We start from the raw sequence: 57,671 nt of genomic DNA, 5'->3' as shown, positions 1-57,671 counted from the left end.
GTTTAATTAAAATATAGTTCCGCGCTAACATGCTTCACTTGAACGAGTATTAGAAATAGGATTTTCTAATACTCATTTTTTATAAATATAAAGAAATATCTATGCAGGTGTCTCTTGCTGCACTTGCAAACGCTCAATCCTATCTAGATAACTATGTCCCAACTCTGGCTCTGCCGAGGCTATCCAAGCGGCATATCCTGACAGCGTATTCAAAGTCTCATCCGTGCGTAATGTGCCGCCTGTCTCTAGGTTATGTACCGCCGCCCGCAACATTTTTTTGATTTGACGAGATACCCTAGGTACGCCTTGTCCATTGACCACCATGCCAGTAACGTTATGCTGATTGCCTTTACGAATCACATGTGTCTTATCATTATTTAACGCAAAACCTTCTTCGCGTAATATCTTATGGACTGAGCCGAGCAGTTGCCCGATTAGCCTGTTGTGCTGCGCATCGGCTTGTTTCTTTGCGGTGCTGGTCGTGGCTTTAATCGTTGTTTTAGCCTTCGATTTGGGTTTGATGTCTTCAATAGCAGGAACACTAAAGGTCAAGTCGTCGGCGTAACGACTATAACGTAGCCCCAATTTTTCTGCCAACCCTGTCAAGCGGTGGTCCAGACTTAAGCAAACAATGTTCGTTAATGCCGGACTGGTAGGCGCGCCTTGTGGCAAGGCTCTATCACCTAATGCCACATAGTAGGTAACGCCATCTTGCTGTACCACTTGCCTAGGGGACTCCGTACAGAGTAATGCCAGTAATGTCGAAATTTGCTCTGGATAGCCAGCATGACGAAAGACCCCTTTGACACGGCGCCAGCTCACGCTAGGAAAGAAATCTTTGACATCAAGCTTAATAAGGAGCTCACTATTGCTATGTACTGCCGCGTTGGTCACGATGGATTTTCCGCGTACAAAGCCATGGGCGGCACCATGCGTCGTTAAGTTATTCAAAATATTATGCAAAATCCAGCGTTGTACAAACTTCAAACGTGGTATCGGCGACCATATTTGACGTGCTGTCCCATTGCGTTTGGCAATAGTAAAATGCGAATAAGACAGATTGGTGGCAACTTCTCTTTGATAGCACAATCCTTTTAACTGCGGAATGGAAAGGTTAACCGCTTCTGCTAACTCATTATGTTTACGCAGCAGTGGCAGCTTGTTTTCAATCAGCCGATTGGCCGCGTCTTTTACGTCCCACTTATCGATACTGGTATCGTCCGTCCAATATACATGACGACCAAGGTAAACCATGTGATGCGCTTTGTATGCTTGCCAAGCAGCTTTTTTGAGACTTTTTTCTTCAGCTGCTTCCTTTTTTAAGGCTTTTTTATAGCGATCCCGTTCTTTTGGGCTCATGTTATCGACAGGTTGACGCTCGACCATAAAGCCTTGACTGACCAGCTGCTGCTGAACATATTGGTAACGTCCGCCTGCCAGCTCAATATCTTGCCATAGTTGCTGCCACTGACGCTCAAAAGGAGTGGGTACTGGCTCAGGGCTGATGTAATCGTTATTGTTGGCTGTGTGTGTGGTCATACCTTACATCCCTTAGTTTTCGATAAAGCCTTTGGCTTCAAATCTGGCAATATGTTGTAAAAATGCGGCTTTGGCTTGGGCAGGCTGATTGAACACCAGCTGCTGGCGCGTATCCTTGTCACCTATTGTTTGTTCAATGGTAATCTTCTTATGGGCAATGGTGATGTAAACATAAGCAATAGCGGTCTCTTGTGCGGTTAACGCTTGTGTCTTATCGCTTGCAGTTGCAGTTGCAGTTGCAGTTGCATGTGACTGGGCAACTGGTTGAGCTAAGGCCGTCAAATCAAGTGTCGTTGCAACAGGTAATGTCATTAACGAGCTATGGGCTGCTACTTGTACGCTTTCTTTTTTATTCTTAGGCTGATGTAAGCGCTTGCTCGGTACGCGTTTACTCAAGACACGAGTGTCATGCCAGCTGTCATTGCCCGTGTTATTTGGGTCGTATTGATTATATCTAAGTCGTAGCGCAATAAGATGCGCGCACACGCCTTGTGTGAGTCGGTGCTGCAAGTACTGCGGACAGCTACATTCCGCCTTGGTGACTATCCCTTCATCGCCTAATTGTAGCTGGCTGTGATAAGTACGTCTGTCTTCTTCGACATGAATATCTGCACGGATGGTAATACCTTTGACAGCGACTGTCTCGACAGAGAACCTCTGCACGGCATCCGTACGGCTAATCAAATCAAAGGCCTGTTTTTCTGCCTCATTGTGATACGCGAACTGCGCCATATCAAGAGGTGCTTGGGTCAATGGTCTGTAATGATACAGCTGCGTCGCCACATCATAGCGAATCAAGCCCTGCTGAGTACCTGACAGTAACCATTGCTGTACTTGTGAGTGAGAAACAGGCACAGACGTTAATGAAGCATCTGCTGATAGCGACTTTACCAAGTCTTCTAGATTGCTGGGGGTATTTGCCAGTGTTTTAATTAATACAGACAAGCCATTATGCTCATCGTTACTATCATTATTGCTGTCATCTAAGGTTGCTTTACCACTGTCTGACAAGCTTTCATTGGTAACTAATGTATTATGCAGTGGGCGCTTTGGCAGTAACAAGTCAAAGTTCAATGACTGTGACCAGTTGGCTTGGCTAAAGCCTGTCATAGCAAAGGTAAAATGAAAGCCTTTGCCTTTTAGTGTCCAATAGCTTGGCATGCCTTGACCCAGTAGCGACACCGAAACGCTATCAGTATGTGGCAACAGACGTTTTAATAGGCTGAGACGACGGCGACCCCATAAGCGAATCAGCTTTGCTTGTTGACCTTGATAGGGTTTTTGCTGTTGGCTGATTTGGCTTGTGACAGTAATATCAAATGGCTCTAATATAATCACTGGCAGCTGCTGGGGTCTAAGCTCAATTAATAATCCACGGCGTTTGCCTTTGATATCAGCATGCATACGCAGCTCAAATAGCACGTTATACAGTGCGATTGGATCGAGATGGATGGTGTCTTGTGGTAATTGACCTGCAGACTGTACTTGTAGCAGCGCTCTGATCCAGCTTTTGGGCACGTTGATGCGCTTTTCTATGATCTGTTTTTTTACGGTGGGCTTGGTTACTGTACTATCCGTATCTGCTTCAGCTGTTTCTGGTTTGGCTTCGAGTAACTGTAAGCCGACCGCTTCATGACCGATATCTAGTATCGTTTGTTGATGATCGCGTATTTTCTCAATACCGTTAAACAAAGCCGTACTGTAATCAATGTTGGTGGTGCCAAGAGTAGGTTTAGTATTTTGCTCAAAAATCTCATTGGTCAATGTCAGCTGGGCATAGCAGCCTTCATCACGGCTAAACACCTCAAAGCTAACACCTTGCTCATGCACCTGAATAATCGGGTCCAAAATACAAAAAGCCAGTGGGTCATTATCGAATAGCCACGTGAAATAATCACGCTGCGCAGTAAATAGGTTTTTGTTGCTGCTGGCACGGCGCATCTGCATAAATACCGTATACGCTGAGCGGTCTTTTGGCACATAGCGATAATCACTACTGACCACATCAAATAAGGCTAGCAAACTGTCACGAAAAACCAGGGGAGACTTGACCTTACCGTGGAAGTTAACCTCCGATCGATTCAACTGAGCAAATAGAGCCACATGCTGAGTGTGTTCGGTCGTTTGCGCCTCCGACAGTGAGTCTGACGATTCGTTAACTTGACTAATCTGGCTAGGTGCGGCGTAGTCCAACTGCATCATCAGGCCATCAGTGTTTGCTACTACTTCTGACTCTGTTTCTGATGCTCGGTCTAATTGATTATCTATAGTCATTGACTGTCTCCTTCACCCTGATTGCTTTTTTGACTGCTGTCCTGACTATTTTGTGCTGTGATGGTCGAGCTAGGTTGCGCCTCCATATTGCCAGATGACAACGGACGCTTTTGCTGTGCTCGTATCATGGCACGTTGCCAGCGGCGTAGTACTTTATAAGCAAGCTTCTGAATGTCTGGATTTTCATGTGCCATGAGCGTCGTCAGCCACTGTTCAATATTTGGATCATGTAGCTGTCCAAGCGCTTCGATGGCACGGATACGAACCGTCAGCTCCATGTTGTCATTACTCGCACAATGATAGAGTGCATCAGCGTCTTTGGCTCTGATCCACTGTAGCAGCTGTTGATTGATTGGTATCTCGGTAGACGAGCCCTTATGTTTCAGCGCATTCTTTACTACAGTTATTATGGATTTTTGGGTAGATGTACCGCTTTGTTCAATACGAGCAATCACAGTTCCTAGCAAGGATTTGTTGTCATAAGCGAGCTGCGGTTGAGCTGTAGCTGATACAGTGCTCAACGTTGGCACGATGCTTGATAGCATCTTATCTTCAGCGACAGGTCTGGCCAGTAATGCTAACAGCGCTTGCTGCCACCAATCACTAACCGTCGTAGAGAGCAGTGGAATAGAGGTGATGGTCAATGGTTGACGCGCATCATTGAGCCAATCAAGCATTGCCGCGATCTGCTTAGTAGCCGCTTTATCGACAGCACCTTTAGCAGTTGTGATAGAAACATGACGCATGATTAACCACACCAGTTGCGAGATGGTGGTGCCTACTTGCTCAACCATGCTAATCCACTGACTATTATTGATGGTCGTCGGACTGCGGTTGATGGTATCGATAAGCGTGTGCCATTGCTCGCTTGCAGTGTCAAAACGCTGCTGCAACATCGCAACCATCTCTTTATCAAGATAGCTGGTCGGATATTGGGTCAGATAGCACAGTCCAATATGCTGTGTCAGTGTGTTGTTACTGCTAATCAACGCGGTAAGCTGCGATGTTGGCATGTCTTGCTTGGCCATAATGGCATTTTGCAGTGCCATCAAGGTGTCGGCTGGTAAGTGCGCGCCATGCTGGGTGATAAATGCTGTCAGCTCATCGATGCTGCTATTATCAATGATACGCTTTAGACTCAAATGCTCAGTTTCTTCTATAAAGTCAGTATTATGGCTTTGAATGGCTGCCCAATCATAAGGGTAAACCTGCGACGCGAGACTGCCCCAAGTTTTCTGTGCCGCCGTATAAGCCGCCATAAGCACAGTACGGTCTAAATTATTCTGCTTTAAAATATCTAAGATTAATGCTTTATTGGCATCGTTATCATTCATCTGCAGTAGCCATACCGCATGCCTTTGCGGACGGAAAAATATGGCTTTATCAAGATGAGTGCGTATATAGCTGCGGATTTGTTCCCAAGCAGGCGTTGTATTCAGCCAGCGTAATCCATTTAACCAATGGACAATGGCGGGATTGGTGAAATGGACTGCGGGGTCTGACAAGTGCGATTTTAATAGCTCAAAAATATGCGGACTATGCTCAAAGTCACCACCTTGTGCAAGGCGACCTAAGGCTTCACTGGCCACGTCTTGTAAGTAGTGCTCGTCGTCCTCGGCCAGTTTGATTAACTTATCATAGGCTTTGTATAAGGTATGAACTTGTAAGTTTTTATCAGCGTTGTCCGCAGGCGAGCTAGCATTAGGCGAGTGAGTATTTTGGTTTTGGTTGTTACTGCTGCCTAGCAACTCACCAATGGCCAGCACACTGCAGCTGCGGAATTCAGCATCAGGGTTATAATCTATCGTTGCCATCAAGATATTGACCCCATCAGCATGACCGCACTTAGCCAATCCTTCAGCCGCGGCAAATTGCACATCGGCGTCTTTATTGCGTAGAGCGTTTTGTAATGAAGCAATGCTGCCGTGCCGTCTTTTGGCTCGATATGCCAGTGCCTCGACCAATTTAAAGGTATGGTTAGCTGGCATCTGCTCGTAGGCGAGCGCTAAAGCAGTATCAATGCGCGAGGATAAATCATTGTCGTCCGATTGTACCCATGCCAGTGACGGTAATAGCTGCGCGGCAAGCGCATAATCACTATGATTCATAAGCGTAGTAAACAGTGACAACAAGATTTGCGAGTCCCTAGGGTGCTGACGTTGTAACCAACGCGTGTCTTCACGCTCATCTAGATAGTCATCGATGTTTTGATCGTAACCGCTGATTTTTACTAAGGTATCAAATAAATATTTACGCTCTTCTTTATTTTTTTGCGGCGTGTGCTCAAACAGACTTTCTAAACGTTGTAGCAATGGCGCCACGAGATTTGTGTTACGCAGGTCAGCGATATCACTATAAATAAACTGCTTAGGTTTGTTGATATGTGGATCATTGAGTAAGGCTAGTAATCGTAAGTGCGCCTCATTGGCGACCTGTTCAGCAGTCGCAATATTAAAGCTACTCTCTAAACCACTCTTTAAACGACCCTCTAAAGTGTTCTTATTGATGAATTGGTACGACGTGAGTGCATCGACAAGCAAATTCCAGCTACGGTACTTTTCATTGCTCGCTTGAGCGTCTTCAGCAAAATCAAATAAGCTATCAAATAGCGTGCTGTCCGCAAAGAGTACGTCATAAAACTCGACCAGTTGACTCAGTGCTTGATATTTTGCATTCCAATCATCACTCTTCACAGCGTGCAGCAAAAACGTCAGTTTGTCTTGACGCTGCACTGACGGCGATTGACTGTTTGCAAAGGGTGTTACGATGACTTGTTTCCATTCAGCAACGATCTGAGGTAGTAACGACTGACAATAGGTCTGTAGCCCAAGTAAGCTAGCAGGCAGATGGCCTAGTCGGCCTTTTAGCAGCTGATAGGTCTCTTCTGCTAAGGTATGATTATTGGTTTTTAATAGGTCAATGAGTTGTTGATCAGCGCTACTGACAGTAGCTGTATCCGATGGTTTGCTTTGCTGCTTTACGGCATTGTTATTTGAGGTATCTAGCAATAGATCCAAGCCGCGTTTGACCATATCACGGTAGGGCGTGCTCATGGCATAGTCAGCCAGCTTTTTGGCAGGCATGTCTAGCTTATACAAGCATGTCCAAGCCAGCTCACGAGTGTCAAAACTACTGTGGTTCAGTAGTGGCAACAACACACGACTGGTACTGTCTCGCCAGTCCTCATTGTTATTAGTATCAAACGCCGATGATTGAGTAGCAAGCCACATTAGCCCTCGAATGGCTTGGTCTGTGGTGCTGCTATTCGCATAATAATCATCGCCTGCGCGTATGACGCCAATCCAAGCGCCAAAGGCAAGAGACTGGTAAGGATAATGTACTTCCTGACTGTCTTGTTTGTCAGTAGGAGAGCTATCTACTGTTTGTGCATTGCCTGCCATATTAATAGCGGCTGTAGCGGGGTGAGCACTTAACAATGCCTGCAAACTGCGTTGCCATTTTTGCAATGTCTCAAAAACATCGTCCTCATCGTCATAGTAGTCATGGGCGAGTAGTTCAGATAAGTGGCAAATGACACTAATGGTTTGCGCGCGTACCAATGGCTGCTGATGTCGATTGAGGTTGGCGAGCTGTTGTAAGTTTTCGGTACTTACCGTCGTTAGAATACTTGCTCGGATAGAGGCCGTATTATGCGACTGTCCTTTAACACCACCTTTATCTGCCGTGTTTGGTATGGCATCCATCATCGTGATGACTTCAGAGTGAGAAGATAAAACACTGCCTAATTGACGTGACAAGTAATCACTTAGGTACTGCCACGCTGACAATAATGCTGGCTGACTACTAGGGCGTTGTACGTCATTCGGGTAACGAGCGAGTATGTTGGCATAGACTACTGCCGTGTCATTATCCGCAAAGCTTAATGTTTCTATCAGTCGGTTGGGTCGACCAGTACTAGTAGTGTCTGTTTTAGTAGCTTGCAGGCTATCTTGCAAGCCATTCTGTAAATCATTAAATATCAATAGTAGTCTGGCTGCTACGGCATAGGACTCTGACTCAAACAAAGGCTGTACTTGCCGTGCATGCGTAATACCTAAGCCGTGCTGCGCTTGTAGCCAATGCGTAGGGGTCATCGGTGCAACAAACGTACTAAGATTGTCTGTTTCGTCTCCCATATCATGAGTAAGGAAGTACTGCCCGCGAGCGTCACCTAAAATAGCCAAACATAAACTGGCTGATTGACTGATAATGGCGTGTTCATCTTTCTGCCATTTCACCAGTAGATCAATGTCCTCAAGCGAGACTATCTGCGTAATCTTTGATGCAAGAAGTTTAAAATCAGCATCAGGGTGGTGTAGATATTTAGCATACCAACCTAGTGCATCATGCTTTGATGGGTATGCCAGTTTAGACAAGCCAGACAGCGCTTGGCTTACATGATTGTGCCACTGGGTATAGCTGTCACTTTTCTTGCCTTGAGGGGGCATAGGCAGTTCTAGATAGTGTTTAAAGACTTCGTACGCTTGTTCGTCACTCCGCTGTGCCTGTTCTTCGTCAGCATAGAGGCGTGATTGGCTGGCCAGTAGTTGAGCGACTGTCAGTTGGATGTCAGGATAAGGGCTGTTTAAGGCTGCGGTAATCAATGCTTCGTGATGATTTGATTGATCATCGGTGCTACTATTATCTAGGCTATTGTGATCCGCTAAAATAGTAGGCTGTAAGTCTGTTAGCGCCAAAGCAACCGTCAAGGCTTGTTTACGCAGCTCAATACTGTCATCAGCGAACATAGCCACGAGAGCTGGCATCAACTGTGTCAGCTGAGTCGTATTCGCTCTGGCTTGCACTGTCGCAAGGGCCAGTTGCTTAGTGTCCGCATAAGGGCTGGCAAGCGCGTTCAGCATGACGTCAGCAAACCCTAAATGCTTGCTTTGCTTAAGTGCGATGTCAAAGGCTTGCTTACGGATAGCGGCAAACGTATCTGCAAAGAACAGGGTCAGGACGGCTTGATTGGTTTTTTGACTATCAGTTTCTTCAACTTTATTTGTTTTATGCTTCGAGTTCATCGACAGCAACAGTCGTTGCCATTCTTCTATCGCCACTTGATGCACATCTTCAAAGAGGCTCTGCTGCAATAGCTCAATGATGTCAACGATGGCGCTGTCAGATGACTGCTTAAATTGGCGGTTTAATAGAACTTTAACCACTTCTAACCGAATACTGGTAAAAGGGTTGTTCAATGCCTGTAGCAGTATGTCTGTCATCTCTGACGACATCTGAGCGCTTTTGTCACTGCTATCACCACTATTTGAGCTATCTGGTGCAACATGCTTTAAAAACAGTGATAAAGACTGCTCATGAATGTCTTGATGTTTAGAAGCAAAACCTGTCGCCGCCCAAGACAATGCATTATCTGCCAACTTACCATAGGCTTGCATAGCCACTTGGCGCACGCCAGCGTCCTTATCGTCTAGTAATGTCGGTAGGACTGCTTTGGCGTCTTCTATATTTAAGTGGCCAAGCGCAGTGGCTACACCAGCACGGATGATGGCGCTGTCATCATGGCTCATCAGACTAATCAGGGTGCCAAACGCACGTTTGTCTTGTAGGCAAGCCAGCGCATAAGCCGCTCGGAAACTGATATCTTCGTGACTATTGCTTAAGCTTTGTAATAAGGGCTCTAACGTGTCATTGCCTAGATTTATGGATTCAGTAGCAGGCTTCTTGGATTTTGCCGTTTTAGCCTTACTTTTAGATGCTTGGGTATTATCTGCTTGCGAGATAAAATCTTGTGTAGATAAGGTTAAACGGATCGCCTCATCGGATTGTTTAACATTATTATCATTCGCCGCTGTGCTACTAGCGTTATCTAGTAGCGTGCCACGTAGTAAGCGAAAGTCATCAAAATCAGACAGGGTACGCAATGTTTGCGTGTCGCCTTGCTGTTTCAAAGCCTCTATCAACTTGGGTTGAGACAGTAATGAGACATAAAATGCCGTTTGCCTAATCTCTGTATTACGATGATTCTGTAGCAGCATCAACTGACGCGAGACTTCAAGATGGTTTAGCATACCGCGCTGATACAGACGAATTAACCCTGATTGGACAATGTCTGGCTGATTGCAGTCTAATGCCATCAAATCTGCTTGCGGACTGTTGTCTGGCAACAGCGTCTCAAGTGAGGCCAATGCTTGCTTGCGAATATTCGCAAAACTGTGTGACAACGCCTCTCTTAAAATAGGTAAGATGCGGCGCTGGCTGGTGGCATCCTTCATTGCGACCTTTAGGTAACCTTGTAACGCAGAAGCCACCACTTCTTCGTAGTAACGGTTTTTAAAGGCTTCTTCTAAATAATGCAGCGGGCGCTTCGACGTACTTGCGTGGTCGGCCAAGGCATGAAAAGCAGCAAGACGTACTTTTGCACTGTGCGCCGAGCTTAGTTGCTGCTCTAAAACCTGTGCAGTTTTATCAAGATTAGTAGTAGCAACCCACTGTACCAATTGCAATGCTTGATTGGCCGTGAGCGTGTCGCTATCAGCAAGTAATTTTTTAACCAGCTCTAACGTTTGGTTGTCTGCTTGCGCCTGTAGCAGCGCCAAGCCTTCTTTAAACGAAACATTATTATTATTTGAAGTATCTGTCAGTAATTGGCCGATTCTCTGATAGCCGTCTTTGATGATATAAGTGACTGGCAATAGCTTGCTATTTTTTGATGTACTATTCTGTGATGTACTTTGAGTGTGGTCAATAGGTATAAAACGTAAGCTCTGATCAGCACTGACTACGATGAGCGTTGGTTGTTCAGCGTAAGAAGATAAGACGATCTGTCGCGCCTTGGTTAGATCCTCTTTACAGCTGTTTGGCTGACCTTTATCAAATGCCCATGATTTAACACTTTTATCATCGGCGGCAGTGAATAGCCGAGTGTCTGACACACAAAGCGCCGTGATCATTTCACTGTGTTGGCTAGACTTGGCTCTATCAACAGGGTGCAGGTCGCCTTGGACATGAGTACGGTATAAGCACTTATCTGCACCTGCTGAGAAGAAGTATTGACCGACCGGCTCAAAACAAAGCGCGTTCACTTTACCTTGATGGAGCTGTTTGCGGCTACTTAGATTAAGCTGAGCACCATCTGATGCCCATTGATAGCTACTAACATCTCCCGCTTTATCTGCTACGACTAACCACGAGCCATCACTTGACGTTGTTAGCGCGGTTAATGCAGGCTCCTTACTTGATGCTGCTATAGAAGACGAATAAGGTTCAATGATGACAGTACTGCTGGCTTGGCTTTCCTGATAAGGCCATACTACGATATGTTTTGGGTATAGAATAGCCAACGCATATTGTAGTGGTGCCATTGCTACAGCATGGCCTATAGCATTGTTGTTATTTTTAGGTACATCGAGCAAGGATTTGGCACTGGTCTTCTTAACTTTCTTGGCTTGCCAATCCGTTTGATAAAGATGACCATCATCACCAATCATAATAATAGTGCTGTCATCTATTTTGGTGATGGCTTGCATCGCACAAGGCAGCGCAGTTGTCGATAAGCTAAATTGTTCACCTTGTTGATCAAGGACGTATAAGACCGTAGCAGATGCTTGCTGCTGACGAGTAATAAAAAGACTGCGCCCATCTTGCTTGGTTGTCTTTTGAGTTGCCGCTTGGGTACTGTTGGCCTTACTGACTAAGCCCATAATTTGACCCCAATAGGGGAGTGTTATTGTTTTCATTGTGTTATCTCAGTTGAGGTGACGTCATATTTTTTTGAGTATCTTTTTTTGAATATAAAAGCTTGCTAGTAGCTATTTATCTATATCTGTTTGCCAAAGCCGTTAAGCCGATGCCACGGGCTGCAGATTTTTAGATAGCTCAGGATAGCGATGCAATAACCGTGTGACGGCAACCAAACACGCATGACGCTCCATCTTGCCTGCTGAGTGCGTAAAGGTGAACAGTGTGGGCATAATGAGCGCCGCAAAGGTGCTATCAGCCAACGCCACATCACGAAAGGTCTCAATCAACGCCAGTTTGGCACGACTCGCAGATATGGGTTTTAGTGTGATATTACTATCTGACTCAGCTGCCTCATATGACTGTGATGATGCTGAGGTTTTATCTGAGTAGCGTTGTTGCTTATGCTTACTGCTGTCACTAGTACTTGGCTCTTGCGAACCGCCTAGACGGCCAGGTGGTAGCTCAAAAAGACCACGGCGTAGCAGCATCAATAATTGATCAACTTCTGCAGGCAAGCTTGCCAAATGTTTATCTGACTTCTCTGTTATGACTGATTGAGCGCTGTTGTCTTTATCTTGAGCAGCATCTTTATCTTTACTATCGCTACTGGTTGGTTTCCAGTTTGGGGAGACGTGACGCGCCTTATAGTGTTTCCATAGCATGGTCACGGCGGCATAACGTACTTCACGGTCTGTGCTTTGGGTCAATCGATATAAAGACTGCACATCTTGGAAATTGGCATGATGCTGCAGCAAGGTGATACCGATTTGGCGAGCGACTCGCGCTTTGCTTTCAATCAACGCATTCAGCATGCCAGCATTCAATTGTGCTGACTGAACGTGATAACGTCGATTGGCAACAGAGGGCTTATCCAATAGCGCACGCTTCAGCAGTTGCGTGACCTCAGTATAGGGAGATTCTGCCATCATCAGCCATAGGGCTGGCGTTGGTTGCCACGTCGCCATCTCATACTCACTCAGTAACAAGCCAAATTCTCGCAGCTGGCTGTTACGGTGTTGCAACAAAGGAATGACACGCTCCGCATTAAAGAACGAAGAAGGGATAATCGCATCGGGATCGACTGGTCTGTCTGTCAGTGCCATGCAGATCTGTTCATGATGATGACTGAGGTAGCTGATCGCAAGCTCACTGATAGGTGCAGTAGCATCATCTGTTGCCATATGCCACAGTGCGTTGGCACCTGAAAAAGTATCGTCTTCAGATACCTCTCTCGATTGACCGCTCAGCATCTGTAAAAAAGCGGTTTCGGAAATAATTTTTAGGGCAGCACCATCGGCGATTAAGCTTTCGGCTTTCACTTGCTTGCTACCTTTACGGCCATTGCCATATAACGGTGAACCATCATCACCGATGACCAAGTAATCTAACTTGCCGTTGACAGCGCCACTGATGGCACCATTAGCTGCTTTCACAACTTTTTCGGCCTCGCCACGAGTCATGCTTTGCATCTTGCCCGTGAATAAATAGCGTTGGCCGGTTAAATCTACTTTAGTAGCAGCATCGCTATTTGAGTCTTTATTGTCAGTGCCAGTACTGGAAGCGTTATCAGTAGAGTCGCCTTCATTGCTGTCGAGATAAGCGATAAAGTCGGCAGGCAAGAACCCTTTGTTGATGCGCTCAATCGCAAATTCACGATAGAGTGCCTGATCGCTATGCGCAAGATTCATAAGCCAGTCGAAACCTAGATCTATCGGCGCAAACCGACGCACATCAGACAGCCAATTTCGCACGGTTTCTGCTAAATTTTCATCAAAGGCCAAATGCTTTTGCCAGTTTTTAGTAGGAGTATCAGCAGATTTTAACTGTTCAATATATTCACTCACTTGCCAGTCAGGCTCATAGGCAAGTGCATGCCAATAGCTCATATCAAGCGTCGCGGCTGACAGTATATCCTCATCAAACCAATCGGTAATAGTCGATTGTGATAGTGGGTGTAATAGCAGTGTTTGCCATACTGCCGCATTTACTTGGCTCAAATCCAAACGTCTGAGCTGGTCCAACGTAAAGTCCATGCAGTCGCTATCATTGCAATCACTAGCATTGTAGTAACTACCATTATGAGCAGAGAAGTCCTGTTGCTCTGGTATGTCAAGCTGCTGGGCAACGCTAATAAAGTATTCAGTCCCTAGCTCTTTGGCACTATAAAGCTCAGGCAGTTTTTTTATCGCAAACTTTACGCTGTGTGTTCTACCGCTAGTCAGTCGTTCAAAAAACCACTCAGGGGTTAAATCGCGCCTCGTAAAGTGTTTGCTAAGTTGTTTGCTCGCGGTTTGATAGTGATGCTCTGTGTCTAATAGCTGACCCCAACCGTTGACACCGATATCAGCAACAGGATCACGACTTAAGATGTTGTTGATAGCAAATGCTCTAACAGGCTCATAATCTGACATTGCCAGTAGCATCAGTTCAGTGAGCGATAAGTCTTGAGCGTAGCTTTTGGCATAGCTAATCGCATATTGATAGGCGGTAGGATAGTGTGAATGGAGTAGCTGCAGTACCACTTGATGCAAGCCCAATGTTTGAAATTTAGACTTTTCAAAATGCGGTGAGTTTTCCAATAGCCAAACTATCATCTCATCACGCGCTTTGCTGTGCGCTTGTCCGGCAGATAAATATTGTAGCGTCTCACCACTCACATCACGTAATTGGGTCTTAAAGTCGAGTTTTAGGCTATCGGTTGCGAACTGTCTGATAGCCTCGTTTTTGGCGATAGCCAATAGCTGGATAAGTGGTTCTGGGTCTCGTTGCCACGCCTCAGAGAACGCGCGACCTTTAGCGTCAAAGAGCTTGCGAGGTGAGCGGCTGCTGAATCGATTGACCCCATAATCAAGGCTGTTATGGAAGCAAATGTGATTGAGCACCCAGCTGTTCGTTTGTTCAAGGCTGCCAGCCGTCATAGTTTCGTCATAGCTGGCGAGTACAGAAACGGCGACATCAATGTAGCCAATTGGCATTTGCTGTCCTAGCTGGCGCAAATAACGCCATGCTCTAAGGCTCATATAGGTTTTGGTAGCTAGGCTGACCGCAGAGTTGGCGGTTTGATTGAAACGCTGTAAATCAATCTTGGCGGCTATTTGCCCAAATATCTCATAATCTTGAGAAAATTCTGCTTGCTTGTAAATACGCTTTAAACCCTTCCACACACCATAGCTGACTGGCAAAGCCGTAATGGCTTGTTTTAGAATAGTTCTAGAATACGCACTGCCATCTTCCCACAGTGCGGTCAGTATTATGTGGATTTTGTAGCGATCTGGGAGGGGGTAAACGCCTTCGTCTGCTTCCAGTTTGGCAATCATTGCCACGCGCTCTGCAAACTGTACTTCGGGGTGTTGCTCCCGAAACTGACGACTAAATATCTTATCTAAAAACCGATCAAAAGTAAGCTCATGCTCAGGGGTGGGCGTCTCGGGGATCGCATCAGCTTGAGTTGCCAATGTACATAATTTATCGACCAAACTTGGATCTTGGGCTTGCCAAGCTTGCTGAATTTGTGAAAATGACAGACTCATAGAAATTTGCCTTAATTTTTATTTTGTCAGTGCGCGTAATTTTGTAGCACCATAAAAGCGCGTTTCACAGAAAATATCAAGGACTTTTGTAAGGAAGTATATGGGCTGCGACATATAGCGTCGCGCATGATTTTATTTGCAATTATATATTGACAATAATAACTGTTATGAGGCAAACTTAACGAGTTGTGAGATTTAGCGTTTCACCGTTTACGGTGAGGGGCGACGTTGCGTCGTCCACGAGTCAAGCCATTACATTTTACCCAAGGAAGACTGTTTCAGTCCTGCTAATACCTAGATAACGGCCCTAGTGTCATTAGCTCGCTGGCGCAATCACGCAATCGTGATTGAGCTAATGCACTAGGGCCGTTATCTAGGTGCAGTCCAGTGAGTCTTCCATGTACCAGGTTATGAGGTAGATTACACAACAATTGAGTGTGACATCGCTATGATGACATTCAAGGTCGTTAAAGCAAAACCGGATTAGGGCTGTTTATTCAGCGCTATTCCGGTTTTTTATTGCCTGATTATTAGTTGACAATAAAAAAGCCCTTTGTCTATCACAAAAGGCTTTTTAGTGCAGAAAATATGATTTTATACGGAACTATTTATCCCCAATAACCATCAGGACATTTAGGCAATTCAACCAAAGTCCGACGTAACGCATCTGACCACTGATGACGAATCGTATTAAAGTACTCATCACGCTCATCAATACGTCGGCCATTGGGCAGAGCTAGGCTGTCATTGTCATAAAGTACAAAATCTATCGGCATACCGACTGATAGATTTGAGTGAATCGTGGAATCAAATGATAGCATTAATGCGCGGGCTGCGTGTCTTACATCCGTGTTATAGCTGACAGAACGATCCAAAATAGGTTTGCCATATTTGCTTTCACCTAATTGAAAAAAGGGCGTATCTTCTGTGGCTTTGATGCAATTGCCTTCAGGATAGATTAGGTATAGCTCAGGTGGCTGTCCTTTGATTTGACCGCCAAGCATAAACGAGCTGGTAAAGGCGCCATCGCGACTAGAGTTAGCGACTGCTTTTGCATGGTTCATCTTTTCACGCATACATTCGCCAACCATTTGCGCAGCATCAAACAACGTCGCTACCGTATTGAGGTTGCTCTCAGCACGCTGGTCAATGTCGCTTTGTAGTTTATTGAACACTGCTTGCGATGTCGCTAAGCTACCAGCTGTCTGTAACACCATAAAGCGCTCGCCCTCAACGCCGTATTGATACAACTTTCTGAATGTTGATATGTGATCAACACCGGCATTAGTGCGTGTGTCACTGGCAAAGACCATACCGTCTTTTAGACGAATGGCAGCACAATAGGTCATAAGATACCCTTGATGAAAAAAGTAATAGAAAATAGCAAACGCTATGATAGCTTTTTGACTAATACCAAACTGTAAAGATTTTCGTAACCGCCGCCCATACGCACGCCGCGGACAGGCGCCGTATCTAGATAGTCTCGCCCAATCGCCACATACACATGTGAGCTTGGGGTAAATGCTTGATTTGAGATATCAAAAGTATACCAGCAACCATCCAGCCAAACCTCAGCCCATGCGTGACTGGCCATGTGATTTTCGGTATCGTCATACAGATAACCGGATACATAACGCGCTGGAATCTGTTGATCGCGCAAGATACCTAAAAATACATGCGTATGGTCTTGGCACACACCGGCACTTGTCGCAAACGCTTCAGCAGCGGTCGTACCCACATGCGTGACGTCTTTAACAAAAGGCATTTTCATAATAAGGGCATTCGCCATTGCTTTTAAGCTGTCATGAGTAGGGGTTTTTAGATATGGCGCTGCAAATTCTCGCATCTCTTGTGAGCATTTGGTCAATGGGGTTTGTACGGTAAATAGCAGGTAGGGGACATGATCCATATCTTCTAGTCGTTCGGTTTCGGTATTGATCTCAACGATACCTGACGCCTGCATTTGTAAGTTGTTATGTGCCTCGTTACGACTGAGCGTGAGCCATGCATTACCAAAGCCGTCCTTTTGATTGGTCGCCACTTTAGGGAGCATGACATCCCATTTATGAATGGTTTGGTGTGGCATTTGCATGGGGGTCATGCGTATATACTGTACACTGCGCTGCGCCAGCTCATCGTAATAATAGTTGGTTTGGTGACTGATTTGAAGTTTCATGGCATTTTCCTTATAGCATCTTTCTATTTTCTGTTTATTCCATATGTCTCATGAGCCATTGTTATTGGTTTTTGGCTAGACACCTTCTATACACCTTGACGCAATATGAGATTGAACTCTTTGCTAATCAGCGCAAAATCACTAAATTTCTTTGACCTGATCATCTGGTTGGTCAAGCGAATAAGCTCACGCCAGCGCGTATTCTCCGGCAATTCATTAATCCAGTGTCTGAATTCAAAACTGATCTCTGTTGAATCCTCTCCCAACAAGACGGCGCGCTCAAGCTGCTCAAAGTGACGCCCTAATTGCCAAAAACAAGTCACTGTCGGATTTTCTTGTTTCATCGCAGCGTTACACGCGTGTAGCTGCAAAGTCGCTGCTCGATACGTGCCAGCACTTGATAAACGCTTAATCAAGTTATATAACTCAGCGGTATCTTTACCAATGACACCTTTGGCCTCTTGGACATTATCCTCAATCGATTGCACGATATTGGGTATGATGTTTTGTTCCAAATCAGCCATCATTTGTGCTTTCATGGTGGTCAGTGACACTTCACCATCAACGGCAAACCCTAAGTGACTAATTAGATGTCTGATCTGTGATTTTTTGAGATCGCCTTTGATAAGTTGTTTGATAACATCGTCGTAGTAATACAGACGCTCACTATATCGGCCTAGCCATATTAAGTGACTGGCGGTAGAGAGTAGCAGTATCATGGGCGCATCATCTAAACTCTCGTAACCTGTTTCTAAGGGCTGGACGCGATCATAGTAGTTCGCGTGCCCTGAAGAATTGACACCTACTGATGATAAAGGCGAGCACTTGTCGGTTTGCTGGCTGTCTAAATCACTGTCATCAATAATCCAAGTATCTTTGATACCGCCGCCTTGTGATGAATTGACGACCAAAGACCCTTCAACCATGGCCACTCGTGTCAGACCACCGGGTACAATATCTACTGTGCCATCACCATGACTGAGGATAAAGGGACGCAAGTCAATATGACGCGGTGCGATACCATCGCTTACGGCAGTAGGATTAGTAGATAATGAGATAGTCGGTTGAGCAATAAAGCCGGCTGGGTTTTCAAGCAGACGCAGGCGATATTCTTCGATTTCTTTTTTGGTTGATGTTGGACCAATAAGCATCCCGTAGCCACCTGAGCCCTGCGTTTCTTTTACCACTAGCTTGTCTAGATTATCGAGCACATATTCCAGATCGTCAGGCTTACGGCACTGGTATGTCTCAATATTAGGTAGGATAGGCTCTTCATTTAAATAGAATTTAATCATATCCGGTACAAAAGGATAGAGACTCTTATCATCGGCCACGCCCGTACCTGGGGCGTTGACAATCACCACGTTACCAGCGCGATAAGCACTCATTAGTCCTGATACACCCAATATGGAGTCAGATTTAAAGGCTAACGGGTCAATATATGGATCGTCAATGCGGCGGTAGATCACATCGACTTGTACCTTGCCACGAATGCCTTGCATATAGACTTTACTGTCCTCAACGACCAAATCATAACCATGGACGAGTGGCACATTCATCTCATGCGCTAAGAAAGCATGCTCATAATAGGCACTATTAAAGCGACCTGGCGTTAAAATGACGACTTGTGGATCATACTTGGATGTTGAGCTGGCAAGACAGGCTTTGAGACGGTTGGGATAATCACTGATGCCCATAATAGGCGTTTCAGTAAATATATCAGCTAATAGTGTCTCTGATATATTGCGGCTTTCAAGCATATATGAGACGCCCGATGGGGTACGCAAGTTATCCTCTAACACACAAAATTTACCTGTCTCGTCTCGAATCAAATCAATACCGCTGATGTGCGAATAGATAGGTTTGTCCAGCTCAATGCCCATCATCCATGGCTCATAGCAGCCACTGGCATAGACGTAGCTGGCAGGGACGATATCTGCCTTCATGATGGCTTGGTCATGGTAGATATCATGCAAAAAAGCATTGAGAGCGGTGATACGTTGTTTACAGCCTGCTTCTATTTGTTTCCATTCGCTCGCGGCAATAATGCGTGGAATGATATCAAACGGAATCATACGCTCGATGTTTTTGGCATCGCTATAGACGGTAAAGGTGACCCCTTTACGATAAAAGATATTTTCTGCTTGTTCGTTTAAATAATTGAGGGCATCCATGTTGATGTTATCAAGCCAATGACCAACGGCTTTTGCAACGGGACGATACTGACCTTTACTCGTTTGGAGTTCATCAAAACTTGGTGCGCGTGATGGGGGAGTGTCTGTTGAGTTACTGTCTGCTGACTTATTTTGTGATTGACTCTGGGATTGAGATGATTTTTTATTCATAAGTACCTCACGTATCCTTGGTAAAGTTATACTTTATGATGAATACACTGTCTATGCTAAGTAGAGTAGCACTGGTACTGCGCCCAACAGGTAGTCTATCTCCTGTATGAACTATACAACGGTTACTGAGCAATATACAACAAGAGTTAAATAATAGATTTTTAAAAACTTGAACCTAATTCCAATAAGTTTAACTCAATAAAAACAGGAGGAGAGAAGAGATGAAGCTACGTGGTAGGTTCTTAATGCTGGCAGGTATAGGGTTGTCAGCGACTATCAGTGTGACTGGCTGTGGTAGCGAACCGACACAGACGGCCTTGCCCGCTGGTAGCACAGTGGTCGCACTTGGCGACTCATTGACCTATGGTTATGGCGCAAATCCTAAAACAGCGTATCCTACGGCGCTAGCAGAGCTAAGTAAATGGAACGTCGTTAATGCAGGGGTCAATGGTGACACTTCTGCAGATGTGCTTACTCGAGTGAATGAGATCACTGAGCAAAACCCAGATTTGGTTTTACTGGGTGTGGGTGGTAATGATGTATTGCAGCGCATTGCGCCTGATACGACACGGGCTAATATCATCGCAACTATAGACACCTTACAATCCAAAAATATTGATGTTGTCCTAATCGCTGAGCCGCATCTCAGTACTAGTGCTTTGTTTGGTAAGGCCAGTGATAATCCACTGTATGAAGATATTGCGGAAGCTGAAGGCATACCTCTGTATTCTGATGGCTGGTCAACTGTACTGTCAGATGAGGCTCTAAAGTCTGATAAAATTCATGCCAATGCTGCAGGGGCTACAGACAGTTCGCTGAAGGGTTGCATGATTATCTGAAAGACGAAGGGTGGGTACGCTAAACCGAAATTTAAACCATGGTTTTTAAGTTCAAAAGTTTTTAAGCTTAAAGATTATGAGTAGGGCGCATGCCTGTAGTCAGTATATAACGCACAAAAAAAGCAGAGAGCTTGTTGACTAGGCTCTCTGCTTTTTAATTTTCATTTTGCTAATGACAAATAGTCGATAAATTTTATAGCCAGACTTTTATGGCCTAGTCTTTTTCATTGTCACCCATGACGACTACCAAACCTTCATCAGCAGCTATCTTACCTTCGCAGATATCTTTATAAACCTCTAGTAAGCTATTGACTCCATCAAGCTCTTGAATCTTTAACCACGCACTAGTTTTTGCGGTGCTATTCATGATGTAGTGCATAGAGCGTTTATTAAATTCTTCAGGGCCCCATTCTTTCATACGTTGCTGTACATGACTGGGCGCAAAAAACTGTTGGCTACGTTCTTGAATGATACCTTCGGTATGACGTGGCTCGTCCCAGTGCGTAAGACCGACATTGCTGGTGTAGCGCATGTTATCGCCTAAGTGTCTATGTAGACGACTCAGAACATCAGTGTTGGCCGACATATCGACAATAACCGTCGGCTTAGTTGCATCAATCTGCTCTAGTGTGTCATAGCTAAGCACACTGTCATAAGCGTCAATTGACTGAACAAAATCTATATTACGGTTTGAGGTGAGACTGATAACGTGCGGTGCGTCTTTATCATCAACTAAGCCGTATGCTAAGCCAGTACTGGTCTTGCTAGAGGCACTGATAATCACCACTTGCTCTGCGCCAAACCAGTCATTACTCTTCAATAGATCATGTAAGCAGAATGAGGTTAAGTGCAATACGAACAGTAGCATGCGCTGATTGTCATTGGCACGGTCATAACCAGGTTCATAATTGACGCGCTGATACATATTGTAGCCAGGCGGCAGCTCGGCACGATGGGCACTACCATCCAGCAGGCTGCTCTGCGTGACTCGCTTGGGTGTTACGATTAATTCATTGGCGGGCGGGAAGTAACCGAATAAGCGCTCACCGACAGGTAGTGCATCACTATTTGATTCGATCACATCGCCAAAGCCCCATACTGGAATAATACCCCATTTCTCAGGCTCGTCACCATTTGGCGGAAAAAACTGCCAATAGCGTAATTGGTCACCCATGACTGCATAAGTAATATTATTCGCAGTAAAAGCAAAGCGATCAACTTTGACACGTACTTCACCATTGCCAAGAGTGTGTATAGGCGTCTCTTGTAGGCGAGCTTGAGTTAGGTTTGCTTTATTGGTCTGAAATTCTTGCATGGTTATTTCCTTTTTTATTTCCTTTTTTATTTTACTTTATGGTCATCAGGTTAAGCATTAGCAGTTTTGGCTTGACGTGCTGCCGTAATTTGCATGACTTCACCCATGAGTTTGGGCATGTTTGCAGCGGCTTTTGGTCCTGCTTCTTTTAAACGCTTAAGGATGGCTAACTCTTCAGGCGGGGTGTCTTCGCTGGCACGTACCAATTTGGTGAAGCCGTCTAAGCGATTGTTAATCATCCATTCACGTAGCGCAGGCTCTTTCGACCAACGCATTTGATTCTGCATTTGTTTAACAAGCCCAACCAAAAAGTCTGTATCGTGATTTGGGATTGGTACCACTTGGCATAACTCGTTTTTGACAGTTTCGTCATCGTAATTGGCCTCGATGTGGGCGATAAATGCGGCACTAAATACAGGCTGATAGGTACGTACGGTTTGTACCACCACGGTATCACCTTTGAACACATCGTACGTCTCTGTCACTGGTACTGCCCGTGCAGAGCAGTCGATATGCATGGTGTTAGGGGTGGTAGAAATGCTGTCCTCACCAAAATAAATCTTGTCAGTATCTAAGCGAGTTACGCGACCTTTACGCACAATATTTTTAACACGGCGTAATTGCTTAAGCTCTTCACTACTAATGGTGGCACCATGGAACATTTGCGGGCGTACATTTGGATCAATGCGCATTAATACCCCGCCTTTTTCTAAACGATTAAACAGGTCTTCGATGTTTTCTGCCTCAGCAATCGCTTCTGCTTGAGTAGCCTGCGCTCCAATAGTATGGGTGAAAAAATCACGAGAGGGTTGGGTGTTTTTACGATCGATCAGCCAAGCATCTCTTGGCATAATCCACGTGATATTGTCTGGATCAATTTGATTCTCTAGTAGCCATAAAACCGCATCAATACCTGTCTTTCCGCCGCCGATAATAACGTAACCATCACGGGGTTTGGTTAGACTTGGCAAGTCATTTAACGGGCCAAACTTGACACCTTTAGCAATCTCGAAGTTTGGGGTATGGGTCGCTGGTACTGAGGTTTTAAAATAAGTGCCATCAATGATTTTTTTATTGACCTTAACCTCATAGCTGGTATCAGACAGCAATGATGAAAACTTGCCGTCGCCTTGGTACTTACACATCGGGAAGTATTTCACGCGGCCACTTGGTAAAAACGTATGCTTCATGACTTTATCAAAGTACGCCATAACTTCTGCGCTTGATGCCAGCTCGGACAAGCCTTTATTTAAACCAATTTTATCAATCATACCGCCACAAAGCTCACGTGAGCTAACGCCATAAAAAGACGACGGCTGATGTAAGGTGACAAACGAATAGGCATCGTTCCAATGACCACCTGGCTTATGATGTTTATCGACGATAATAATATTAGCATCTGTTTCTGTGAGCAGCACATCGGCAAAAGCCATGCCCACCGCGCCACTACCAATGATTAAATAATCCGTTTCTAGCTGTTGAATACTCATAGTGTCCTTACTCTAAGTTGAGTTTCTATCAACACAATCAATTCATAATTGTTTGTGCATAACAGTGTTATATACTAGAATAACACTGTTATAATTGTCAAGATATAGTGAGAATCTAATGGATGCCAGAACCAAAATACTAAACGCCGCATCTGAGCTTTTCTTGGAAGGGGGTGGGGACGCCTTGAGTGTACGCGCTATATCCAAGCGGGCAGGACTGTCCACCATCGGTATATACAGTCACTTCCAAGGTAAGCAAGGCATACTAGATGCGCTGTACATAGAAGGATTTAACCTAGTCCGTGAAGCCATGGATGTCATTCCAGAGGGTAGAGCAAACAAAGAGCAAGTGCTAGAGGCGTGCCTAGGGTATCTCAATGTAGGCGAGAAATATGAAGCGCATTATCGGCTGATTTTTGGGGAATCTGACGCAGGATATCAGCCCTCAATCGAGGCCATTGCAGCCAGAGATAGTGCATTTTCAAAGTTGGTTCGGGTGGCAGGCTCTTATTTATTAGAAGATGCTAGCGTGACGCAACGTCGGCAAATAGCGTTGGATATTTGGGCAATCGTACATGGGTACGTCAGTATCAGTCACCATGTAGTGTTCGCCGATGAACTGGAGCTAGACTGGAAGACGATGGCACTTCGTGTGGTTGAAGTACAGTTGGATGCCAGTGACCTAACCAAAGCTAAGTATCAGTAAATCATTCCTAAATGAACCGATAAATCAGCAGTATGGTGGGGGAAATTAATACCAAACAGTGATCCGTAAGTATTAGTCACGGATAGGTAACTACATAGGTACATAGCGTTTTGATGAGTCACCATCCTGCTTAAAAAGCAAATAAGCAAACATATGTCTTTTATCTTGTAAACTGCATTATTTTAGGTTATTTTTCAGTATCGTTTACCGTTCTTTAACCAAGGAGAAGCAGTTTGGATACTAATTTATCACCGCTTAAGATTTCAGTGGTTGCGGCGCTGACACTGCTTACAGGCTCGCAAGTATTTGCAGAGGCCAACTACGGTGATTATGGTACAGAAACGGCGCTGACGCTTGCCCGTGACTATGCTGGTCGTTATACAGGTTCCGATAAAGAAGTCCAAGCTGCTGATTATATGCAGCAGCGCATGACCATCGATAGCAGTAACAACCAAGTCAATCGTCAAACTTTTGATTTTGTAGCGCCTCGTGGTCTATTCAGAGGTCAAACGTTAACGAGTAATAACGTTGTTGTGACCCAAAAAGGCAGTGCTGATACTAACAGAACGTTGTTTGTCGGCGCACATTATGATTCTGCCGTCGCCTATCCAAATTACGAAAATCTAGAGGCACTGGACGATAATGCTTCTGGGTCTGGCGTCTTAACTGAGTTGACCAGAAACTTGACTGGCATTGAGACAGAGCATGACATTCAGTTTGTGGCATTTGGTGCAGAGGAGGGCGGTCTCAATGGCTCAAAAGCATTTGTTAATCAGCTCACGGACGCAGAAAAATCAACAGCACTAGGCATGATTAACCTAGACAGTCTGATTACAGGCGATAAAATTTACGCCAATGCAGGGCGAAATGCTTATGACGATGATGGCAACGAAGTGGCTGCCAATGTAAGTTTGCGTGAAAACGCACTGCGTATTGCTAAAGCGCTTGGTATTACACTAGAAGTCAATCCAGCTATTATTGCACCAGGTGAGACAGAGCCATACGAGCCTTATGGCGTTGGCTGCTGTAGCGATCAGGAGTCTTTTGATAGTATCATGCAGGTCGTAGGGTTTGAGGCTACTAACTGGGGCCTTGGGCCTGATTATGATGGTTACACACAAACTGAAAACCCAGATATTCCAGGTGGCTATACGTGGCATAACCCTGCATTAGACAATGAGGAAGTACTTACTGCGGCCTTTGGTGAAGAGCGCATAGCGCAAAGAATGCGCGACTACTCTCGTATCATCAGCAGATTGATTATGGAGCAAACCAATGCTGATATCATCGCATCAACCAAAAGTGCGCTCAATCTTCAAAATACAATGGGCACTGCGTTAAAAAATAATGCTACCGACTCGCACTCAGCGGTGCTTGAGCGCGCCAATGCTTTGACATTACATACTCTCGATGATGCGCAGCCTTTTGATACCGAGTCGCGTACTCAGGTTTGGGTAGATGGCTCCCAAAGCTACGTGGATGCTGATGAGGTGCAAGAGGGCACTCGCGCCAATATTGGTCTATATGGCGAATATACGGTACAGCCAAGCTGGCGTGTTGGCGCAGGTGTGCAAGCGGCCAATCAAAACAATAACACCGTAGAAAACGGCATTAAAAAAGACACAAGCTATGGCGTGCAAGCCTATTCCTTATTGGGCGGCAAAGACACGGCTTGGTGGAATACCACATCTCTGAGCTTATCTAAACATGACTTGGACGTTAATAGAACGGTAAAACTGGATGGTAATGACGGCATCAATATTATCAACAATAGCGAACGCGGTGATGCGGATGCTGATGTGTTTAGCGCATACAATGAGCTTGGCTATAATTTTCTTATCAAGAAAAACGTCGCGCATGGTGCCTTTTGGGGTCTGAATTACAGTGATACAGACATAGATGGTTATACTAGCGGCAATGCAAACTCTCGCACTGCGTTAAAGGTTGATAGCACCTCTAGCGAGGCATGGGATTCAGAGCTTGGTTACCAGTTACAATATGGCTTTGATTTGATGGGCACGCCTGCCAAACTTCAAAGCAAAATCGCTTACGTGCATGTTATCGACGATGGTTTAACCGATAGTTTATCGACAACGTCTTTAGCTGACGGTCAAACAAGAGAGGTTAGTATCACTCAAGTAGATAAAGATGACGACTATGGACGTTTTGAGCTGAGTGTGAGTAACAAGGTTCATAAAAACGTTTATGCGTATCTGAATGGCGATACAACCTTTGCACGTGACGATAAAGATAGCTCAGTACAACTAGGCTTGCAATATCAATTTTAAATCTTGATGTGTGAATGTCAGACTGCGCTGCTCAATAATTCATTTATGAGCAGCGTTTTTTGCTTATGCATGTCAATATATTAATTATAAATGCGTATTACTGATTGCCGCTACAGTAACCAGATTCAGTAATACCAATATGTGCAAAATACTAAAAGAATAGGGGTAGCGTATATGTTTAGCATCATAAAAGACTGGCGTGAACAGCGCATACTAGATAATAGCGAGTTTACCCATGCCGATTGGATGCATGCGGCTGAGCGTATCGTGATACTCGACAGATTAAGTGTTGATGAGATGACGCATCTATTTGAGCTCGCGACATTGTTTTTGGCTGATAAATCATTTACTGGGGCGCAAGGATTCGAGATTACCAATGCTGTCAGACAATCTATTGCACTACAAGCCTGTTTGCCGATCTTGAACTTAGGTCTTGACTGGTATGCTGGTTGGTCATCCATCATCATCTATCCTGGCTCGTACAAAAGCAACAGTACCACGGTAGATGAGTTTGGTATCGTCCACGAAGGCACTCAGCACCGTAGCGGAGAAGCATGGCTACGTGGGCCTGTCATTCTCTCATGGAAGGACGCGAAACATTCTGGCGAGCGTGATGGACACAATGTTGTTATTCATGAGTTTGTACATAAACTCGATATGATGAATGGCCGTGCCAATGGTTTTCCGCCACTGCAACCTGATATGGATCCTGCTCGGTGGACACAGATTATGTCGCGAGATTTTGAAGATTTTCAAACACATCGCAAGTCAGGGCTTGATCGTTATGGCGCAACCAATCCTGCCGAGTTTTTTGCCGTTCTCAGTGAAGTGTTTTTTGAAACGCCGCAAAAGCTAGTTGATGCTTATCCAGATATTTATGAGATTATGGTGAAATTCTTTCGTCAGACGCCGTTATAAATGATATTTATAGAGATGGTGACAGTAAACTGTATTCAAGACAGCATAAGCATATTGGAATTGGGGAAGTTGAGGTGACTAACACTATAAGTGATAATGTGGAAAAAGTAGAGAACTATTAAAGTGCTGGTGGAACGTCGCAAGTAGATGTACGTTTTGAGCAAGAGATTGTCTGGCTGTCACAAGCACAAATGACCGAGTTGTTTGGTCGTGATCAATCAGTAATTTCTCGCCATATTACTAACGGCACAAACGATGAAGAAATCGCTGAAAAAAGCAATATACAAAAAATGCATATTGCAAATTCAGACCGTCCGGTGACTTTTTATGACTTAGACGTGGTTATATCAGTCGGTTATCGCATCAAATCTCCTCAAGGCGTGCAATTTAAAGCGCTGGACAGCGTAGCGGCGCTTTTTCGTGGATTTTTTACACCGTAATTATCGACTGCTAAACGATAAAGGCGACATGGTCATCAATAATACCGTGCTTGCGGCATTAACCTTATTGGTCGCTGAATCTGACCCCAATCAAAAAAATTGATCAAATTGATTATGAATATGTTGTCGTTAGAGGGCTAGTAGAAAAGATTGTTATTAAAAACTATACCAAAGACCATGTAGTACAAGCTGCTATATATATTTTCTCGAATATATATAGTATTTATCACCAGATAGAGTAGGCTGCCATTTAAACAAGTCTTATAAAAGTTGTCGGGCAATCTTTCTCTACGCCTTAAACCGTCCATTGGTCATTAATGATAGCCACTAGATATCGCTTGCCTTGATACTCATCAAATACCAAGCGTAGTACCCGCCAGTCCATGCCATCATACTCATCCGTGCCTTTATGATAAAAATCTACAACATCTGATACTTGGTATATCTCTTTTAGATTATTGATCGAATTACCATTATTTTTGAATTCATTTACATTAATACTAGCACTATTGAACTTTTTACCATCCACCCAAGTATCTAAATAAGTAGGTAAGGGCATGACCTGAAGATCGCCAGTACCGTCTTTTTCGCCCCAAGTAAATTGGATGTTGGACTGCTGTAAATACTGTGCAAATTGCCCACGGCTAAAGACTTTATCTGACTCAGGCCGTACATAAGCGTACATCGAAAAACGAACGCCACGTGTTGGATGGATGTCATTAGTGATTCTAGAAAAGTCCTTATTGGCCAGTGCGCGCTGTATACGTAACGCTTGCTGTCTAAGGGTTTGCTGACTGATATCAGTATTAATAGGTGTTGATGAACTACTGGTTGGCTGAGATACAATGGCTTCACTGGACTCAGAAGCAGACTGACAACCCGTCGCAGCTAGCGTAAATAACAGAAGGCTGCTAGAGGCTAATGTCGCAGATTTTTCCTTAAAAAAAGCAGGTAATGTCATCATAAAATCATCCTTAGCACAGTTATTAGCGAAAGAAACATCACTATAAATTGTCATGGGAACCAGTAAAAAATACCACAAAAGCGCTATGTAATAGATATTTTGGTAAGTAAACCTGAATGATACGATAATACAGCAGAGTCCGAATATAGGTATGATGTAATAGTCGTAACACTTATAGGACAGAAGCTCGCTGAGAATAAGATGCCAACATATAAATCGCTGACATTACTATTGACCATAGGACTGATGACTGTCGGTAACGCCATAGCCGATGTATCAAAAGTAGATCAGAAGCAAAATGCCATGGCTGATATAAAGATTGCGACTATCACGAAAATGTACCAACAAGATATTGATGACCAAGGTATGAGTAATCCTACGGTGCTGCAGCAATACGCCGATGCTGATTTGCAAGCAGCCATGCAACTTGAGCAAGAATATTTTGATAAAACTCAGACGTCCTGCAATATAGATTACGATGTACTTTGGAACTCGCAAGATCCTGACTATACGCAAGACAAAAAGTTTTCAATAACTGATCAAGGATTGGTTCAGGTTAGCTTGGCGCAAGGTAGCGATATTTATTATGAGTTGTCATGTGATGACAATGATAAAAATTGCCAAGTTGCAGATGTGGTTTTAGATCGGGATGGCAAAACGTTGCGCCAGCATTTACTTGAAACTTGTCGTTAGTAAAAGTCTATAACTAATATTAAATCCGATCTAAGGCACAAGAATGACATGGTATAAATAGTTTTTCGCCTAACTGCTAAAACCATTGGTTTGTTTTCGCATAATGTATATTATGTTAAATGAAGTCTATTAGGTCGTAGGCTTAAGCCTTACTAACTATAGAATCATGACGATCATGCATTTCTAATACTGCTAGGTATAAACATCCTACCAAACTGTTCAGCTCTCGCCGACTAACTCTGTCCTGTTTAATTCATCAAGAAATCTTTTGGATCATAGCTCACATCTGTTAAGGTTTATTCTTCATAATTTTCATGGGTGCATTATTTCATCAGTCAATTTTAACTTTTGCTAAATGGTAAAACTTGAACTCACTATATAACTGGTTATCAATGCTCTATTCTTCGCTAAAATATTAACTGCTACGTCCAAATGCGTCATTAACTTTTTATTCAAGATGACCATGGCTTCTTGTCTGCGATAGTTTGTTTTATTATCTATGTCCGTTGGTTAAATTCTTAATATAGATATGCTGATAACTTATTTTTGATAACCATCGTTTGTATGGTTAGATACCCTCTAATATTGCCAAAATAGATTAAATTGCAAAAACTCAGCCAGACGTTATAACTCCTTCGCATATTTCTAATCTTATCTAGCCTTCAATCACTATGCCCAAGTCATTACATATAACCTTTCAAATTTAAATAGCAGACAAATTGTTAAATAATTAGAACTGACGCTGTTTTCTTTTGCGCAGTGATAAATTTTATCTACCCACAAACAGCAGTCCTCTGTTTATTGTTACCGAGCCATTTTTAAGATGAACAAGCTATCTATTGATATTTTTTAATATATTTAGCCTGTCGTTATATATTTTCTATATACCCCTCAAAATTGGCGCATTCCAAATTTGCACAGAACAGTACTATGACCCTGATTTTTATATTCTGTGCGAGTACAGGAGCACGTGTTTTGTGGGAAATATGCTCAACTCCTTACCGAATCAATCATGGACACCATAATTACATTTAATTATGTATCGAAGTAACTGGTAGAAATGCCGTGTAACCCTTTCAGCGCATGGCCTACTCACTATTTGGTTACTATGCTATAATTATCCCCAAGGTTAACTTGGGGATAATTAAGTGTTAAAACTATTACTCTATAAGGTTTTACTAAAAACACTAATGAATACCAGTGTCCATGACAGTGTCCAATACTTCTATGTTTTTCTACAGAATAGACTTTTTATAAGTCATCAATCATAAACCTATCATTAACCTTAATTATCATATTACGGATATACATTATGGCTATCGACACTGCAAACGATATCAATAAGCTCGAATGCCGAGACAAAGATTATTCTGTCAGTATCTCAGGTGTGGCTGGCCTAAGTCTGCGTATTTATCCAAATGGCAAAAAGGAATACTACTTACGTTATTCCCATCCGCATATCGAGGGCAAACGCCCTAGGATGATGTTGGGTAAGATTGAGGATGTCAGTCTACATGAGGTTAAATATAAAGCAGACACCATTCTTGATATGGTTGCCAAAGGCTCTGACCCTAAAGCTATCCAGCAAAAAGAGCAAACCAATAAATATACTCACCTAAAAAATGCACCATTTTCTGAGATTGCAAAAGCATGGCGAGAACACAAAACATCAGGGCGCAATCAAAGTAAATCTAAAAAACCGTCATACAGTGAGTCAACCCTCAAGTTCTGGGATTTATGTCTAGGATATATGTGCCAAGAAATTGGTGATTTAAGAATGGACGATATCACCAGCGAGATGATACTGAGTGTGTGTGAGTCGATTCAGAATAATGATAATCAAGCGACTTTCGTTGGTGCAAGCACTCGTCTGTATACTGAAAAAGTGTTTTCATTCGCTGTTGCTCGAGGGTTGTGCGATAGAAATGTGGCAATTGATACCCGTGGTGAGCTTGCACCTGCTAACTCAGGTAATCACTTGCCAGCCATCACCAAACCAGATCAATTTGCGACGCTTCTAAAAGATATGTCTGATTTTAGAGGTGCAAGTAAGATCACATTAGAGGCAATGAACTTATTACCTTACGTGTTTGTACGTAGTATCGATCTGCGCTCGATGCGTTGGGATGACATCGATTGGGACAATAATACATGGGCGTTCTCCCCGACCAAAGGCGAAGGTCGTGACGATATGGTCTCGCACTTAGTTGTCCCTTTAGCTACGCAAGTAATTTCGCGATTACGAAGCATTCAGTCAATTACTGGGCATAAGGAATATGTATTTGCGTCGATGCGCGGTTCAAGCAATGCCTATATTAGTAAAGCGACGTTGGTACAGATATTCCACCGGCTTGGATACAAAGATGTGCAGTGTGCGCATGGATTTCGAGCATCGGCTAAAACCTTACTCATGGAACAGCCTGAGCTACGCTATTCTGACATCGTCACAGAATTACAGCTAGGTCACAGGATAAAAGACACACATGGCGGGGCTTACAACAGACTCGATGAAATCGATACTAGGGTACAGATGATGCAAGATTGGGCAGATTATATAGATGAGCTTCGGAGTCGTTAGAGAGTTATTTTAGAGTCAAAAACCATATTTTTTTGCTTTTATTTATAGCTCTTTGAAATGTATTTTACGGAAGTTCACAGGAGACATGCCAGTAAACTGCTTAAACTGTCGACTAAAGGCACTATGATCACCGTATCCACAGTTTAAGGAGACTTGAGTTACTGTTAGCTTATAATTCGCTAATAGTCGAATGGCATGCTCTAAGCGCATTTTTTGTACAAACTGAATGGGTGACATATTGAGCACTGCTTTGAAGGTACGCTCCAATTGCGATTGACTAAGATTTGCCAATTTCGCCAATTGACCAATATTAATTTTTTGATCAAGATTGTCTCGTACGTATTGATCTACGCTTGCCAATCGAGCGTGTTTGCGTAATATCCGCTCGTTATCTTCATCAATATCTACTGATATACCTACCATTGCTACAATATGATTTTCTACATCATAGACGGGGATTTTTTGCGTGATACACCATCCCAGCTGTCCTGATGCATAACTATGAAGTTCTAGTTTATCAATAATCTCCCTGCCTTCCTTTAATACTCTCAGATCCTGATTGAGATAATCCTTGCCTTGAGACTTCAAAAACACTTGCTCTGTAGTCAGTCCTATTAGTGCTTTTTTGTTTTTGAGCCCGCTACGTTTAATGAGCGTTTTACTGACTAATCGATAGCATGCTTGGTCATCTTTAACAAAGAACACCACATTTTTCATAGTATCAAACAAAGGCATCAATAATGATATATTGCCAACAAACTCATCAAAATTGGCTGGTTGATAAGCCTGTAGGTGTTTTGACAGTTGTTTTGTAGGTGTTTCTAATACTAACGGCCGCATCGGTATATTCCCATATAGCATCTCAAGCTTGTCGTTGAGCTTTTCAGGTATTTTAGGGTGCTACACAATATTTATACTCCTAAATGTCTTTATGACCTGTGCAGAAATGCGCATTTATTCATATAAAAACATCAAGACTGCTTTTCTGAAAAACGTCATTCTATATTTACGCCTTGTTCATTTATGAATAACGCTAACAGTATATTAACTCACGGATGAATCAGGTAGGCAGTCATGTTTGATACGCTTTTCACTCTTAAAATTATTGATTCGCATACTGGCGGTGAACCTACTCGTATGGTGTATGAAGGATTTCCTGAGCTTAGTGGGCAATCTATTCAAGAAAAACTTCAAGACTTCAAACAGAATTTCGATCATTTACGTCAAAGTATTATCCTAGAACCCCGTGGTAATGACGTGCTTGTCGGAGCGCTTTTGTGCCCGCCTTCCGATCCTCGTGCCACGGCTGGCGTAATCTTCTTTAATAATCATGGCTATTTAGGTATGTGTGGCCATGGCACTATCGGCGTTATTGCATCTCTAGCTTATCAACAAAAAATAACCGCTGGTGATCACTATCTAGAAACAAGCGTAGGCCTAGTTAAAGCAACCTTGCATGATGATGGTAGTTGTAGCGTCCAGAATGTCCCCTCTTATCGCTACCAAAAACAGGTAGAAGTTCAAGTACCTGATATCGGTCCTATCTATGGAGATATCGCTTGGGGTGGTAATTGGTTTTTCTTAGTCAACGATCATAAGCAAGCTATTGACGCCAGTAATGTTAAGGCGCTTACTCAATTTAGCATACAGATTAAGGAAGCACTTCATAAGTCTGGAATTATGGGTGCTAACAATGGCGAAATTGATCATATAGAACTGTTTGGCAAGAGCGATCTCGCCGGCACTAACAGCAAAAACTTCGTATTATGCCCTGGATCTGCCTACGATCGCTCTCCTTGTGGTACTGGAACCAGTGCCAAATTGGCTTGCTTAGCCGCAGACAATGTACTCGCACCTGGTGAGACTTGGTATCAACAAAGCATCATTGGCAGTGTCTTTAGTGCCAGCTATCAGCCTATTGATGTACTTAGTAATCATAGCCCTCTTCATAACCACCCTATCAATACTATTATCCCCACGATCCGAGGGTACGCCTACGTATGTGCAGAAACCTCTCTCATCGTTCAAGACAGCGATCCGTTCAAATGGGGTATTTCTTTATAAATACCAGTTTGTATGGCTGCTAAGAAGTAACCAATCACTGCTCAGTAAGGTCAAAAAAGCGAGACTCTCATGGACACACAAGTGTTTGATATACATATCATCGGTGGTGGCATTATTGGGCTATGTGCTGCGGTTACCCTACAGTCTCGTGGGGTAAAAGTTGCAATTTTGGAAGCAGATAAAATCGCTCGCGGTGCAACTTATGGCAACGCAGGTCACATTGCCACTGAACAGGTTTTTCCTATTGCTGATGCCAGTATCTTACGACATATTCCTGCCATGCTACTCAACCCTGAAGGGCCTCTACGGATAGATTGGCGTTACCTTCCACGCTTAGCACCATGGGCGTTTCAGCTATTACTTAATATGCGTACCGAACCATTTTCACGCAGTCACCAAGCGCTTTTGGCATTAAATGCACACAGCCTTCAAGCTTGGCAAGATTTTGCCAAAGAGTGGCGATTACATTCTTGGGTACAAATACAAGGATCTGTATTAACCGCAGAGACGCCCAACAGTCTAAAGGTTCTGACTGAACACGGTCAACGTTTAAACAGTTTAGGGGTTTCTAACAACCTACTCTCACAATCAGCACTGACAGATCTTGAGCCTGCATTAAAAGATAATCAACTGGGTGCTTTGTTTTTTCCAAAGACAGGTCATATCACCAATATAGAAGCCATTACCCATAAATTAAGCACTATTTTTAGATCGCTTGGTGGTCAAATTTATGAAAATTGCCGTGTTCTGAGCGCGGAAGTAATAACTGATGGTATGCGTCTGACGACGACACAAAAGCAGCTTTATGCCAGCAAAATTATGCTCGCAGCAGGAGCTCATTCCAAAGCCTTAGCAAAACAGCTAACAGGCATCTCAGTACCAATGGATACAGAGCGTGGCTATCACCTGATGCTTCCTAATGAAAGTCAGCGTCTCAACATCCCTATTTCTAGCATGGATCGCCGCTTTATTATGACACCAATGGAAAAAGGACTGCGCTTGGCTGGCACTGTTGAGTATGCAGGACTTGAGGCGCCAGCAAACATGAACCGTGCGAATATGCTGTTGAAACAAGCTCAAGCAATGCTAAACACCCCACTAGATAGTGACAGCAATACGCAATGGATGGGGTTCAGGCCCTCTACAGCAGACTCGCTACCCATCATAGATAGACGTAATTCAGTCTTTTTAAACTTTGGTCATCAGCATCTAGGTCTGACCCAAGCTGTCGTAAGCGCACAGATGATCGCAGCTTTGTATTTTGGCGATACTGCCATGGTAGATCCTACTGCCTATCGTCTAAATCGCTTCAAACGTAAGTCTTTTAAATAATAATCGAACATTTCATCTCTATGACAACTCATAGAACCAACAACGTCGCTAACAGCTCATGGCTTACTAACGGCTTTTACTTCCAAATAAGGATATTTATATGAACATTCATGGCGTTTTAGTCCCTATCGTTACTCCTTTCGATGTTAATGGCGATATCGATACTCAAAAGTTAACCGAACTGGTCAATGTATTCATAGAAAAAGGCGTTACTGGAATCGTAGCTTGCGGTACAACGGGTGAATATTACACGTTCTCGCCTGCAGAGCGTGAACTGGTTTTGACCACTATCGCTGACGCTGCCAAAGGCAAAGTCACTCTGATTGCAGGTATCAACAGTTTATCGACCAATCATTCTATCGAACTTGCTCACCAAGCCAAAAACTTGGGCTACGACGGCTTAATGTTATCAGCCAATCCGTATAGCCTACCAGACCAAGACGGTATTATTGCGAATTTTGAAACCGTCGCTGATGCCACTGACCTACCTATCATTATGTACAATTTTCCAGCACGCGTCGGTGTAAGCATTGAGTTTGAAACCGTCGCGCATTTATCCAAACATCCCAATATTGTAGGTGTCAAAGAAAGCAGCGGCGATTTTAGCCATGCATTACGTATGCTACAGGCTGATTTTGAAAACTTTGAAGTGGTTTGTGGTTGTGACGACCAACCAGTAGATTTCTTCTTTTGGGGTGCTAAGAGCTGGATCGCTGGTGCGGCTAACGTATTTCCAGCAGAACAAGTCGCATTGTTTGCAGCCACACAAAAAGGCGATTGGAACCGTGCTAAAGAGCTGATGACAGCCATGTATCCTGCTATCCACTCTATGGAGTCTGGAAACTATAACCAAAAAGCCAAAGCAGGCTGCATTAACGGGAGCATCAATGTTGGGTCAGTACGACTACCTTTGACTGATATGTCAAAAGAAGAGACTCAGTCATTTTTAGCACTTCTGTCTTGATACATCGCACCATTCTTATCGTTCCTACCATTATATAGAAAAGGACAATCTAATGAGTATGACCACAGCGCAAGTCTTTGAACTCGCCAGCAACCAACAGCTTTGGGCAGGCCATTTAATAGATACTACAGTACCAGTATCCGAGACAACACTCCCTAACTACAGCCCTATTGATAATACCTGTATAGGTAGCATTGCTAATGGGAGTCAGCAAGATGTTAATACGGCGGTAACGGCAGCCCGAGACGCTTTTGAACATGGTGAGTGGAGACGGATGTCTCCTGCAGAGCGCAAAGCTATTATGCAGCGTTGGTGTCAGTTAATGCATGATCATATGGATGAGTTAGCTGCCTTAGATTGCGTCGATGCAGGCAAGCCTATTACTGAATGCCTCAACACTGACCTGCCCGCTACGATTGAAACTTTTGAATGGTACGCCGAAACAGCTGATAAAGTTTTTGGCAAGGTTGCTCCTACTGGCGCAGATGCACTAGGCCTTGTGGTACAAGAGCCTATTGGTGTAGTGGGTGCAGTACTACCATGGAATTTCCCAGCGCAAATGTATGCATGGAAAGTTGCACCCGCATTAATAACTGGCAACTCAGTCATTGTTAAACCTGCTGAATTGACCTCGCTCTCAGCATATCGATTAACACAATTGGCGTACGAGGCTGGCGTGCCAAAAGCGGCGTTGCAGTTAGTCTGTGGGCTTGGTGAAGAAGTAGGTGCGGCACTCGGTCAGCATATGGATGTTGATATGGTTTCTTTTACAGGATCAACCGAAGTCGGTCGACTGTTTCTACAGTACTCTGCACAAAGCAACCTTAAGGAAGTCGTCTTAGAGTGTGGTGGCAAAAGCCCTCAAATCGTCTTTGCGGATGCCATTATCAATGAACAAACCATCGAGCATATTTTATCCGCTGCCTTTTGGAATATGAGCGAAAACTGTAGCTGTGGTTCACGTCTACTTATCCATTCTAGCCAAAAAGAAGCGTTGTTAACGCTATTAAAAAAAGGTCTTCAGTCTTGGAGGGTTGGTCATCCTTACGACCCCGAGGTCGCTATTGGCCCAATGATCGAAAAAGCGCATTTTGAGAAAGTAATATCACACCTTAATACTGCCAAAACGGAGGGTGCTCGTTTGATCGCAGGTGGACGTATCCACGATGAACTCGGTAGTGGCTGGTATATCGAGCCTACCGTCTTTGATAATGTCAGCCCGGATATGACGCTGTTTAAAGAAGAAGTTTTTGGTCCACTTTTAGCTGTCACAAGTTTTGAAACCGAAGAGGAAGCTATTCAGCTCGCCAATCAGAGTGATTATGGGCTTGCCGCTTCCTTTTATACACAAAATATCCATCGCGCATTTCGCGTGGCATCCGCTATTAAAGCTGGTACCGTCTCGATTAATGGTTTCTCTGAGGGCGATATTACGACACCTTTTGGTGGTTATAAACAATCTGGCTTCGGCGGTCGTGACAATGGCTTAGAGGCGTTGTCCCAGTATACCCAAACCAAAACTATCTGGTTGGTGAACTAACAACTGACATTGTCCGCTATCCACGCCCAAGTCAGCATAACCAAAAACATTACAAGGAAGTAAAGTTATGGAAAATATCATCAATACTATCGTCGGGTATATTTGGAGTGACGCCCTAGTCTATCTTGCGTTAGGTGTCGGCATATATTTTACGATTATGACTCGTGCCGTACAAATCCGTTATTTCAAAGAAATGATTAGGCTGTTGTTCGACAAACAAAGCTCATCAGCTGGGATTAGCTCCTTCCAAGCTTTCTGTATGGCATTATCAGGACGTATTGGTGTGGGTAATATCGCTGGGGTTGCAACAGCCATTGCAGCAGGTGGCCCTGGGGCGGTATTTTGGATGATTGTCATGGGTGTGTTAGGTGGTGCTAGCGCTTTTATTGAGTCTACCTTAGCGCAGGTATACAAACATAAGGTCGGTGATCAATATCGTGGCGGCTCCCCGTTCTATATTGAAAGAGGATTAAAGCTAAAACCTTTTGCTATCATCGTCGCTATCGTGACCTGTCTATCGTACGGCGTGTTAGTGCCTGGCGTTCAGGCCAATACTATTGCGGACTCTTTTAATACAGCATTTAATATACCGCCTGTTATAACAGGGATTATCCTAGTCGTACTCTTAGGTATCATTATATTTGGCGGTGTAAAGCGTATTGCTAATTTTGCAGGAAAAGTCGTACCTGTCATGGCAATTGGTTATATCCTCATGATGGTGATTGTATTGGCATTTAACGCTCAAAATATCCCTGCAATGTTTGCACTTATCTTTAAGAGCGCTTTTGGTATGGATGCAGTGTTTGGTGGTATGGTTGGGACCGCAATCTCTTGGGGCGTACGCCGTGCTGTTTTCTCAAACGTTGCGGGTGCTGGCGAGGCGACCTTTAGCTCAGCGGCAGCCGAAGTATCACATCCTGCTAAACAAGGCTTAGTGCAAAGCTTCTCTATCTACATCGATACGGTGCTTGTCTGTACTGCAACAGCGTTGATGATTCTATCAACTGGTATGTATAACGTGGTGACCCCCGAAGGTGTAACCCTAGTTGATAATATGCCTGGTGTTGAAGCTGGTACAGCATTTACCCAAGCGGCTGTCTCCACTGTCTTTAACCAGTATGGAAGTGGTTTTGTTGCGATTGCTATCTTTTTATTCGCCTTCACCTGCTTGGTTGCTTATTACTATATTGCCGAAACTACGTTGGTCTATTTGGACAATAAACTGCGCTACCCCATTCTCAAGCATGTACTCAAACTGGTCTTTTTAATCGTTTGTTTCACGGGTAGTGTCCAGTCGATCGGTATGATGTGGGCATTAGGTGATATAGGCTTTGGTAGTATGTGCTACTTGAATTTCATTGCCATTTTACTGCTAAGTAAAGTTGCTCTAAAAGTTCTAAAAGACTACGACGAGCAGATGAAATTAGGTATAAGCCCTGTCTTTGACCCTAGAAAGGCTGGAGTGGATAATGCGGACTTTTGGATAGAATATAGCAATGAGCATGGTCACAAAAAATCGCTCTAATAGTAGTGCGTCAGGGGTCTGCTAGTATCTGCTAGCAAAAAAAGTTGCTATCAACGTCAAGCAGGCCTCACCTATTTATGTTAAATTGCAAAAAACCATAAGGATATTACGTATAAGATAACCATAGTATTGTATCCATTCATTTGATAGGAAGGTTGAAGATGACACTAGATAACAACGTACTACGTAAACGCACCAGTTTGTTGGGTTCATTATTAGGTGATGCTATTTCTCGCCAATCTGGTGAGCAGACGCTAGATACGATTGAGACGCTGCGCAAAGGCTTTATTCAACAGCGTCGTGAGCCGAATGAGGCACATAAACAGCAGCTTATCGATTTTATTGCTTCTTTAGACAATCAAACCTTAAAAAACGTCATACGCGGCTTTTCTATCTATTTTTTCCTAGCCAATCTAAGCGAAGAGAATTATTTGCGTGAGCAGCGTCATGCACAGCGTATGCAATCTGAGCAAAGCTGGGAAGGATCATTTCGTCGTACGTTGCTTGAGTGTCGCGAACGCAATATTGAACCTGCTCAAATGCAAGAGCTGATTGATCAGCTGAAGTTTACACCTGTATTTACGGCGCATCCTACCGAAGCGCGTCGCCGTACAACGATGAATATCTTACAAAGTCTATTTACGCATAGCGACGCCCTAAACAACGTGTCTGAAAACAGCTTCGCCTACGAGCAAGCCAAAGAACAAACTGCGCAAACGATTGATCTATTATGGTCGTCTGACGAAGTACGTACCCGTAAGCCATTGGTATATGACGAGATTAATAATGGTCTACATTACTTCAACGCCAGCTTGTTCAATGCCATTCCTAAAGTATATCGTAATATCAAAAAAGCCATTATCGATATTTATCCAGAACTAATAGACTATCCATTGCCTGCATTTATGAGCTTTGGGTCGTGGATTGGCGGCGATAGAGATGGCAATCCTTTCGTGACTTTTGAGACCACAGAACTTGCCGTACTGATGCATGCTGATACCGTGCTGCGTCACTATCAAGTGCTACTCAAAAAACTGCGCCGGCAGCTGATTCATAGTGACACTATTGTCACCGTTTCACCTGACGTATATGCCAAAATTAAAAGTTATGATGAGCTCGATCAGCGTGTGTTTGACTACAACCTCGATGACTATAGCAATGAACCATATCGTCGCCTGCTCTCTATCATCCTGACTAAAGTCAAAGCCACTAATCGCCGCATCCAAAGCAAAGGTACGGACAGTGAAGCCGAAAAAGATGCCTATGCCAATCCAGAAGAGTTACTAGAAGACCTGCGCGTTATCCGTCAAAGTGTCAGTACACACGATACAGCACATAGCGATGGCCTATTGCTAGATATCATTCGTTTGGTCAAGACTTGCGGCTTCCATTTGGCAGCGCTCGATATTCGTCAAGAGTCGTCCTACCATGGCGAAGTGATTGCCGATATCTTTGCCAGTGCCTCTAACCTGCCCGATTACCAGACACTAAGTGAAACTGAGCGACAAGAGTGGTTGACGCGCTTGCTAAAAAATCCAGGTACGCCGCTTATCTATACTGATAACCTGACAGACAAAACGCGTGAGCAATTGTCATTGATGAATTCGGTCGCTACTCTACGCAAACTGGTGGGACAGGCTACTTTTGGCAGCTATGTGATCTCGATGACCAATAATGCTAGCCAGCTACTAGAAGTATTGCTGCTCATGCGGTTTGCAGGCTTATGCAGAATTGATGACGAAGGCCAGTTGTCTGCTGATTTGCCAGTTGCACCGTTGTTTGAGACCATCGAAGATCTCAAAAATATCGATAAAATCTTGCCTGCCGTGTTAGACAATCCACTGTATCGTGGACTGCTACAAAACACGGACAACACGCAAGAGATTATGCTAGGTTATTCAGACTCATCAAAAGACGGCGGCATTATCACCTCTGCATGGCAGCTTTATAGTGCACAGCAAACCATTAATAACATTGCTGAGCAATATGGTATAAAAACACGCTTGTTCCATGGTCGTGGCGGTTCTGTGAGCCGTGGTGGCGGATCAACGCACAAAGCCATTGCGGCACAGCCAGCAGGCACGCTGCATGGGCAGATTAAGGTAACTGAGCAAGGCGAAGTGCTTTATGCCAAGTATGCCAATACAGATACCGCTGTGTTTGAGCTAACCATGGCTATTACAGGTACACTCAAAGCCTGCTCGACAAGGTTTGTGGTACAACCGACTGAGTTGCCAGAGTATGAAGCGCTGTTTGCACGCTTAGCGGACGCGGGTGAACAACGTTATCGAGAGTTGACCGATCATACCGAAGGGTTTTATAAGTTCTACTCCGAGGTCACCCCAGTACAAGAAATCTCTCTATTAAATATTGGCTCACGTCCAGCCCATCGCAAAAAAGGCCTACCAAGTAAGACCACCTTACGAGCGATTCCCTGGGTGTTTGGCTGGTCATTGGCACGCTTTACCCTACCTGCTTGGTATGGCGTCGGTAGTGCGCTAGATAGCGTCAAAGAAGACGAAGCATTGATGAAAGAGATGAATCAGCATTGGCCTTTCTTTAGCGTATTTATCAGTAATATCGAGATGGCCTTTACCAAAGCCAATATGAATATCGCTGAGGCTTATAGCCAACTATGTGATGATGAGCCGTTACGTGAAAAAATCATGACAGCGGTCACCGATGAACACACGCTGACCAATTCAGGATTAAACTCTCTGCTTGAACAAGACTCTTTATTATCCAATCAGCAGAATCTTGCTTCATCCCTGCAGTGGCGAGACGCTTATCTAGATCCTATTAATTATATCCAGATTGAGCTTTTAAAGCGTGCTAGACAACAGGACACCCCGAACGATTCAGCACATGGCGACATTAATGTAGAAGATCCATTAATCCGTAGTATCAATGCGCTAGCTGCAGGGTTACGAAATACTGGTTAAGGTAGCTTTTCGATAAGTAGCTTTCGGATAAATAAAAACCTTATACCAATTGTCGCAAATATTAAGGCTTCGTTCGCGAAGCCTTAATATTATTCAAAACCCTTCAAAAAATATCTCGCCAGATATCAATCGCAGTTTAGTACTGCGTTGATTGATATTGCCTATTAGGTGATTCGTAATTCATTGTTTGAATAACTGATCCGAACAAGATACCGTAAAATATATTTTTACTTCATGTATATGTAGGGTCTGCTCCAATGGAAACGCCTCAATCAACACCATCTCTAGACATCGCCGTAGCAACTGACTATCAAATAGAATCCGTTGCGCTCATTGACCGCGCTATTCAAATACGCTGGAATGATGGTATCGACAGTACGTATCACTATATCTGGCTGCGTGATAACTGCCCATCGGCTTTTCATCCGCACACTGGCGAGCGTAGCTTTGATTTACTGAGTATCTCAAAAGATATCCATCCACTATCCGTCTCTTTTGATGAGACAACGCTAACGATTGAATGGTCAGAACAAGCGCATATCAGTCACTTTGAACAAAGCTGGTTACGTGAGTTTGGGTATTCTAGTGCATTGGCCAAGGACTATAGCAGTCCTTATAAAAGTTGGGATGGCACGTTTATTGACCACATTCCGATGTATGACCAACACAGCATCATGACCAGTGACAGTGCTTTATATGAGTGGATGATTGCGCTGGATACATATGGGCTTACCATTATTGATAATATGCCAGACGACTCTGGCGCTGGTGTACAGATCGCCATGCGAGTTGATTACCTGCGGCAGACTAACTTCGGCATGACCTTCGATGTCATATCAGAGAAGTCGCCGATCAATTTGGCTTATACCTCTCTCTCATTACCGTTGCATACCGACTTGCCAAATCAGGAGTTGCCTCCAGGCTATCAATTTTTGCATTTTTTGAGTAATGAAAGTGTAGGTGGCGAATCTACTTTCGTAGACGGATTAAAGGTGTTAGAAGGGTTACGAGAAGAGCAGCCGGAGTATTTTCGCTTGCTTGCCGAATATGCCATCCCCTTTCGTTTTCATGACACTGCCCATGATATCCGTGAGCACCACCCCGTCATCAATCTAGACAACTTTGGCAATATCGTCGAAATCAAATACAACGCGCATCTTGCAGATGTTTTTGATTTACCAAGTGACGTTATGTACGACTACTACCTTGCTTATCGAGAGCTGATGGCTCGATTAAAAGACAGTCGCTATAAGATTGAGTTAAAACTAGCAGCGGGTCAAATGGTGGTTTTTGATAACCGCCGCGTCCTGCACGGGCGTAACGCATTTGATGAAAACATCGGTGAGCGTCGTCTCAAAGGCTGTTATGTTGACCGCTCAGAATTTAAAAGCCGTTTACGAACGCTTAAAAAGCAACTGGCTTAATTAAAACGAAAACCGTCTGATGCTGTTGGCAATACAGCATCAGACGGTTTGACGAGGGTTGGCCAAGGATTATTAGCCCTTCCCTTTTTCTGCTTTATCTCTATCGCACTATAGCAATCTATCAAGCAGTTTTACGACCTTTCACAAACAAAACCATGCTAATAACGACGCTGAATACAGTGCATAGGATAAACACGTTGTGCGCGCCGCCCGGCATGTACTCCACAAATGATGTGAAGAACTGACCCGAAAACACCGCCATCGTAAAGTAAGATAAGTTGCGGCCTCGTACGTTAGCAGCACTTAGCTCGACGGTCATATGGTTCAACAGCGGAATACTAAAACCAAATCCAATGCCGATCAACAGCGCGCCTAATATTAATAGCAAGGTACTGGCTTGTGTAAAGCAAATATACGACAACGCAAATGCTAAAAATGCCAGTGCCAATACTTTGGGTTCATTCAACCATTTGATTATTTTGGGCATAAAGCCTGCGGTAACGACCGCCACCAAAGAAATAAAGGCCAGTAGTTGACCGATTTGTGATTCGTTATAGCTCAACTCATGCATTGTGATGGGCAATAACACGGTTGAGGTGAAAAATATGGTCATCGCTAAAGTTGAAATAAGATACACATTTTTTAGAGATAAACCACTAATAATAGCTTTACTATCGTCCTCGGCAATCTGCTCGTTGTTTACAGCAGTTGCATGATGCTGTGGTACAAACAGTAGCAGCATGGCTAAGAATACCCACGCAATCAAATAAATCGATAGCGGTAAGGCCCAAAACTGTGAAGCCAGCAAACCACCTAAAAATAAGAAGATGACCCCGCCCAGCTCAATGGACATCCCTTGCTTGGCAATCATCTTTAAGCGAGCCTCCCCCTGATACCATGTAGAGATTAGTACCGTACAGCTCGCCATGACGACTGCCGTTATACCGCCCAATAAAAACCGATTGCTAAACACCTGCGCTGGCCCATGTAAAAGATAAGCACTGGCACCTGCAAGTCCGTATAAAAACAACCCAATCATCAAGAGTTTATACGCGCCATATTTATCGATTAACTTGCCAGCTAGTGGCGCAAATACCACCGCACCTAATGAGGGTAAGGTAATTAATAGCACGCTGTTGTCGGTAATGCCCAAGCCTGCCGAAATGCTGACCAAGCCGGGTGCCAGTAACGTACCGACCATAATGGTCAAACTGGCAATACACAGTAAGGTTAAACTACCTGCCGTTTTTAATTGGTTCATATGTGTCCCTAGTCGTTTCGATATCTATTACGGATATAACTGTATTGATATCACTTATTTTTTGGCGAATGCATTGAATATTGCGCTGATGACGATAAAGGCGATACTGACCACCACCACTCCTGGCCATTGGTATAGGGCAAAAGCTTTGACACCCGCCATAGATCCCAGTGCCCCGCCTGTGTAGTAACCCAACATATAAATACCGTTGATGCGACTTTGGGCGGCGGAATCGATACTAAAGACGCGAACCTGATTGGCCACTTGCGCGCTGAATACAGCAAAGTCGATTAAAATAATACCGACGATCAGCGACACCAAATTACCTGCGAACAATCCTGTAATAGCAAAGCCTGTGGCAGCCAGTGCCAATGCCATCATCACTAAGGTTTTAGAACCCAGCTTATTGACCCATTTACCAGAGGATTTAGCCCCTATTACTCCTGCCAGCGCAATCACACCAAACAATCCTGCTTGCTGTGCATTGTAATTAAAAGGCGCATCGCTGACATAAATCGCGAGCGTCGCCCATAGTACGTTGAATGAGGCAAACCAAAATGCACCTGCAAGGGTGAATTTTTGCAAGGATTTGTGTTTTATAAACAGTGCTAAGCTACTTTTGACAAGCGGAAAGTAATTTAGTGTGGTTTGCGGAGTGTTGGTTGGCAAAAATACCCGCAGTAATACTCCAAAGACAGCGGCAAGTGCTGCAGACATCACAAACACGCTGCGCCAACCGAACTGCTCCCCTACAAACCCACTTAAGGTTCTAGATAGCAGAATACCAATGGTCAATCCCATCATCAGAGTACCAAGGGTTGCACCTTTATTTTTAGGAGACACCATGGATGCAGCAAACGGAATGAGCTGCTGGGTAATATTGGCGCTGACACCAATCAAAAACACCGATAGCAGCAGTACGGGTAAACTGGGTGATATCGCTGCAAAAACACAAGCCGCTACTAATAAGCACGACAGAATACCAATCAAGCGTCTACGCGCAATAGAGTCGCCCAATGGTGAGATAAACAACAAGGCAAAGGCATAACCAAACTGCGTCAATGCCGGAATACTGCCCAGTTGTGAGTCGGTCAAATGAAACTCATGACCAATGAGCGGTAAAATCGGCTGATTGTAATAAAGGTTGGCGGCGGTTGCGGCAATCGCTGCGGTCATTAACAGTAGAATAAATCGGCTTAATGAATGGCTTGACGATTGGTTTAGTACTGGTACTGGCTTATCCATTGTTATCTCGGCTCAATAAATCATGCTGCAAGTATAGAGCCTATCAAGCCATAACAAAAATGATAGTATATGATTAAATCCATACAAATACTGTATAGATAAAAAATAATACTGAGCAAGATTTTGATGAAAGATGTTAATAAAAGGGATTGATGATATGGATATAAAAACACTCAAAAGCTTTATGGCCGTGGCCAAGCACCAGAGTTTTTCAGAAGCGGCGCGTGATCTGTATACCGTACAACCTGCCATCAGTCGCCATATCTCATCGTTAGAGACAGAGTTAGGCGTTGTGCTGTTTAACCGTACTTCTCGTGAGGTGACTATCACATCCGCTGGTGAGCAACTATTGAAAGACACTGCTATCATTTTGACTTTAGCAGAACAAGCAAAAACACAAGTTAAACGAGCCCATGACGGACAAGTAGGTACGCTCAATATTGCGCATCTAAGCTCGGCCTGCCTAACCTTTATGGCTAAACTGGTACGCAGTTATAAAGAAGAATTTCCGCATGTGCATGTGTCATTGTTTGAGATGACGGTGACCGAACAAATAGAAGCATTCAACAATGACCGCATCGATATTGCTTTTTCAAGACCATTGCCAAGCGCCATTGCCGATGACTTTATCAGCCACAGTATTTATATCGACAAGTTGGTAGCAATTGTGAACCAAAGCCATGCCTTAGCCGATCAGACAACCATTGATTTGGCACAACTAAAAAACGATAAATTTATTATTTTTAATCGTGATGAAGCGGTTGGTCTCTTTGATGAGACCATCACACTGTGTAAGCAGGCTGGGTTTTCACCCAATATCATTAGCCAACCCAAACACATGCAAACTTTGGTGACTGAAGTGGCTGCAAGCTTAGGGGTAGCGATTGCGCCCTATTGTGTGCGCAAGCTTTATAGTGACGGCTGTCACTTTATGACGCTAAACAATGTCAGCACACACATACCCGTGCATATCCAATACAAGCAGTCCAATAACAGTGCGACAGTTGCCGCTTTCGTCGCGGTAGCGTTGAGCGCAACAGATGACATACAGCAAAGCATGAAGCACTGACTCCACAAAAAAGCCCCATTACTCTTCTCTCATGTTTAGAGAAGAGTAATGGGGCTTAATATTAGTCACTTACTAACTTATAGCTGTCAATATAATCTTATAGCGCTAATAGCAGGCGTCATACCATGTGTACTGTACTTAGCTTGTATGATCTTTTCTTCCTCACGAAATAGCACATTTTGCGCTTCTTGCTTGAAGTCGTGATAGCTAATGGCGGTGTCATCTTCATGACCGTCAATAACTATAGGTTTGCTAGGTTGATTTTGGCTATTCGAATGCTGCTGTGCAGCCTGATTAGCATTAGCCTCTTTAGTAATGTTGCTGACTGTTAAACCGTTATTAGTAGGCGACGCTTGAGATAACGTGGAAGAAATACGGTTAGACATATAGAAGGCAGATAGTAGAACAATACAGATTACACTGATAATAGCAAAAACAAGACTACGGGGTCTGATGCTTTTTGGCTCGATATCATTATTCACGTTTTCTGATTCATTCATAGTTACGTACCATCTAATTTATATCATCAACGGCAAACAACTATGCCTTTTACATAATGATACGAATTTTATATTGTGTTGCAACAATTTATAGTACGAACGTCTCGAATAAATTGATAGACGGTTATTTAACTGTCTGAAATGGTATAAAACGTAGCCCCTTTAATCATTGGTTTCGCGGTACAAGGTAGTCTGCGACTCTTGTCTAAAGTCCTCATAAGTTATGGCAGCTTCTTCAGTAGCTATAACTGCGGCATCATTCTCTGATGTAGGAGCTTCAGAAGTTGACACTGATTCACTAACAGCTGGCAGGTCCTGTCTATTGTTGTCCAAAGTATCTTGCTGAGTAGTGGCTGGTTGCGTACTTACAGGGTCAACGCCATCCGTAGTTGTTTGACTGTCTGTAGACAGTGCTGGCTCAGCACTAACAGCTGGTGTACTGTCTGTCTCTACATTACCACCAGTGCTGTTGTCCATACTATCAACCGCAGAAGTAGATAAGACTCCTGAAAATACAAGCATTAATGCAATAACAACCAATACTATTAAACCAATCGCCATAGCCATCATGAATGGTTTCTTGCTTTTGATCACTTTATTGTCTATGACTGGCTCTTCGATAGCTGATTCAGACACATTCTCAATATTTAAAGGGATGTTTAAAGAATCATCAACCGATATCTCAGTTATGTTAGATTCACTATGGTCAATCGTAGAGGGTGACTCTGTTTGATTGCTACTATCTATATTGTTGCGATCTATATATTCTGAGGCTTCTGTATCTGAACTGACATCATTGACATCAATACTAATACTGTCGCTATCATTAGCGATACTTAGCACATTATTTTTAGATAAATTTTCAGATACTACATTTGTATCTGAAGCTTCAGAGGTAGTGTTTGCTGCTGTAGCATTTTCTGTTTCTAGCAATAATTCTTGCTCACTGCTTTGTTCTTCAAACAGTTGCAACTCTTCTGTGCTCAAGGGTTCGAAAGCGGCAAGGTTCTTTGCACTTTCTAGTGTTTCAAACTCAGCCTGATCGTTCTCTTCAGAACCATGGACTCGATTAATAAAGCGTTCGTAGATGTCATTGTTATTACGCTTACGCGATTTTTGGTCAATAATTCTAGCCAATTTTTCATCAAAATCGGTGCCAGCGTCTTTTTTTTCGTCGCTCATAGAATAATACCAAACCAGTTTTTCTACTGGTGTTAAATGATTGCTAGAATGAATTTTCTTACTATAGTGTAACAGTGTTATTAGCCAACAATATAGTTGCTCGACCTATTATCTTCAAGCAAAATTTATGGGATAACGCTAATATTGATAAGAACTATTCTAAATAATATGATAAACCAACCTTAAGAACTGATCTATGTAGAGATAGCATAGACTATGACAGGCTCAATAGTATGGATTTAAAACAGCTTAATGCGTTTATCGCGGTTGCCGACTTGCGCAGCTTTAGTGCTGCCGCCACCAAGACAGGACTGTCACAGCCAAGCCTGAGTCGATTGCTAAAACAGCTAGAGACTGACATGGGTGTGGTGCTTATTGATCGTTACCACAGGCCACTACATCTGACAGAAGCAGGCAGTTTTTTCTACGATAAAATAAGCACGATACTGACCGAGATTGATACTGTAACCAGTATGACTCAGCGCCTATCAGCACCCAGCAGCGTTTTAAATATAGGTTTTGTGCCCTCAGTACTATATGGCCTGTTGCCTGAAATCATTGCCACGCTTAAACAGTTCAGCCCTGATATCGACGTTAATTTAAAAGACATTAGCTCATATCAACAAATGGATGCCCTCAAGTCTGGTGAGATTGATGTTGGTTTTGGCCGATTTGCCCATCAAGACCCATGGATTCAGCAGATTCTGCTACGTCATGAACGCTATGTGGTGGCATTGCCAAAATCACATCCGCTTGCCAATGTACGTAAGCAACGCTTGATAAACCTAGCGAACAATCGCTTAATTTTATACCATCAAACACATTTGCCAGTATCGTCCACGGTGACGACAGAGACAGGGACCCAAGCGAACGATAAGCTGTCTACAAATAGAGTCAACCATGCTACTACTCATGAAGCAGCATCTAGCGAGCCTATTACTGAGCCTTTACTACATCTATTTGCCCAGTATGGCATCTCACCTTTTATGACTACGACAGTCAGTGATTTGCAGGTAGCATTGGGACTGGTCGCGGCAGGCGAAGGCATTACATTAGTGCCTGCCAGCTTGCAAACCGTACGTACGGAACAGATCAGCTACCAACGTTTGGTTCATGAAAATGTCACCTCCCCTATTTATTTACACACCCTCAAAGACTTTGTACATCCCAAAATACCTGACTTGCTCACAGCCATTTATCACGTCTACGAGCAGCGCGGCATCACTTATCGGCAGCAAAATTTTGTGTCACAGGCCTAAATGGGCAGATATCCGATGAATATTGTGTTATAAAGAACCGCCAAAAATAATTCATTTTAAATATTGATATTATTTTATAAGTATGCTAACTAACAAGAATAGCAATGCAAACAAATAGTAATAATAACTAGAATAATCATTCTCCTAGACAGTGTTGGTGTGATAAAGTCGATACGATGTAAATCGTTTTATATTTAGACGGTTTATAGGACGTTCTTTTCTGATCATTGGCAAGCTGACACAGGTAAGTGATAATTTGCTGTTTTAACCATTTCGAGGTATTCATGTCCACACAACAACTCAACAACCCAAGCGCCCCTGACGATAGCGTTGCCTCGCAACAAGAGGGCTTTAGCTGGCGCATCTTTGGCCCAGGCATTTTGATGGCAACTGCTGCCATTGGTGGTTCGCATTTGATTTCGTCAACACAGGCCGGTGCTATCTATGGCTGGCAACTGGCCATTATGATTGTATTGGCCAACGTGTTTAAGTATCCGTTTTTTCGCTTCGCAACTGACTACGTCTACGATACTGGCGAGAGTTTGATTGCAGGCTATGCCAAACGCTCAAAGGTATATCTTTGGGTATATTTTATTCTTTCTATCTTGTCAGCGGTTATTAGTACGGGTGCGGTTTCACTTATTGCTGCCGTAATTTTGGGCTTTATGTTGCCAGCCTCACTTGGTCTGTCGACAATGGCGTTATCTCTCATTATCGTCGCAGTCTCTTGGTTCTTTTTGATTGCAGGGCATTACAAGTTGCTCGATGGTGTGACTAAGTGGATTATGATTGCGCTTACCACGGCAACCGTTGCTGCAGTTATCATTGCTGCTGGCAAGCCAACCGTTATGGCAGTAGATTTTGTGGCGGCCTCTCCTTGGAATTTAGCCACGTTGGGCTTCATCGTAGCACTCATGGGCTGGATGCCAGCACCGCTAGAGTTTGCAGCGATTACCTCTATGTGGACCTCTGCCAAAGTCAAAGCAGATCACACCACGCATAGCCAGGGCTTGTTAGATTTTAACGTTGGCTATGCAGTTTCAGCGATATTGGCATTGTTTTTCTTATCGTTAGGTGTGTTTGTCCAGTACGGATCAGGACAAGAGATTGAGTTGGTCGGTGGTGCTTATATCAACCAGTTGATCAATATGTATACCGCAACCATTGGTGAATGGTCGAGATTGCTGGTCGCTTTCGTCGCCTTTATGTGTATGTTTGGCACGACCATCACCTGTGCTGATGGCTATGGACGCGCTAATGCTGAATGCTGGCGCCTACTAAAAGGCGAAAGCGAAATCAATAAAAAGCAGATCGCTTTTTGGACGACCTATGCTATCGGTGGCGGGCTAGTAATTATCACTTTCTTCACAGGACAACTAGGCGCTATGCTTAAGTTTGCCATGATATCGGCATTTGTCTCTGCACCTATCTTTGGTTGGTTGAATTATTCACTGGTCAAAAAACATAAGAAACTATCACCAGGTATGAATGCACTATCTATCGCAGGTTTGATATTCTTAGCAGGTTTTGCATTGTTGTTCTTAGCAAACCTAGCAGGTCTATTCTCTTAAACTAAGATTTATAGTCTGGCTCAAAAAAAAGCCCTAATAGCTTAGCTATTAGGGCTTTTTTGATGGTTAACTCTCAACAAAAGAGGAAATATAGGTCTAGTAATTGTAACTAAATGTAAAATACACACCATTATTCAATACGGTTATTTGAGCAATATGAATACTTATTCTAGTGGAACATCAATATAAACATAATGCTATTCATATTATGAATACTGTTAGATATTTTAATATGCATTTTTATTTTAGATAATTAATAGTTCTATCAGCAAGCTTTTTAGAGGTTAATAATTGGGTATAATCAGCTACAACAACTAGAATATTTTCCCTCCATGTAAGGACAATCACATGACTTTATCTTCAGCAGGCGCGCGCTTTCGCAGTGCCCTCACTCAAAAAAATGATAACAACCAACCATTACAGATTGCAGGTGCTATCAATGCTTATACAGCGATGATGGCCACTCAAGTCGGTCATCAAGCGTTGTATCTCTCTGGTGCTGGCGTGGCCAATGCCTCATTTGGTTTACCTGATCTCGGTATGACCAGCCTTGATAACGTACTAGAAGATGCTCGCCGTATCACCGACGCCGTTGACACACCGCTATTGGTTGATATCGATACTGGCTTTGGTGGCGCGTTTAACATCGCTCAAACTATCAGAAAAATGGAAAAAGCAGGTGTCGCGGCAGTACATATCGAAGACCAAGTGGCGCAAAAACGTTGTGGCCATCGCCCTAACAAAGAAATCGTTAGTATCTCAGAGATGGTTGATCGTCTAAAAGCGGCGTTGGACGCAAAAACTGACCCTGACTTTGTAGTGATGGCTCGTACAGATGCCCTATCAGTAGAAGGTTTGGACGCTGCTGTTGAACGTGCCGTCGCATTTCAAGAAGCGGGCGCAGATATGATCTTTGCAGAAGCGCTAACCGATATAGAGATGTATCGTAAGTTCACTGATGTACTCGATATTCCAGTACTGGCAAACATGACAGAGTTTGGTCAAACAGATCTATATACCACCGATCAGCTCTATAGTGTGGGCGTCGAGATGGTGCTGTATCCGCTATCAGCCTTCCGCGCCATGAACAAAGCGGCACTGAACGTTTATCAGCATTTATTAGATGATGGTACACAAGACAAAGTCGTCGATACCATGCAGACTCGCATGGAGCTATATGATTTCTTGAACTATCATGAGTTTGAGCAGACATTAGACAAGCTATTTGCTGGTAACAAGTAACTAGCGATTGGTTGTTAGCAACGCTGAGAAGATAAATTACCTCTGGGTGTTTTATCTTCTTAAAATTCGTATTCATTTGCCTTTAGGTTATTTATGTCATTGTTCACTTCCCATACAGCGCTTAAAGCAACACTACTCAGTAGTACACTTGCGGGACTACTACTCATCACTGGCTGTGATAAAACACCAGAAACCGTTGACGATACTGCCAGTGATACGAGCGAGACTGTGGTTAGCGAAAGCGAAGCTGCACCTTCAGAGACTGATGCTCAAAATGACTTGATTATGACGACGATTACGCTAGATACCGTCAACAGCCTATTGTTTGCACCAATTATCAATAGTGGTGCGCTCAGTGAAGAGCAAGTCAGCTGCCTTGAATCACGTGACAAAGACTTGGGTAAAGCGGAAGTCGATCGTTTTTATAAGAGTCAGTTTACCGATGCGGAGTTAAAAGAATTAGATGACTTTTATACGTCGGATGTAGGTAAAAAACTGCTTGCTTTTGGCAATGAGCAATTGCGCGTCATGAATGGCGAAGAAGTCGCAACGCCAATGGCTGACCCTACTCCAGAAGAAATGACTGAGATTCAGACATTTATGGAGTCACCACTGGGTGCCAAGTATATGAAGATCAATAATGCAGAAGGCGAAGGCAGCGCAATGGAAGTCTTAAATGGCCCCATTGAAGCTGAATTTGAGCGTTGTAAGGTCGATTTAGACGGTCCACAGCCTGAACAGCCTGCGTAACGCTAAACTGGCGCTATAGTCATTAACCAATAAATTTATTATCAGAAACATCGTTTTCACTCAAAAAAGCTACCAACAAAAGGAATGTAAACATGGCAGCACAAAAAGAACTTTCAGGCGCAGGTCTACGTGGACAAGTCGCTGGTAAAACCTCTCTATCTACCGTTGGCAAATCAGGCTCTGGTCTGACCTATCGCGGTTATGATGTATCAGAGCTGGCAGATAAATGTATTTTTGAAGAAGTGGCATATTTGCTGCTATATGGCAACTTGCCTACTCAAAGCGAGCTTGATGCTTATCAAGCCAAACTCAAAAGCCTTCGCGGCCTACCACAAGCATTAAAAGACGTACTTGAACGTATCCCAGCCGACGCGCATCCAATGGATGTGCTACGTACTGGCTGCTCTATGCTTGGCAACCTTGAGACCGAAACCGATTTTGCTCAGCAAAACGATCAAACTGACCGTATGCTAGCGGCCTTCCCATCGATTATCAATTATTGGTATCGTTTTACCCACGACAATGTACGTATCGAGACCGATACACATGATGCCACTATTGGTGGTCATTTCTTACATTTGCTCAAAGGCGAAAAACCAAACGAGCTGCACGAAAAAGTAATGAACGTCTCGCTTATTCTTTATGCAGAGCATGAGTTTAACGCGTCGACCTTTACCGCTCGTGTGTGTGCATCTACCTTGTCTGATATCCATTCTTGTATCACTGGTGCAATCGGTTCACTACGCGGTCCATTGCATGGCGGCGCGAATGAAGCGGCGATGGATATGATTGAAGGCTTTAGCTCACCTGATGAAGCTGAAGAAGAAATGATGGGTATGCTGGCTCGTAAAGACAAAATCATGGGCTTTGGTCATGCGATCTATAGCGAGTCAGATCCACGTAACGTCGTGATTAAAGGCTGGGCTGAGAAGCTAGCTGCTGATGTTGGTGATGAAGTGCTATACCCAGTATCGGTACGCTGTGAAGAAGTGATGTGGCGCGAGAAGAAGCTATTCTGTAATGCTGATTTCTTCCATGCTTCTGCCTATCACTTCATGGGTATTCCAACCAAGCTATTCACCCCTATCTTTGTCTGTTCACGTCTGACTGGTTGGGCAGCCCACGTGTTTGAGCAACGTGCCAATAACCGTATCATTCGCCCAAGTGCAGAATATACGGGTGAAGAGCTGCGTCCAGTACCAGAGATGAGTGCGCGTTAAGTTGATTTCTTTTAAGTAGCTATTGTTACGTACTTACTATCAGCTAGCATTGCCGTTAGCTGATACAACTATGATGATTGAGCCTTGTTATTTTTTTAGGCTTAATCATCATACGCTTATTACCATTTATATAAACCATGCCTTTTCAATATCGCTTCTTTAGCAAAGCCTACAAAAGCAAACGGTGATTTTGCTAAAGGAATGACTTTTTACCCCATATCAATGCTTAATTATTTATTAAAATTAGCCAACAGCCAAAGGTGACTTATGGACAACGCCCTAGTACAACCAATGAACGAACAATTCAAAAAGCCACTTCCCGGTACTGATCTTTATTACTTTGACACACGCGAGGCCGTCGAGAGCATCGAAGCAGGTGCCTATGACAAACTACCGTTCTGCTCAAAAGTATTGTGTGAAAACCTAGTACGTCGTTGCCCACCAGAAGATTTGACAGCAGCCCTAAAACAGCATATTGAAGGCAAGCAAGACCTCGATTTTCCTTGGTACCCTGCTCGCGTAGTCTGTCACGATATCTTGGGTCAGACGGCCTTCGTTGATTTGGCAGGTTTGCGTGATGCCATCGCTGAGCAAGGCGGTGACCCGTCCAAGGTAAACCCTATCGTACCCACTCAGCTTATCGTTGACCATTCATTGGCCGTTGAGCACGCAGGATTTGAAGACGATGCATTTGAGAAGAACCGTGCGATTGAAGAGCGCCGTAACGATGACCGTTTTCACTTTATCAACTGGTGTCAGTATGCTTTTGATAATGTAAACGTCGTACCGCCTGGTAACGGCATCATGCATCAGATTAACCTAGAGAAAATGTCACCTGTCGTACAGGTCGTGCACAATAAATCGGGTGAAGAAGTGGCGTTTGCCGATACATTGGTCGGTACTGACAGCCACACGCCGATGGTCGATGCACTAGGTGTGATCTCAATCGGTGTTGGCGGGCTTGAGGCCGAAAGCGTCATGCTAGGTAACCCATCATATATGCGCCTGCCTGATTACGTTGGTGTAAAATTAACAGGCAAACTGCAAAAAGGCATTACTGGTACGGATCTCGTACTGGCGATGACTGAGTTCTTACGTGATGCAGGCGTGGTCTCTACCTATATCGAATTCTTCGGTGACGGTGCACGCCAGCTAAGTGTCGGTGACCGCGCCTCTATCTCAAACATGACGCCTGAATATGGCGCAACTGCTGCGATGTTCTATATCGATGAGCAAACCATTGACTATCTGCGTCTGACGGGCCGCTCTGAGGAACAGATTAAACTGGTTGAGCAGTATGCCAAGCAAACGGGCCTGTGGGCTGACGGTATGGAAAAAGCCGAATACGCACGCGTCCTTGAGTTTGATTTGTCATCAGTTGGTCGTAACATGGCAGGCCCATCGCGTCCCCATGCGCGTGTATCTACCGATGATTTGGTGGCCAAAGGCATCGCCCACGCGCCTGATCAAAAGCTACCTGAACCAAAAGACGGTCTGATGCCGGATGGCGCGGTTATTATCGCTGCTATTACCAGCTGTACCAATACATCAAACCCTCGCAACATGGTGGCCGCAGGTCTTGTCGCTCGTAACGCCAATGCCAAGGGACTATTACGCAAGCCTTGGGTAAAATCGTCACTCGCACCCGGATCAAAAACGGTCAAGATGTACTTAGAAGAAGCAGGCCTGATGCCAGAGTTGCAAGAGATTGGCTTTGACGTGGTCGGCTTTGCCTGTACGACGTGTAACGGTATGAGTGGCGCACTAGACCCTGATATCGAAAAAGAAATCATCGATAACGACTTATTTACCACGGCAGTACTGTCTGGTAACCGTAATTTTGACGGTCGTATCCATCCGTATGCTAAGCAAGCATTTTTGGCATCACCGCCGCTTGTTATTGCGTATGCCATCGCCGGTAATATTCGCTTTGATATCGAAAAAGACTCATTGGGTAAAGACCAAGACGGCAATGACGTGTATCTAAAAGACATCTGGTTTGATGATGAAGAAGTGGATGCCATCGTTGCGGCGGCTGTTAAGCCTGAGCAGTTCAATTCTGTATATATTCCTATGTTTGATGAAGCTAAAAAAGACACAGGCAAGGCATTAAGCCCACTATACGACTGGCGCGAAATGACCACTTATATCCGCCGTCCGCCGTATTGGGAAGGCAAAATGGCTAAGAAAAATAAACTGACAGGCCTACGCCCGCTTGCAGTCCTTGGTGATAACATCACAACCGACCATATGTCACCTTCAAATGCTATTCTTGGCTCATCAGCAGCTGGCGAGTATCTCGATACTATGGGCTTGCCTGCTGAGGACTATAACTCATACGCAACCCATCGCGGCGACCATTTAACCGCGCAACGTGCCACCTTTGCCAACCCTAAGCTATTGAACGAAATGGTACGCGATGAAGATGGCGAAGTTGTCCAAGGCTCACTGGCGCGCGTCGAACCAGAAGGTCAAGTCATGCGCATGTGGGAAGCGATTGAGACCTACATGAACCGTGAGCAGCCGCTTATCATCATCGCAGGTGATGGTTATGGTCAAGGCTCAAGCCGTGACTGGGCTGCCAAAGGCGTCCGTCTCGCTGGCGTAGAAGCTGTCGTTGCTGAGGACTTTGAGCGTATTCATCGTCAAAATTTAGTGGGCATGGGTGCGCTGCCTTTACAGTTTGAGGAAGGAGTGACTCGTCATACGCTAAATATCGATGGTACGGAAACCTTTGATGTCACAGGTGAAGTCTCGGCTGGCGGGTTGATGACTCTAGTGATTC

Annotated in this window: 37 protein-coding genes (2 of these 37 cut by a window edge); 22 read left to right on the top strand and 15 right to left on the bottom strand. The window is 44.0% G+C overall.

What is annotated here, in order from left to right; translation table 11 throughout:
• Positions 1 to 6: the end of an excinuclease ABC subunit UvrA gene (gene uvrA, locus AK824_RS07215; protein WP_057760245.1), read on the top strand. The gene continues 2,562 nt to the left of window position 1, outside the view; 6 of the gene's 2,568 nt are visible here — the last part of the coding sequence; its start codon lies beyond the left edge, outside the window; the stop codon is at positions 4 to 6.
• Between the two features lie 93 nt (positions 7 to 99).
• Here the strand turns inward: uvrA and AK824_RS07210 are convergent, their stop codons facing one another.
• The 7 genes from AK824_RS07210 to AK824_RS13805 all read right to left on the bottom strand — a co-directional run bounded on the left by AK824_RS07210 (position 100) and on the right by AK824_RS13805 (position 19,565).
• Entirely contained in the window at positions 100 to 1,539 is a 1,440-nt protein-coding gene (locus AK824_RS07210; protein ID WP_057760243.1) for a reverse transcriptase family protein, read from the bottom strand.
• Between the two features lie 12 nt (positions 1,540 to 1,551).
• A complete protein-coding gene (locus AK824_RS07205; RefSeq protein WP_057760241.1) occupies positions 1,552 to 3,813 on the bottom strand; it encodes a hypothetical protein in 2,262 nt (753 codons plus the stop codon).
• The gene (locus AK824_RS07200) at positions 3,810 to 11,510 is read right to left on the bottom strand and encodes a HEAT repeat domain-containing protein (RefSeq protein WP_082624599.1); all 7,701 of its coding nucleotides are present in this window, start codon (positions 11,508 to 11,510) and stop codon (positions 3,810 to 3,812) included. The genes AK824_RS07205 and AK824_RS07200 overlap by 4 nt, the downstream gene beginning before the upstream one ends.
• Before the next feature lie 102 nt (positions 11,511 to 11,612).
• The gene (locus AK824_RS07195) at positions 11,613 to 15,044 is read right to left on the bottom strand and encodes a BRCT domain-containing protein (protein WP_057760238.1); all 3,432 of its coding nucleotides are present in this window, start codon (positions 15,042 to 15,044) and stop codon (positions 11,613 to 11,615) included.
• Between the two features lie 608 nt (positions 15,045 to 15,652).
• Entirely contained in the window at positions 15,653 to 16,393 is a 741-nt protein-coding gene (locus AK824_RS07190; protein WP_057760236.1) for a proteasome-type protease, read from the bottom strand.
• Positions 16,394 to 16,434: 41 nt separating this feature from the next.
• The gene (locus tag AK824_RS07185; protein WP_057760234.1) at positions 16,435 to 17,220 is read right to left on the bottom strand and encodes a transglutaminase family protein; all 786 of its coding nucleotides are present in this window, start codon (positions 17,218 to 17,220) and stop codon (positions 16,435 to 16,437) included.
• An 86-nt stretch (positions 17,221 to 17,306) separates the two neighbouring features.
• The gene (locus AK824_RS13805; protein ID WP_057760232.1) at positions 17,307 to 19,565 is read right to left on the bottom strand and encodes a circularly permuted type 2 ATP-grasp protein; all 2,259 of its coding nucleotides are present in this window, start codon (positions 19,563 to 19,565) and stop codon (positions 17,307 to 17,309) included.
• Positions 19,566 to 19,786: 221 nt separating this feature from the next.
• Here AK824_RS13805 and AK824_RS07175 point away from each other — a divergent pair, with 221 nt between their 5' ends.
• Positions 19,787 to 20,404: a GDSL-type esterase/lipase family protein gene (locus tag AK824_RS07175; RefSeq protein ID WP_227511130.1), complete on the top strand. Its 618-nt coding sequence runs from the start codon at positions 19,787 to 19,789 to the stop codon at positions 20,402 to 20,404.
• A 214-nt stretch (positions 20,405 to 20,618) separates the two neighbouring features.
• Here the strand turns inward: AK824_RS07175 and AK824_RS07170 are convergent, their stop codons facing one another.
• Together AK824_RS07170 and AK824_RS07165 are read right to left on the bottom strand one after the other, a co-directional pair.
• Positions 20,619 to 21,719, bottom strand: a complete 1,101-nt coding sequence (locus tag AK824_RS07170; protein WP_057760231.1) for a DUF2855 family protein — start codon at positions 21,717 to 21,719, stop codon at positions 20,619 to 20,621.
• Between the two features lie 50 nt (positions 21,720 to 21,769).
• Positions 21,770 to 23,209 (bottom strand): NAD(P)-binding protein, encoded by a 1,440-nt coding sequence (locus tag AK824_RS07165; RefSeq protein WP_057760229.1) that lies wholly within the window; start codon positions 23,207 to 23,209, stop codon positions 21,770 to 21,772.
• Positions 23,210 to 23,327: 118 nt separating this feature from the next.
• On the opposite strand from AK824_RS07165, the gene AK824_RS07160 reads away from it, so the two are divergent.
• The 4 genes from AK824_RS07160 to AK824_RS13695 all read left to right on the top strand — a co-directional run bounded on the left by AK824_RS07160 (position 23,328) and on the right by AK824_RS13695 (position 27,561).
• Positions 23,328 to 23,915 carry a TetR/AcrR family transcriptional regulator gene (locus AK824_RS07160; protein WP_057760227.1) on the top strand — a complete coding sequence of 196 codons (588 nt, stop codon included), beginning with the start codon at positions 23,328 to 23,330 and terminating at the stop codon, positions 23,913 to 23,915.
• Positions 23,916 to 24,148: 233 nt separating this feature from the next.
• Entirely contained in the window at positions 24,149 to 26,203 is a 2,055-nt protein-coding gene (locus AK824_RS07155; RefSeq protein ID WP_057760225.1) for an autotransporter domain-containing protein, read from the top strand.
• A gap of 174 nt (positions 26,204 to 26,377) precedes the next feature.
• Positions 26,378 to 27,121: a M90 family metallopeptidase gene (locus AK824_RS07150; protein WP_057760223.1), complete on the top strand. Its 744-nt coding sequence runs from the start codon at positions 26,378 to 26,380 to the stop codon at positions 27,119 to 27,121.
• 191 nt (positions 27,122 to 27,312) lie between these two features.
• Entirely contained in the window at positions 27,313 to 27,561 is a 249-nt protein-coding gene (locus AK824_RS13695) for a virulence RhuM family protein (RefSeq protein ID WP_227511129.1), read from the top strand.
• Positions 27,562 to 27,856: 295 nt separating this feature from the next.
• Here the strand turns inward: AK824_RS13695 and AK824_RS07140 are convergent, their stop codons facing one another.
• Positions 27,857 to 28,525, bottom strand: a complete 669-nt coding sequence (locus AK824_RS07140; protein ID WP_057760221.1) for a hypothetical protein — start codon at positions 28,523 to 28,525, stop codon at positions 27,857 to 27,859.
• A gap of 201 nt (positions 28,526 to 28,726) precedes the next feature.
• Between AK824_RS07140 and AK824_RS07135 the strand changes: the two genes are divergently transcribed.
• Both AK824_RS07135 and AK824_RS07130 read left to right on the top strand, forming a co-directional pair.
• A complete protein-coding gene (locus AK824_RS07135) occupies positions 28,727 to 29,218 on the top strand; it encodes a hypothetical protein (RefSeq protein ID WP_057760219.1) in 492 nt (163 codons plus the stop codon).
• 1,312 nt (positions 29,219 to 30,530) lie between these two features.
• Positions 30,531 to 31,796: a tyrosine-type recombinase/integrase gene (locus AK824_RS07130; protein WP_057760217.1), complete on the top strand. Its 1,266-nt coding sequence runs from the start codon at positions 30,531 to 30,533 to the stop codon at positions 31,794 to 31,796.
• A 42-nt stretch (positions 31,797 to 31,838) separates the two neighbouring features.
• On the opposite strand, the gene AK824_RS07125 is transcribed toward AK824_RS07130, so the two are convergent.
• Positions 31,839 to 32,636 carry a helix-turn-helix domain-containing protein gene (locus AK824_RS07125; RefSeq protein WP_057760215.1) on the bottom strand — a complete coding sequence of 266 codons (798 nt, stop codon included), beginning with the start codon at positions 32,634 to 32,636 and terminating at the stop codon, positions 31,839 to 31,841.
• Positions 32,637 to 32,870: 234 nt separating this feature from the next.
• On the opposite strand from AK824_RS07125, the gene AK824_RS07120 reads away from it, so the two are divergent.
• The 7 genes from AK824_RS07120 to AK824_RS07090 all read left to right on the top strand — a co-directional run bounded on the left by AK824_RS07120 (position 32,871) and on the right by AK824_RS07090 (position 43,587).
• A complete protein-coding gene (locus AK824_RS07120; RefSeq protein ID WP_057760213.1) occupies positions 32,871 to 33,860 on the top strand; it encodes a proline racemase family protein in 990 nt (329 codons plus the stop codon).
• 69 nt (positions 33,861 to 33,929) lie between these two features.
• Positions 33,930 to 35,192, top strand: coding sequence for an NAD(P)/FAD-dependent oxidoreductase (locus tag AK824_RS07115; protein WP_057760211.1), 1,263 nt, complete (start codon positions 33,930 to 33,932; stop codon positions 35,190 to 35,192).
• A 100-nt stretch (positions 35,193 to 35,292) separates the two neighbouring features.
• Positions 35,293 to 36,156, top strand: coding sequence for a 4-hydroxy-tetrahydrodipicolinate synthase (gene dapA / locus AK824_RS07110; RefSeq protein ID WP_057760209.1), 864 nt, complete (start codon positions 35,293 to 35,295; stop codon positions 36,154 to 36,156).
• A 52-nt stretch (positions 36,157 to 36,208) separates the two neighbouring features.
• Positions 36,209 to 37,696: an aldehyde dehydrogenase gene (locus AK824_RS07105; RefSeq protein ID WP_057760207.1), complete on the top strand. Its 1,488-nt coding sequence runs from the start codon at positions 36,209 to 36,211 to the stop codon at positions 37,694 to 37,696.
• A gap of 67 nt (positions 37,697 to 37,763) precedes the next feature.
• Positions 37,764 to 39,221: an alanine/glycine:cation symporter family protein gene (locus tag AK824_RS07100; protein ID WP_057760205.1), complete on the top strand. Its 1,458-nt coding sequence runs from the start codon at positions 37,764 to 37,766 to the stop codon at positions 39,219 to 39,221.
• 161 nt (positions 39,222 to 39,382) lie between these two features.
• Positions 39,383 to 42,163, top strand: coding sequence for a phosphoenolpyruvate carboxylase (gene ppc / locus AK824_RS07095; RefSeq protein ID WP_057760203.1), 2,781 nt, complete (start codon positions 39,383 to 39,385; stop codon positions 42,161 to 42,163).
• A gap of 257 nt (positions 42,164 to 42,420) precedes the next feature.
• Positions 42,421 to 43,587, top strand: a complete 1,167-nt coding sequence (locus AK824_RS07090; protein WP_082624598.1) for a TauD/TfdA family dioxygenase — start codon at positions 42,421 to 42,423, stop codon at positions 43,585 to 43,587.
• A 121-nt stretch (positions 43,588 to 43,708) separates the two neighbouring features.
• On the opposite strand, the gene AK824_RS07085 is transcribed toward AK824_RS07090, so the two are convergent.
• Both AK824_RS07085 and AK824_RS07080 read right to left on the bottom strand, forming a co-directional pair.
• The gene (locus AK824_RS07085; RefSeq protein ID WP_057760201.1) at positions 43,709 to 44,848 is read right to left on the bottom strand and encodes an MFS transporter; all 1,140 of its coding nucleotides are present in this window, start codon (positions 44,846 to 44,848) and stop codon (positions 43,709 to 43,711) included.
• 54 nt (positions 44,849 to 44,902) lie between these two features.
• Entirely contained in the window at positions 44,903 to 46,093 is a 1,191-nt protein-coding gene (locus AK824_RS07080) for an MFS transporter (RefSeq protein WP_057760199.1), read from the bottom strand.
• A gap of 157 nt (positions 46,094 to 46,250) precedes the next feature.
• Between AK824_RS07080 and AK824_RS07075 the strand changes: the two genes are divergently transcribed.
• Positions 46,251 to 47,162 (top strand): LysR family transcriptional regulator, encoded by a 912-nt coding sequence (locus tag AK824_RS07075; RefSeq protein ID WP_057760198.1) that lies wholly within the window; start codon positions 46,251 to 46,253, stop codon positions 47,160 to 47,162.
• Positions 47,163 to 47,248: 86 nt separating this feature from the next.
• Here AK824_RS07075 and AK824_RS07070 read toward each other — a convergent pair whose 3' ends face one another.
• Entirely contained in the window at positions 47,249 to 47,662 is a 414-nt protein-coding gene (locus AK824_RS07070; protein ID WP_057760196.1) for a hypothetical protein, read from the bottom strand.
• Between the two features lie 162 nt (positions 47,663 to 47,824).
• Positions 47,825 to 48,844, bottom strand: coding sequence for a hypothetical protein (locus tag AK824_RS07065; protein ID WP_057760194.1), 1,020 nt, complete (start codon positions 48,842 to 48,844; stop codon positions 47,825 to 47,827).
• Between the two features lie 233 nt (positions 48,845 to 49,077).
• Between AK824_RS07065 and AK824_RS07060 the strand changes: the two genes are divergently transcribed.
• The 6 genes from AK824_RS07060 to acnD all read left to right on the top strand — a co-directional run.
• Positions 49,078 to 50,103, top strand: a complete 1,026-nt coding sequence (locus AK824_RS07060; RefSeq protein ID WP_057760192.1) for a LysR family transcriptional regulator — start codon at positions 49,078 to 49,080, stop codon at positions 50,101 to 50,103.
• Positions 50,104 to 50,387: 284 nt separating this feature from the next.
• The gene (locus AK824_RS07055; protein ID WP_057760190.1) at positions 50,388 to 51,674 is read left to right on the top strand and encodes an NRAMP family divalent metal transporter; all 1,287 of its coding nucleotides are present in this window, start codon (positions 50,388 to 50,390) and stop codon (positions 51,672 to 51,674) included.
• Positions 51,675 to 52,022: 348 nt separating this feature from the next.
• Positions 52,023 to 52,916 (top strand): methylisocitrate lyase, encoded by an 894-nt coding sequence (gene prpB / locus AK824_RS07050; RefSeq protein WP_057760188.1) that lies wholly within the window; start codon positions 52,023 to 52,025, stop codon positions 52,914 to 52,916.
• 93 nt (positions 52,917 to 53,009) lie between these two features.
• Positions 53,010 to 53,666, top strand: a complete 657-nt coding sequence (locus AK824_RS07045; RefSeq protein WP_057760186.1) for a DUF2059 domain-containing protein — start codon at positions 53,010 to 53,012, stop codon at positions 53,664 to 53,666.
• 92 nt (positions 53,667 to 53,758) lie between these two features.
• Positions 53,759 to 54,886: a bifunctional 2-methylcitrate synthase/citrate synthase gene (gene prpC / locus AK824_RS07040; protein WP_057760184.1), complete on the top strand. Its 1,128-nt coding sequence runs from the start codon at positions 53,759 to 53,761 to the stop codon at positions 54,884 to 54,886.
• A 291-nt stretch (positions 54,887 to 55,177) separates the two neighbouring features.
• Positions 55,178 to 57,671, top strand: partial view of a Fe/S-dependent 2-methylisocitrate dehydratase AcnD gene (acnD, locus tag AK824_RS07035; protein ID WP_057762487.1) — the 5' portion only. 140 nt of this gene lie beyond the right edge of the window; the window shows 2,494 of its 2,634 coding nt (coding positions 1-2,494); it begins with the start codon at positions 55,178 to 55,180; its stop codon lies off the right edge, out of view.

This window comes from Psychrobacter sp. P11G3 (assembly GCF_001435845.1).
GTDB lineage: Bacteria > Pseudomonadota > Gammaproteobacteria > Pseudomonadales > Moraxellaceae > Psychrobacter.
The sequence above is the reverse complement of the archived record's forward strand: the minus strand, read 5'-3'. Positions and strand labels throughout refer to the sequence as shown.

Bases quoted from the DNA above. Each gene is read 5' to 3' on its own strand.
- AK824_RS07210 (WP_057760243.1), bottom strand. From the start codon at position 1,539: ATGACCACACACACAGCCAACAATAACGATTACATCAGCCCTGAGCCA.
- AK824_RS07205 (WP_057760241.1), bottom strand. From the start codon at position 3,813: ATGACTATAGATAATCAATTAGACCGAGCATCAGAAACAGAGTCAGAA.
- AK824_RS07200 (WP_082624599.1), bottom strand. From the start codon at position 11,510: ATGAAAACAATAACACTCCCCTATTGGGGTCAAATTATGGGCTTAGTC.
- AK824_RS07195 (WP_057760238.1), bottom strand. From the start codon at position 15,044: ATGAGTCTGTCATTTTCACAAATTCAGCAAGCTTGGCAAGCCCAAGAT.
- AK824_RS07190 (WP_057760236.1), bottom strand. From the start codon at position 16,393: ATGACCTATTGTGCTGCCATTCGTCTAAAAGACGGTATGGTCTTTGCC.
- AK824_RS07185 (WP_057760234.1), bottom strand. From the start codon at position 17,220: ATGAAACTTCAAATCAGTCACCAAACCAACTATTATTACGATGAGCTG.
- AK824_RS13805 (WP_057760232.1), bottom strand. From the start codon at position 19,565: ATGAATAAAAAATCATCTCAATCCCAGAGTCAATCACAAAATAAGTCA.
- AK824_RS07175 (WP_227511130.1), top strand. From the start codon at position 19,787: ATGAAGCTACGTGGTAGGTTCTTAATGCTGGCAGGTATAGGGTTGTCA.
- AK824_RS07170 (WP_057760231.1), bottom strand. From the start codon at position 21,719: ATGCAAGAATTTCAGACCAATAAAGCAAACCTAACTCAAGCTCGCCTA.
- AK824_RS07165 (WP_057760229.1), bottom strand. From the start codon at position 23,209: ATGAGTATTCAACAGCTAGAAACGGATTATTTAATCATTGGTAGTGGC.
- AK824_RS07160 (WP_057760227.1), top strand. From the start codon at position 23,328: ATGGATGCCAGAACCAAAATACTAAACGCCGCATCTGAGCTTTTCTTG.
- AK824_RS07150 (WP_057760223.1), top strand. From the start codon at position 26,378: ATGTTTAGCATCATAAAAGACTGGCGTGAACAGCGCATACTAGATAAT.
- AK824_RS13695 (WP_227511129.1), top strand. From the start codon at position 27,313: ATGACCGAGTTGTTTGGTCGTGATCAATCAGTAATTTCTCGCCATATT.
- AK824_RS07140 (WP_057760221.1), bottom strand. From the start codon at position 28,525: ATGATGACATTACCTGCTTTTTTTAAGGAAAAATCTGCGACATTAGCC.
- AK824_RS07135 (WP_057760219.1), top strand. From the start codon at position 28,727: ATGCCAACATATAAATCGCTGACATTACTATTGACCATAGGACTGATG.
- AK824_RS07130 (WP_057760217.1), top strand. From the start codon at position 30,531: ATGGCTATCGACACTGCAAACGATATCAATAAGCTCGAATGCCGAGAC.
- AK824_RS07125 (WP_057760215.1), bottom strand. From the start codon at position 32,636: ATGCGGCCGTTAGTATTAGAAACACCTACAAAACAACTGTCAAAACAC.
- AK824_RS07120 (WP_057760213.1), top strand. From the start codon at position 32,871: ATGTTTGATACGCTTTTCACTCTTAAAATTATTGATTCGCATACTGGC.
- AK824_RS07115 (WP_057760211.1), top strand. From the start codon at position 33,930: ATGGACACACAAGTGTTTGATATACATATCATCGGTGGTGGCATTATT.
- dapA (WP_057760209.1), top strand. From the start codon at position 35,293: ATGAACATTCATGGCGTTTTAGTCCCTATCGTTACTCCTTTCGATGTT.
- AK824_RS07105 (WP_057760207.1), top strand. From the start codon at position 36,209: ATGAGTATGACCACAGCGCAAGTCTTTGAACTCGCCAGCAACCAACAG.
- AK824_RS07100 (WP_057760205.1), top strand. From the start codon at position 37,764: ATGGAAAATATCATCAATACTATCGTCGGGTATATTTGGAGTGACGCC.
- ppc (WP_057760203.1), top strand. From the start codon at position 39,383: ATGACACTAGATAACAACGTACTACGTAAACGCACCAGTTTGTTGGGT.
- AK824_RS07090 (WP_082624598.1), top strand. From the start codon at position 42,421: ATGGAAACGCCTCAATCAACACCATCTCTAGACATCGCCGTAGCAACT.
- AK824_RS07085 (WP_057760201.1), bottom strand. From the start codon at position 44,848: ATGAACCAATTAAAAACGGCAGGTAGTTTAACCTTACTGTGTATTGCC.
- AK824_RS07080 (WP_057760199.1), bottom strand. From the start codon at position 46,093: ATGGATAAGCCAGTACCAGTACTAAACCAATCGTCAAGCCATTCATTA.
- AK824_RS07075 (WP_057760198.1), top strand. From the start codon at position 46,251: ATGGATATAAAAACACTCAAAAGCTTTATGGCCGTGGCCAAGCACCAG.
- AK824_RS07070 (WP_057760196.1), bottom strand. From the start codon at position 47,662: ATGAATGAATCAGAAAACGTGAATAATGATATCGAGCCAAAAAGCATC.
- AK824_RS07065 (WP_057760194.1), bottom strand. From the start codon at position 48,844: ATGAGCGACGAAAAAAAAGACGCTGGCACCGATTTTGATGAAAAATTG.
- AK824_RS07060 (WP_057760192.1), top strand. From the start codon at position 49,078: ATGGATTTAAAACAGCTTAATGCGTTTATCGCGGTTGCCGACTTGCGC.
- AK824_RS07055 (WP_057760190.1), top strand. From the start codon at position 50,388: ATGTCCACACAACAACTCAACAACCCAAGCGCCCCTGACGATAGCGTT.
- prpB (WP_057760188.1), top strand. From the start codon at position 52,023: ATGACTTTATCTTCAGCAGGCGCGCGCTTTCGCAGTGCCCTCACTCAA.
- AK824_RS07045 (WP_057760186.1), top strand. From the start codon at position 53,010: ATGTCATTGTTCACTTCCCATACAGCGCTTAAAGCAACACTACTCAGT.
- prpC (WP_057760184.1), top strand. From the start codon at position 53,759: ATGGCAGCACAAAAAGAACTTTCAGGCGCAGGTCTACGTGGACAAGTC.